This is a genomic window from Kitasatospora sp. NPDC001095 (assembly GCF_053598615.1).
This window is the reverse complement of the sequence record NZ_JBSFKQ010000002.1, coordinates 285,243-340,277: the sequence shown is the minus strand read 5'-3', so window position 1 is coordinate 340,277 and position 55,035 is coordinate 285,243. Positions and strand designations below refer to the sequence as shown.

Annotated in this window: 51 protein-coding genes and 3 pseudogenes (1 of these 54 cut by a window edge); 31 read left to right on the top strand and 23 right to left on the bottom strand. The window is 72.9% G+C overall.

Going from position 1 to position 55,035, the window contains the following annotated elements; genetic code table 11:
* Positions 1-196: 196 nt before the first annotated feature.
* From ACWDBB_RS03425 to ACWDBB_RS03385, 9 genes are all read left to right on the top strand, one after another.
* The gene (locus tag ACWDBB_RS03425; protein ID WP_449788011.1) at positions 197-1,012 is read left to right on the top strand and encodes a hypothetical protein; all 816 of its coding nucleotides are present in this window, start codon (positions 197-199) and stop codon (positions 1,010-1,012) included.
* A gap of 180 nt (positions 1,013-1,192) precedes the next feature.
* Positions 1,193-1,939 (top strand): YcnI family copper-binding membrane protein, encoded by a 747-nt coding sequence (locus ACWDBB_RS03420; protein WP_449788010.1) that lies wholly within the window; start codon positions 1,193-1,195, stop codon positions 1,937-1,939.
* Between the two features lie 78 nt (positions 1,940-2,017).
* On the top strand, positions 2,018-2,698 hold the full coding sequence (locus tag ACWDBB_RS03415) for an SCO family protein (protein ID WP_449788009.1): 681 nt from the start codon (positions 2,018-2,020) through the stop codon (positions 2,696-2,698).
* Positions 2,695-3,198 carry a copper chaperone PCu(A)C gene (locus ACWDBB_RS03410; protein WP_449788008.1) on the top strand — a complete coding sequence of 168 codons (504 nt, stop codon included), beginning with the start codon at positions 2,695-2,697 and terminating at the stop codon, positions 3,196-3,198. Before ACWDBB_RS03415 ends, ACWDBB_RS03410 begins: the two co-directional genes overlap by 4 nt.
* Positions 3,199-3,211: 13 nt before the next feature.
* On the top strand, positions 3,212-5,245 hold the full coding sequence (locus tag ACWDBB_RS03405; protein WP_449788007.1) for a copper resistance CopC/CopD family protein: 2,034 nt from the start codon (positions 3,212-3,214) through the stop codon (positions 5,243-5,245).
* A gap of 5 nt (positions 5,246-5,250) precedes the next feature.
* Complete coding sequence (gene efeB / locus ACWDBB_RS03400) at positions 5,251-6,648, top strand: iron uptake transporter deferrochelatase/peroxidase subunit (protein WP_449788006.1); 1,398 nt, start codon at positions 5,251-5,253, stop codon at positions 6,646-6,648.
* 132 nt (positions 6,649-6,780) lie between these two features.
* Positions 6,781-7,716 carry a prephenate dehydratase gene (gene pheA, locus ACWDBB_RS03395; RefSeq protein WP_449788005.1) on the top strand — a complete coding sequence of 312 codons (936 nt, stop codon included), beginning with the start codon at positions 6,781-6,783 and terminating at the stop codon, positions 7,714-7,716.
* Positions 7,717-8,261: 545 nt separating this feature from the next.
* Complete coding sequence (gene serS / locus ACWDBB_RS03390; protein WP_402221479.1) at positions 8,262-9,536, top strand: serine--tRNA ligase; 1,275 nt, start codon at positions 8,262-8,264, stop codon at positions 9,534-9,536.
* Positions 9,537-9,588: 52 nt separating this feature from the next.
* A complete protein-coding gene (locus ACWDBB_RS03385; protein ID WP_449788004.1) occupies positions 9,589-10,440 on the top strand; it encodes an HAD family hydrolase in 852 nt (283 codons plus the stop codon).
* Here the strand turns inward: ACWDBB_RS03385 and ACWDBB_RS03380 are convergent.
* From ACWDBB_RS03380 to ACWDBB_RS03360, 5 genes are all read right to left on the bottom strand, one after another.
* Positions 10,428-12,194 (bottom strand): hypothetical protein, encoded by a 1,767-nt coding sequence (locus tag ACWDBB_RS03380; RefSeq protein ID WP_449788003.1) that lies wholly within the window; start codon positions 12,192-12,194, stop codon positions 10,428-10,430. The genes ACWDBB_RS03385 and ACWDBB_RS03380 overlap by 13 nt on opposite strands.
* Positions 12,191-13,141 (bottom strand): protein phosphatase 2C domain-containing protein, encoded by a 951-nt coding sequence (locus tag ACWDBB_RS03375; protein ID WP_449788002.1) that lies wholly within the window; start codon positions 13,139-13,141, stop codon positions 12,191-12,193. Before ACWDBB_RS03375 ends, ACWDBB_RS03380 begins: the two co-directional genes overlap by 4 nt.
* Entirely contained in the window at positions 13,138-13,821 is a 684-nt protein-coding gene (locus tag ACWDBB_RS03370; RefSeq protein WP_449788001.1) for a vWA domain-containing protein, read from the bottom strand. The genes ACWDBB_RS03375 and ACWDBB_RS03370 overlap by 4 nt, the downstream gene beginning before the upstream one ends.
* A gap of 79 nt (positions 13,822-13,900) precedes the next feature.
* Positions 13,901-14,272, bottom strand: coding sequence for a hypothetical protein (locus ACWDBB_RS03365; protein WP_449788000.1), 372 nt, complete (start codon positions 14,270-14,272; stop codon positions 13,901-13,903).
* Positions 14,269-16,071 carry a hypothetical protein gene (locus ACWDBB_RS03360; RefSeq protein WP_449787999.1) on the bottom strand — a complete coding sequence of 601 codons (1,803 nt, stop codon included), beginning with the start codon at positions 16,069-16,071 and terminating at the stop codon, positions 14,269-14,271. Before ACWDBB_RS03360 ends, ACWDBB_RS03365 begins: the two co-directional genes overlap by 4 nt.
* 279 nt (positions 16,072-16,350) lie before the next feature.
* On the opposite strand from ACWDBB_RS03360, the gene ACWDBB_RS03355 reads away from it, so the two are divergent.
* Together ACWDBB_RS03355 and ACWDBB_RS03350 are read left to right on the top strand one after the other, a co-directional pair.
* Positions 16,351-17,073, top strand: a complete 723-nt coding sequence (locus ACWDBB_RS03355; RefSeq protein ID WP_449787998.1) for a FadR/GntR family transcriptional regulator — start codon at positions 16,351-16,353, stop codon at positions 17,071-17,073.
* Positions 17,074-17,137: 64 nt separating this feature from the next.
* Positions 17,138-18,391 (top strand): CynX/NimT family MFS transporter, encoded by a 1,254-nt coding sequence (locus ACWDBB_RS03350; protein WP_449787997.1) that lies wholly within the window; start codon positions 17,138-17,140, stop codon positions 18,389-18,391.
* A 130-nt stretch (positions 18,392-18,521) separates the two neighbouring features.
* Here the strand turns inward: ACWDBB_RS03350 and ACWDBB_RS03345 are convergent, their stop codons facing one another.
* Genes ACWDBB_RS03345 through ACWDBB_RS03330 form a run of 4 tightly spaced genes read right to left on the bottom strand, consistent with a single transcriptional unit; the run spans position 18,522 to position 22,126 of the window.
* Complete coding sequence (locus ACWDBB_RS03345) at positions 18,522-19,238, bottom strand: ABC transporter permease (protein WP_449787996.1); 717 nt, start codon at positions 19,236-19,238, stop codon at positions 18,522-18,524.
* Positions 19,239-19,284: 46 nt separating this feature from the next.
* Positions 19,285-20,202, bottom strand: coding sequence for an ABC transporter ATP-binding protein (locus ACWDBB_RS03340; protein WP_449787995.1), 918 nt, complete (start codon positions 20,200-20,202; stop codon positions 19,285-19,287).
* A 9-nt stretch (positions 20,203-20,211) separates the two neighbouring features.
* Entirely contained in the window at positions 20,212-21,111 is a 900-nt protein-coding gene (locus ACWDBB_RS03335; RefSeq protein WP_449787994.1) for an ABC transporter permease, read from the bottom strand.
* Positions 21,095-22,126: an ABC transporter ATP-binding protein gene (locus ACWDBB_RS03330; protein WP_449787993.1), complete on the bottom strand. Its 1,032-nt coding sequence runs from the start codon at positions 22,124-22,126 to the stop codon at positions 21,095-21,097. The genes ACWDBB_RS03335 and ACWDBB_RS03330 overlap by 17 nt, the downstream gene beginning before the upstream one ends.
* Positions 22,127-22,303: 177 nt before the next feature.
* Between ACWDBB_RS03330 and ACWDBB_RS03325 the strand changes: the two genes are divergently transcribed.
* Genes ACWDBB_RS03325 through ACWDBB_RS03310 form a run of 4 tightly spaced genes read left to right on the top strand, consistent with a single transcriptional unit; the run spans position 22,304 to position 26,151 of the window.
* The gene (locus ACWDBB_RS03325; protein ID WP_449787992.1) at positions 22,304-22,744 is read left to right on the top strand and encodes a hypothetical protein; all 441 of its coding nucleotides are present in this window, start codon (positions 22,304-22,306) and stop codon (positions 22,742-22,744) included.
* Between the two features lie 13 nt (positions 22,745-22,757).
* A complete protein-coding gene (locus tag ACWDBB_RS03320) occupies positions 22,758-25,040 on the top strand; it encodes a hypothetical protein (RefSeq protein WP_449787991.1) in 2,283 nt (760 codons plus the stop codon).
* On the top strand, positions 25,037-25,627 hold the full coding sequence (locus ACWDBB_RS03315; RefSeq protein ID WP_449787990.1) for a hypothetical protein: 591 nt from the start codon (positions 25,037-25,039) through the stop codon (positions 25,625-25,627). The genes ACWDBB_RS03320 and ACWDBB_RS03315 overlap by 4 nt, the downstream gene beginning before the upstream one ends.
* The gene (locus ACWDBB_RS03310; protein WP_449787989.1) at positions 25,624-26,151 is read left to right on the top strand and encodes a hypothetical protein; all 528 of its coding nucleotides are present in this window, start codon (positions 25,624-25,626) and stop codon (positions 26,149-26,151) included. Before ACWDBB_RS03315 ends, ACWDBB_RS03310 begins: the two co-directional genes overlap by 4 nt.
* Before the next feature lie 58 nt (positions 26,152-26,209).
* Here ACWDBB_RS03310 and ACWDBB_RS03305 read toward each other — a convergent pair whose 3' ends face one another.
* Both ACWDBB_RS03305 and ACWDBB_RS03300 read right to left on the bottom strand, forming a co-directional pair.
* On the bottom strand, positions 26,210-26,815 hold the full coding sequence (locus ACWDBB_RS03305) for a hypothetical protein (RefSeq protein WP_449787988.1): 606 nt from the start codon (positions 26,813-26,815) through the stop codon (positions 26,210-26,212).
* A gap of 91 nt (positions 26,816-26,906) precedes the next feature.
* Positions 26,907-27,110, bottom strand: a pseudogene (locus ACWDBB_RS03300) (LLM class flavin-dependent oxidoreductase); the annotation flags it as partial.
* 28 nt (positions 27,111-27,138) lie between these two features.
* Here ACWDBB_RS03300 and ACWDBB_RS03295 point away from each other — a divergent pair.
* Positions 27,139-27,660: a hypothetical protein gene (locus tag ACWDBB_RS03295; protein WP_449787987.1), complete on the top strand. Its 522-nt coding sequence runs from the start codon at positions 27,139-27,141 to the stop codon at positions 27,658-27,660.
* A gap of 52 nt (positions 27,661-27,712) precedes the next feature.
* On the opposite strand, the gene ACWDBB_RS03290 is transcribed toward ACWDBB_RS03295, so the two are convergent.
* Positions 27,713-27,934 (bottom strand): DUF397 domain-containing protein, encoded by a 222-nt coding sequence (locus tag ACWDBB_RS03290; RefSeq protein ID WP_402414264.1) that lies wholly within the window; start codon positions 27,932-27,934, stop codon positions 27,713-27,715.
* Positions 27,915-28,802, bottom strand: coding sequence for a helix-turn-helix domain-containing protein (locus ACWDBB_RS03285; protein ID WP_402414266.1), 888 nt, complete (start codon positions 28,800-28,802; stop codon positions 27,915-27,917). Before ACWDBB_RS03285 ends, ACWDBB_RS03290 begins: the two co-directional genes overlap by 20 nt.
* A gap of 200 nt (positions 28,803-29,002) precedes the next feature.
* Here ACWDBB_RS03285 and ACWDBB_RS03280 point away from each other — a divergent pair, with 200 nt between their 5' ends.
* The 9 genes and pseudogenes from ACWDBB_RS03280 (at position 29,003) to ACWDBB_RS03240 (ending at position 39,440) form a co-directional block, all read left to right on the top strand.
* The gene (locus ACWDBB_RS03280) at positions 29,003-29,506 is read left to right on the top strand and encodes an ATP-binding protein (RefSeq protein WP_449787986.1); all 504 of its coding nucleotides are present in this window, start codon (positions 29,003-29,005) and stop codon (positions 29,504-29,506) included.
* Positions 29,507-29,668: 162 nt separating this feature from the next.
* Positions 29,669-30,757: pseudogene (gene fxlM / locus ACWDBB_RS03275) on the top strand (methyltransferase, FxLD system); the annotation flags it as partial.
* Positions 30,758-30,935: 178 nt separating this feature from the next.
* Positions 30,936-31,118, top strand: a complete 183-nt coding sequence (locus ACWDBB_RS03270) for an FxLD family lanthipeptide (protein WP_402414273.1) — start codon at positions 30,936-30,938, stop codon at positions 31,116-31,118.
* 73 nt (positions 31,119-31,191) lie between these two features.
* Positions 31,192-34,086 (top strand): lantibiotic dehydratase, encoded by a 2,895-nt coding sequence (locus ACWDBB_RS03265; RefSeq protein WP_449787985.1) that lies wholly within the window; start codon positions 31,192-31,194, stop codon positions 34,084-34,086.
* The gene (locus tag ACWDBB_RS03260) at positions 34,083-35,330 is read left to right on the top strand and encodes a lanthionine synthetase C family protein (protein ID WP_449787984.1); all 1,248 of its coding nucleotides are present in this window, start codon (positions 34,083-34,085) and stop codon (positions 35,328-35,330) included. The genes ACWDBB_RS03265 and ACWDBB_RS03260 overlap by 4 nt, the downstream gene beginning before the upstream one ends.
* Before the next feature lie 17 nt (positions 35,331-35,347).
* Positions 35,348-36,184 carry a thiopeptide-type bacteriocin biosynthesis protein gene (locus ACWDBB_RS03255; RefSeq protein ID WP_449787983.1) on the top strand — a complete coding sequence of 279 codons (837 nt, stop codon included), beginning with the start codon at positions 35,348-35,350 and terminating at the stop codon, positions 36,182-36,184.
* Entirely contained in the window at positions 36,168-37,325 is a 1,158-nt protein-coding gene (locus tag ACWDBB_RS03250) for a hypothetical protein (RefSeq protein ID WP_449787982.1), read from the top strand. The genes ACWDBB_RS03255 and ACWDBB_RS03250 overlap by 17 nt, the downstream gene beginning before the upstream one ends.
* Positions 37,326-37,552: 227 nt before the next feature.
* Positions 37,553-38,503: a hypothetical protein gene (locus ACWDBB_RS03245; protein ID WP_449787981.1), complete on the top strand. Its 951-nt coding sequence runs from the start codon at positions 37,553-37,555 to the stop codon at positions 38,501-38,503.
* A 49-nt stretch (positions 38,504-38,552) separates the two neighbouring features.
* Positions 38,553-39,440, top strand: a complete 888-nt coding sequence (locus tag ACWDBB_RS03240; protein WP_449787980.1) for an LLM class flavin-dependent oxidoreductase — start codon at positions 38,553-38,555, stop codon at positions 39,438-39,440.
* Positions 39,441-39,626: 186 nt separating this feature from the next.
* On the opposite strand, the pseudogene ACWDBB_RS03235 reads toward ACWDBB_RS03240, so the two are convergent.
* A pseudogene (locus ACWDBB_RS03235) lies at positions 39,627-39,813 on the bottom strand (LLM class flavin-dependent oxidoreductase); the annotation flags it as partial.
* 80 nt (positions 39,814-39,893) lie between these two features.
* Here ACWDBB_RS03235 and ACWDBB_RS03230 point away from each other — a divergent pair.
* Both ACWDBB_RS03230 and ACWDBB_RS03225 read left to right on the top strand, forming a co-directional pair.
* Positions 39,894-40,208: a hypothetical protein gene (locus tag ACWDBB_RS03230; RefSeq protein WP_449787979.1), complete on the top strand. Its 315-nt coding sequence runs from the start codon at positions 39,894-39,896 to the stop codon at positions 40,206-40,208.
* Positions 40,209-40,276: 68 nt separating this feature from the next.
* Complete coding sequence (locus ACWDBB_RS03225) at positions 40,277-41,485, top strand: hypothetical protein (RefSeq protein WP_449787978.1); 1,209 nt, start codon at positions 40,277-40,279, stop codon at positions 41,483-41,485.
* Positions 41,486-41,750: 265 nt separating this feature from the next.
* Here the strand turns inward: ACWDBB_RS03225 and ACWDBB_RS03220 are convergent, their stop codons facing one another.
* Positions 41,751-42,662, bottom strand: a complete 912-nt coding sequence (locus ACWDBB_RS03220) for a serine/threonine-protein kinase (RefSeq protein ID WP_449787977.1) — start codon at positions 42,660-42,662, stop codon at positions 41,751-41,753.
* Positions 42,663-42,749: 87 nt separating this feature from the next.
* Here ACWDBB_RS03220 and ACWDBB_RS03215 point away from each other — a divergent pair, with 87 nt between their 5' ends.
* The 3 genes from ACWDBB_RS03215 to ACWDBB_RS03205 all read left to right on the top strand — a co-directional run bounded on the left by ACWDBB_RS03215 (position 42,750) and on the right by ACWDBB_RS03205 (position 44,886).
* Positions 42,750-43,295 carry an RNA polymerase sigma factor gene (locus tag ACWDBB_RS03215; protein ID WP_449787976.1) on the top strand — a complete coding sequence of 182 codons (546 nt, stop codon included), beginning with the start codon at positions 42,750-42,752 and terminating at the stop codon, positions 43,293-43,295.
* Positions 43,292-44,107 carry a hypothetical protein gene (locus ACWDBB_RS03210; protein WP_449787975.1) on the top strand — a complete coding sequence of 272 codons (816 nt, stop codon included), beginning with the start codon at positions 43,292-43,294 and terminating at the stop codon, positions 44,105-44,107. Before ACWDBB_RS03215 ends, ACWDBB_RS03210 begins: the two co-directional genes overlap by 4 nt.
* Before the next feature lie 95 nt (positions 44,108-44,202).
* A complete protein-coding gene (locus tag ACWDBB_RS03205) occupies positions 44,203-44,886 on the top strand; it encodes a hypothetical protein (protein WP_449787974.1) in 684 nt (227 codons plus the stop codon).
* 153 nt (positions 44,887-45,039) lie between these two features.
* Here the strand turns inward: ACWDBB_RS03205 and ACWDBB_RS03200 are convergent, their stop codons facing one another.
* Both ACWDBB_RS03200 and ACWDBB_RS03195 read right to left on the bottom strand, forming a co-directional pair.
* Entirely contained in the window at positions 45,040-45,756 is a 717-nt protein-coding gene (locus ACWDBB_RS03200) for a DUF4232 domain-containing protein (RefSeq protein ID WP_449787973.1), read from the bottom strand.
* A gap of 194 nt (positions 45,757-45,950) precedes the next feature.
* On the bottom strand, positions 45,951-46,139 hold the full coding sequence (locus ACWDBB_RS03195; protein ID WP_449787972.1) for a hypothetical protein: 189 nt from the start codon (positions 46,137-46,139) through the stop codon (positions 45,951-45,953).
* Positions 46,140-46,300: 161 nt separating this feature from the next.
* Between ACWDBB_RS03195 and ACWDBB_RS03190 the strand changes: the two genes are divergently transcribed.
* Positions 46,301-47,143 (top strand): HAD family hydrolase, encoded by an 843-nt coding sequence (locus ACWDBB_RS03190; RefSeq protein ID WP_449787971.1) that lies wholly within the window; start codon positions 46,301-46,303, stop codon positions 47,141-47,143.
* Positions 47,144-47,207: 64 nt separating this feature from the next.
* On the opposite strand, the gene ACWDBB_RS03185 is transcribed toward ACWDBB_RS03190, so the two are convergent.
* The 6 genes from ACWDBB_RS03185 to ACWDBB_RS03160 all read right to left on the bottom strand — a co-directional run.
* Entirely contained in the window at positions 47,208-48,122 is a 915-nt protein-coding gene (locus tag ACWDBB_RS03185; RefSeq protein ID WP_449787970.1) for a phosphate ABC transporter ATP-binding protein, read from the bottom strand.
* Positions 48,123-48,145: 23 nt separating this feature from the next.
* Positions 48,146-49,078, bottom strand: coding sequence for a sortase (locus tag ACWDBB_RS03180; RefSeq protein WP_449787969.1), 933 nt, complete (start codon positions 49,076-49,078; stop codon positions 48,146-48,148).
* The gene (locus ACWDBB_RS03175; RefSeq protein ID WP_449787968.1) at positions 49,075-50,877 is read right to left on the bottom strand and encodes a substrate-binding domain-containing protein; all 1,803 of its coding nucleotides are present in this window, start codon (positions 50,875-50,877) and stop codon (positions 49,075-49,077) included. The genes ACWDBB_RS03180 and ACWDBB_RS03175 overlap by 4 nt, the downstream gene beginning before the upstream one ends.
* 38 nt (positions 50,878-50,915) lie before the next feature.
* Positions 50,916-52,154 carry a phosphate ABC transporter permease PstA gene (gene pstA, locus ACWDBB_RS03170; RefSeq protein WP_449787967.1) on the bottom strand — a complete coding sequence of 413 codons (1,239 nt, stop codon included), beginning with the start codon at positions 52,152-52,154 and terminating at the stop codon, positions 50,916-50,918.
* A 64-nt stretch (positions 52,155-52,218) separates the two neighbouring features.
* A complete protein-coding gene (gene pstC, locus ACWDBB_RS03165; RefSeq protein ID WP_449787966.1) occupies positions 52,219-53,250 on the bottom strand; it encodes a phosphate ABC transporter permease subunit PstC in 1,032 nt (343 codons plus the stop codon).
* Between the two features lie 135 nt (positions 53,251-53,385).
* Positions 53,386-55,035, bottom strand: partial view of a hypothetical protein gene (locus tag ACWDBB_RS03160; protein ID WP_449787965.1) — the 3' portion only. 975 nt of this gene lie beyond the right edge of the window; only the last 1,650 of its 2,625 coding nucleotides appear in the window; its start codon lies off the right edge, out of view; it ends in the stop codon at positions 53,386-53,388.

The window sequence follows — 55,035 nt, the reverse complement described above, 5'->3', positions numbered from 1 at the left end:
CTAGGTATCTCCGGGCGTTTCGCGGGTGAACCGTGCCCGGGGCCCGCTACCGCCCGTTCGGCGGATGGACCGGGGGACGTGGTCTGTGCCGGGCGACGCGTACGCCCCTCCGCACGCCGCGGCCGAAAGGGGCATTCGTAGGGATTTCCCACCCTGCCCGTGTCAGCGGCGTACGCAATGAGAGGATGGCCCGGCCATGACTGCCCTCGCCGCCGCCCCGCTCCCGGGCGCCCCCGGACCGGCTCAGCCGGTGGGGTCCGCCGCCTGGGACCTGCGGCTTGCCCGGGCGGTCCCGTTCGCGCTGGTGTGCACCCTGATCGCGGCCGCCGGGCACTCGCTGGCGGGCGGCGGGAACGTGGCGCCGACGGCGCTGGCGCTGGGCTTCGCCGCGGTGCTGGCGTTCGCGGCGGTCTGCGGCGGGCGGGAGCGTTCGCTGGCGGCCATCGCCGGGGCGCTCGGCGCCGGGCAGCTCGGGCTGCACTTCCTCTTCCACGGCTTCGACGGCGCCATGTCCGGCATGCACCACGGTGGTGCCGGTCCGCTGACCGTGCCGCAGGTGGCCGGCCGGCTGATCTGCAACGAGGCGAGGCCGGGCACGCTGGTCGGCCTGCCCGGCAGCCCGTCCCCGGAGCAGCTGGTCTCCTCCGCGGGCCTGGACCCGCACGCGTTCGCCACCGCGCCCTGGTGGCAGGCCGGGCTGTTCGGCATGACGCCGTCGATGCTGGTCGGGCACCTGGGCGCCGCGCTGGTCGCGGGCTGGTGGCTGCGGCGCGGCGAGGCGGCGCTGTGGCGGCTGCTGCGGGTGGCCGCCGCGGCTGCCCGGGAGCACTGGGCGGCGCCGCTGCGCACGGCGTTCGCGCTGGTGGCCGCGCTGCTGCGCGGTCTGTTCGGCGGGGCCGGCCCGGCCCGCCGGTTCGGTGCCAGGGGCGGGGAGAGCCCGCTCCCGGCGGGTGCCGTGCTGCGGCACAGCGTGGTGCGGCGCGGCCCGCCGTGCGGGGCCCTCGCGTACTGACCCGACGTTCCTGGCGCCCCGTGCGGGCCTGGTTCGCGGCGTGCGCACCGTCCGGCCGTTCCCCCGACCCCCGGGGCGGCCCGAGGCTCTGCCCCCACCTCCCACGCGCGGCCCCGCGGCACGGCTCACGTCCGTCGCCCGGTTCCGGCCGCCGCCGAGCTCCGATCGGAGACCCGCATCATGCGTTCCCTTCCCACCCGCCGTCTCGCCGCCGTCGCCCTCACCGCCGCCGCCTCCGTGGTGGCGCTGGCCGGCCCCGCCTTCGCGCACGTCACCGTGAACCCGGGCTCGGCCACCCAGGGCGGCTACACGGCCGTCGACTTCCGGGTGCCGAACGAGAGCGACACCGCGAGCACCGTGAAGCTGGAGGTCAACCTCCCGCTGGACCACCCGCTGGCCTCGGTCCGGACCCTGCCGCTGCCGGGCTGGACCGCCACCGTCGAGAAGGCCAAGCTCGACAAGCCGATCAAGGTGCACGGCAACGACGTCACCGAGGCCGTCTCCAAGATCACCTGGACCGCCGACGCCGGCACCAAGATCGCCCCCGGCCAGTTCCAGGAGTTCCGGGTCTCGCTCGGCCCGCTGCCGACCGACACCGAGAGCATGGAGTTCAAGACCCTCCAGACCTACGACAACGGCGACATCGCCCGTTGGATCGACGAGTCCAAGGAGGGCCAGCCCGAGCCGGCCAAGCCCGCGCCCGTCCTGAAGCTCACCAAGGCCGCCGGGGGCGACGGCCACGGTGTCACCGCCACCCCCGCCGCGGGCGCCCACGGGGACAGCTCCGACCAGGCCGCCCCCGCCGACGCCAAGTCCAGCGACTCCACCGCCCGCACCCTGGGCGTGGTCGGCATCGTGGTCGGCGTGATCGGCACCGCCGTCGGCGTGATCGGCCTGCGCCGCAGGAGCGGCGGCTCCGCCTCCTGACCCACCGCGCCGGCGGTGCCGCACCCGCGCACCGGGTGCGGCACCGCCGGCCGTCCACCGCGCACGATCGGAACCCGCATGTCCCGCACCACCCGCACCACCCGCACCACCCGCCTGGCCGGCGCGGCCGCCCTCGCGCTGGCCGCCGCCCTGACCCTCTCCGCCTGCGGCTCCTCCGGCGGCGGGGACTCCACCGCCGCCAAGGTCACCCGGCAGAAGGAGGACACCCCGTACCAGGGCACCAAGCTCGCCAAGAACTTCGAGAAGCCGGACCTCCAGCTGACCGACACCTCCGGCCAGCCCTTCGACCTGCGCCGGCAGACCGACGGCAAGGCCACCCTGCTGTTCTTCGGCTACACCAGCTGCCCTGACGTCTGCCCGACCACCATGGGCGACATCGGCGTCGCGATGAAGGCGCTCCCGGCGGAGGACCGGCAGAAGATCAACGTCGTCTTCGTCTCCACCGACCCGCAGCGCGACACCCCCAAGGTGCTGCGCACCTGGCTGGACTCGATGGGCAGCGACTTCATAGGCCTCACCGGGGACCTGGCCAAGGTGAAGACCGCCGCCAAGTCGCTCGGCATCATGATCGAGGACCCGGTGGTCAACGGGGACGGCACCGTCACCTCCACCCACGGCGCGCAGGTGCTGGCCTTCCTCCCCTCGGACGACAAGGCGCACGTGCTCTACATGAGCGGCACCGAGGAGAAGACCTACGAGCACGACCTGCCGCTGCTCGCCAAGGGGGTCGCGGCGTGAGCCCGGTCCAGGCCGGCACCAGCCGGTTCCGCCGCAGTGCCCTGCTCGGCGCCGTCGTCGCGACCGCCCTGGGCGGCGGCGTGATCCTGGCCGCGTGCGGAACGGGCGACCAGGACGGCGCCTCGTCCGGCCCGGCCAGGATCAGCGTCGCCGACGAGTACATCCCGCTGCCGCCGGCCGGCGGCATGGCGGCCGGCTACCTGACCGTCCGCAACGACGGCGGGAAGGACCAGCTACTCAAGGTGACCAGCCCGGCCGCCGAGTCGGTCACCATGCACCGCTCCACCGCGTCGACCATGGAGCAGGTGGACAGCCTGGACGTCCCCGCGCACGGCGCCCTGCAGCTCGCCCGCGGCGGCAACCACCTCATGATCATGGGATGGCAGAAGGCCCCCGCCCTCGGCGACGAGCTGGAACTCGACCTCACCTTCGCCAAGTCCGGCACCATCTCCGTCAAGGTGCCGGTCAAGGAGCTCACCTACCGACCCGGCCAGAGTTAAGGGGACCGCCAGCATGCAGTCGGCCGGCCTGGAGAGGGCCACCCACCGCCGGATCGCCGGGGTGCTCGGAGTGCTCGGCGCTTTGCTCGCGCTGATGCTCGCGGGCGCCGGGCCGGCCTCCGCGCACGCCACCCTGGATTCCACCGACCCGTCGCAGAACTCGGTGGTCGCGACCGCCCCGCGGACGGTGACGCTGACCTTCAGCGAGTCCGTCTCGCTCTCCGGCGACTCCGTGCGGGTGCTCGACCCGGCGGGCAAGGCCGTGGACACCGGCAACCCGGCGCACGCCGACGGCAAGGGCAACACCGCCCGGGTCGGGCTGCAGGACGGGCTCGCCGACGGCACGTACACGGTGGCCTGGCGGGCCGTCTCGGACGACTCGCACCCGGTCGGCGGGGCGTTCACCTTCTCCGTCGGCGCCCCCTCGGACACCACGGTGTCGGCCACCGCGTTCCAGGGCGCCGAGGCCGACGGCCTGGTCGCCGCCCTGTACGGCACCGGGCGCGCCGTCGCGTACACCGCCTTCGCGCTGCTGGTCGGCGTCGCCGCCTTCGTGCTGATCTGCTGGCCGGCCGGCACCGCCCGGCGCCGGGTGCAGGGGCTGCTGATGACCGGCTGGACGGCGCTGCTGGTCTCCACCGTCGCGGTGCTGATGCTGCGCGGCCCGTACGAGCGCGGCACCGGGGTCGGGCAGGCCTTCGACCTGTCGCTGATGCGCGCCACGCTGGACGAGCGGATCGGCACCGGGCTGGCCGCCCGGCTGCTGCTGCTCGCGGCGGGCGGGGTGTTCCTGTCGCTCCTGGTCGGGCAGTTGGGGCAGCCGCCGCGGCCGGTCGTGCCCAAGCCGCGGGACGAGGACGGGGACGGATCCGCCGCCGAGGGCTCCGCCGCCGCCGAGGACGACGCCGAGGCCGCCGAGCTGCGCGAGCTGGAGCGCCGGGCCGCCGAACGGCCGCAGCGCGAGGTCCGGCTGGGCCTCGGCGTGGCCGGACTGGTGCTGGCGGTCGCCCTCGCGGCGACCTGGGTCGGCGCCGACCACGCCTCGGTGGGCATCCAGGTCTGGCTGGCGCTGCCGCTCGGCGTCCTGCACCTGATCGCCATGGCGCTCTGGCTGGGCGGGCTGGCCGCGCTGCTGGTCGCGCTGCGCGAGGGCGTCGGCGTCGAGGTGGTGGACCGCTTCTCGAAGATCGCCTTCGGCTCGGTGGCCGTGCTGGCCGTGACCGGGATCTACCAGTCCTGGCGGGGCCTGGGCAGCTGGAGCGCGCTGACCGGCACCGAGTACGGGCGGCTGCTGCTGGTGAAGAGCGGCTGCGTGGTCGCGATGCTCGGCGTCGCCTGGATGTCCCGCACCTGGCTGGCCAGGCTGCGCTCGGCCCCGGCCGAGGCGCAGGAGGTCGCGCCGGTCGAACTGCCGGAGCCGGTCGCCGTGGCGGCGCACGGCGAGGACCCGGTCCGGCAGGCGCAGCTGGAGCGCCAGCTGGCCGCCCGGCAGAGCGCCGGACGCGACCGCGGGCTGACCCCGACCCGGGCCGGGCTGCGCCGCTCGGTGCTGGTCGAGGCGCTGGTCGCGGTGGCGGTGCTGGTGGTCACCACGATGCTCACCAACTCCCCGCCCGGACGGGTCGCGGACGAGATCAAGGCCCGGGCGGCCGGCGCTTCGGTGGCCGGCGGGCCCGGGGCGGCGGCGCAGACCGAGCCGGGCCGCACCGTCGAGCTCAAGCTCCCGTACGACACCAAGGGTCGGACGCCGAACGCCAAGGGCACCGCGACCGTCAGCCTCAACCCGGCCCGGACCGGTCCGAACGAGGTACAGCTCGCGCTGGACGGCGCGGACGGCCAACCGGTGGACGTTCCCGAGGTGCAGCTCGCCTTCACCCTGCCGGACCGCGACCTCGGCCCGCTGCCGGTCCAGCTCACCCAGGAGGGCACCGGCCGCTGGACCGGCATCGCGCAGCTGCCGCTGGCGGGCAACTGGGTGGTGTCGGTGCAGGTCCGCTCCTCCGACATCGACCAGACCACCCCGACCCAGCAGTTCAAGATCGGGTGAGCGGGGTGACGGACGTTTCCACGGAGCACGGCCCGACGGCGGACGGCCCGACGGCGGACGGCCCGACGGCGGACGGCCCGACGGCGGACGGCCCGACGGCGCACGAGTCGGCTTCGAACGGGCCGGCTTCGAACGGGCCGGCGGGGTCGGCGGGGCCCGCGGACTTCACCCGGCGGGCGCTGCTCGGCACCGCCGGGGCCGGGCTGCTGGCCGGCGCCGGCGCGGGCGTCGCCGGGGCGGTCGCCCTGGACGGGCGGGGCGGCGGGACGGCCGTCGCGTCGGGCCCGTCCGGCGGGGCGCTGGGCGCGGCCAGGGTGCCGTTCCGCGGCGAGCACCAGGCCGGGATCACCGACCCGGCGCAGGCCAGGGTCCAGCTGGCCGCCTTCGACCTGGCCGAGGGCGTCGGCCGGGACGGGCTGCGCACCCTGCTGCAGCGCTGGACGAGGGCGGCCGAGCGGCTGACCGCCGGAGAGCCTGCCGAGGAGTTCGACGGCCAGGTCGCACTGGACGCCGGGCCCTGCTCGCTCACCGTCACGGTCGGCTTCGGCGCCGCGCTGTTCGACAAGGCCGGGCTGGCCGACCGCCGCCCGCCCGGGCTCGAACCGCTGCCCGCCTTCCCCGGCGACGCGCTCGACGCGGCCCGCGGCGACGGCGACCTGTTCGTCCAGATCGGCGCGGACGACGCCCTGGTCGCGGTGCACACCCTCCGGGTGCTCCAGCGGCTGGCGGCCGGGACGGCGGCGCTGCGCTGGCAGTCGGCCGGCTTCGCCCGCACCCCCGGCGCCGCCGCGCGGCCGGTGACCGGACGCAACCTGATGGGACAGGTCGACGGCACCAACAACCCCCGGCCGGACGAGGAGGGCTTCGCCGCCAAGGTGTTCTGCGCCGCCGGCGGCGACCACCCGGCCTGGCTGGCCGGCGGCTCGTACCTGGTGTTCCGGCGCATCCGGATGCTGCTGGACCACTGGGAGGCGCTGCCGGTGGACCGCCAGGAGCGGGTGATCGGACGGCGCAAGTCGGACGGCGCCCCGCTCGGCGCGCCCGCCGGGGCCGGTGAGCACGCCCCGGTCGACCTCACCGCGCAGGGCCCGGACGGCACCCTGGCGATCCCCGCCGACGCGCACATCCGGGTCGCCGCCCCGGCGGCCAACGGCGGCGCGGCGATGCTGCGGCGCGGCTTCTCGTACCACGACGGGCTGCTGCCGGACGGCTCGCCGGACGCCGGGCTGCTCTTCCTCGCCTTCCAGGCCGACCCGCGCAAGGGGTTCACCCCGGTGCAGCGCAAGCTCTCCCGGGGCGACGGCCTCTCCCGCTTCCTGCGGCACGAGGCGAGCGGCCTGTACGCGCTGCCTCCGGGCCCGCCGCCCGGAGGCTACCTCGGCCAGCAGTTGTTGGAGGGGTAGTTCCCCCTGGTCCACCCGGTCCACCGCCGCGGTCCCGGCCACTGGAACGCTTTCCTGCCGGGGCCGCGGAATCGTTATGGTGACTGCTTCGGCACACCCTGACCGTGCAGCACCGAGATCCCCGGAGGCGTCATGTCGGCCACCCGCTACACCTACCTCGGACCGGCCGGCACGTTCACCGAGGCGGCCCTGCACACCCTGCCGGAGGCGGCGACCCGGGAGCTGGTCCCGCTGTCCTCGGTGGCACTGGCGCTGGACGCGGTGCGCGGCGGGGAGGCGGCCGGGGCGTTCGTCCCGATCGAGAACTCGGTGGAGGGCGCGGTCACCGCGACCAACGACGAACTGGCCTCCGGCGCACCGCTGATGATCTACCGTGAGGTGCTGCTGCCGATCGCCTTCGCGCTGCTGGTGCGGCCGGGCACCGAGCTGTCCGGGGTCAAGACGGTGACCAGCCACCCGGTGGCCCAGCCGCAGGTGCGGCGCTGGCTGGCGGCCAACCTGCCGGAGGCGACGTGGGAGTCGGCCGCCTCCAACGCGGACGGCGCCCGGCTGGTCGCCGAGGGCCGCTACGACGGCGCGTTCGCGGGCGAGTTCGCGGCGCCGATCTACGGGCTGGAGCCGCTGGTCAAGGAGATCGCGGACGCGAAGAGCGCGGCCACCCGGTTCGTGCTGGTCGGCCGCCCCGGGCGGGTCTCCTCGCCGACCGGCGCGGACAAGACCTCGATGGTGGTCTGGCTGCCGGACGACCACCCGGGTGCGCTGCTGGAGCTGCTGCAGGAGTTCGCGGTGCGCGGGGTCAACCTGATGCGGATCGAGTCCCGCCCGACCGGCGAGGGCATGGGCAGCTACTGCTTCCTGATCGACTGCGAGGGCCACCTGTCCGAGCGCCGGGTGAGCGAGGCGATGATGGGGCTCAAGCGGACCTGCCCGAAGGTGCGGTACCTCGGCTCCTATCCGCGCGCCGACCGGCAGGCGTCCACCCAGCGGCGGCCGGGGACCTCGGACGAGGATTTCACCTCGGCGGCGGACTGGCTCTCCCGCGCGCTCGACGGCCGCGGGGACATCTGAGTCCGGGCGCGTGTTCCGTCGCCCTCCGGACATCCTGGTTACATCTTTTGTCTTTCCGACCTTTTCCGACCGTTTCGGAGCGGGTCGATCGGGCGGGGCGGACGACTCCACCCGTCGTCCCCAGGCGACCCCCGGTCGGCGCCCGCTGTCCACAGGGGTCCCCTACTGTCCACAGCCCGGAGTTATCCACAGGGCTGGGGGCGAGTCGACAAACCGGTATAGCCATTGCCCGGATCCGGTCGGACCATCGGTTTGCGTGGCAGAGATGATCAATCGGACCAGAGTCACCCGGTTGCCAGCAAATCACCCGTCCGAGTGGTTCAATTCCCTCACCCGAGAAGGTTGATTGAGGTTTGAAACCTCAATTCCCTGGTTCGTTCACGCGGAAGGCAATCCTCCCCTTTGATCCACAGGTTCGGGGTCCGGCCTGTGGATAACCCGCCGCCGGAGAGTTCCCCACGGAAGTTATCCACAGGTGAGGGCGAGTTATCCCCAGGGGAAAAGCCGTACCGGTGGAGGAACGGTCTCCCGGTACGCTTGGGCCTGTGATTGACCTTCGCCTGCTCCGTGAGGACCCTGACCGAGTGCGCGCCTCGCAGCGCGTCCGTGGCGAGGACGTCGACCTGGTCGACGCCCTCCTCTCCGCCGACGAGCGGCGCCGGTCCTCGGGCAGCCGCTTCGACGAACTGCGCAACGAGCAGCGGGTGCTCGGCAAGCAGGTCGCCCAGGCCAAGGGCGACGAGAAGGCCGCGCTGCTCCAGCGCACCAAGGACCTGGCCGCCGAGGTCAAGGCCGCCGACGCCGAGCAGAGCGCGGCCAAGGAGGAGGCCGACCGCCTGCTCCGCTCCCTGGCGAACCTCATCGACCCGGCCGCCCCGGTCGGCGGCGAGGAGGACTTCGTCACCCTGGAGGAGATCGGCACCCCGCGCGACTTCGCCGCCGAGGGCTTCGAGCCCCGTGACCACGTCGAGCTCGGCCAGATCCTCGGCGCGATCGACACCGAGCGCGGCGCCAAGGTCGCCGGTGCCCGCTCCTACTACCTGACCGGCGTCGGCGCGCTGCTGGAGCTCGCCCTGGTCAACATGGCGATCGCCCAGGCCACCGCGGCCGGCTTCACCCCGATGATCACCCCGACCCTGGTCCGCCCGGCCGCCATGGACGGCACCGGCTTCCTCGGTCAGGCCGCCGAGAACGTGTACCACCTCGCCGAGGACGACCGGTACCTGGTCGGCACCAGCGAGGTCCCGCTCGCGGCGTACCACATGGACGAGATCCTCGACGCCGACAAGCTGCCGCTGCGCTACGCCGGCTACTCGTCCTGCTTCCGCCGCGAGGCCGGCACCTACGGCAAGGACACCCGCGGCATCATCCGCGTCCACCAGTTCGAGAAGGTGGAGATGTTCGTCTACACCACTCCGGAGGACGCGGAGAACGAGCACCGCCGCCTGCTCCAGTGGGAGAAGGACTTCCTCAACGCCCTCGAACTGCCCTACCGGGTGATCGACGTCGCCTCCGGCGACCTCGGCGCCTCGGCCGCGCGCAAGTTCGACATCGAGGCGTGGATCCCCACCCAGGGCAAGTACCGCGAGGTCACCTCGACCTCCAACACCACCGAGTACCAGGCCCGCCGGCTCTCCATCCGGATGCGCGAGGAGGGCAAGACCCGCCCGCTGGCCACCCTGAACGGCACCCTGGTCGCCATCCCGCGCACCATCGTGGCGATCCTGGAGAACCACCAGCAGGCCGACGGCTCCGTCGTCGTGCCGGAGGCGCTGCGGCCGTTCCTCGGCGGGCGGACCGTCCTCGAGCCGGTCAAGTAGCCCGGTCCGCACCACCCAGCACCACCCGCTACTCCCGGGAGACGCACGGCCCATGAGCACCACCAGCCCCAGCCCCGCCTCTCCCGGAGCCGACGGCGGTGGCGACCTGCCCTACCGGCTGGTCGCCACCGACCTCGACGGCACCCTGCTCACCAGCGGGGAGACCGTCTCCGAGCGCACCCGCGCCGCCCTGGCCGCGGCCACCGGCGCGGGCGCGCTGCACATCATCGTCACCGGGCGCTCGGCGGTCTGGGCCCGCCCGGTCTTCGACGAGATCGGCTACACCGGGATAGCGGTCTGCGGCCAGGGCGCCCAGGTGTACGACGCCGGCGCGCACAAGCTGCTCACCTCGCTCACCCTGGACCGGCGGCTCGCCGCGGTGGCGATCGAGAAGATCGAGGCCGAGACCGGCCCGCTGGCCATCGCCGCCAACCAGGACGGCCTCGACGGCCAGGTGCTGGCCGGCCCCGGCTACGAACTGCTGATCGGCTCCGACCTGCCGGTCGTCCGGGTCGAGCGCGGCGGGCTGCTCGACGCCCCGCTCAGCAAGCTGTACATCCAGCACCACGCCCTGACCGACGACGCCCTCGCCGAGGCCGCCCGCCGCGCCGCCGGCGACCTGGTCGGCGTGGTGATGGCCGGCGCCGGCGTGGTCGAACTGCTCCCGCTCGGCCTGTCCAAGGCCACCGGCCTGGCCGTCGCCGCCCGCCGCCTGGGCGTCCGCGCCGCCGACACCATCGCCTTCGGCGACATGCCCAACGACGTCCCGATGTTCGGCTGGGCCGCCCACGGCGTCGCCATGGCCAACGCCCACGAGGAACTCCTCGCCGTCGCCGACGCCGTCACCGCCAGCAACGACGAGGACGGCGTCGCCGAGGTCCTGGAGCGCCTCTACCCCCAGTAGTTGACCGGACCGGCAGCCTTGTACGCCGCGTGAGCCGCCTCGCTCGCCCGCGGGTCCAGGCTGCTGTCGGAGCTCAGGTTGATGAACAGCGCCACGGTGTGGACCAGGTACCGGTGCTTCCGGCCGGTCCAGCCGTTCCGCAGGGCCTTCCTGACGTTCTTGTCGCACAGCTCGGAACCGCTTCCGGTGGACGGGCACCAGAAGCCCCAGTCACCGGCGTACGCGTTGGAGAGGGTGTTGTAGGCCGCCTCGGCGGTCCGGGCGTCCATCATCGGCTCGACCATGATGATCACCATCATGCTGTCCTCGGGGTCGTTGTACGTCCCGACGACCTGGTTCACGCAGCCGCCGTTGCGCAGCACGGTCTGGACGTTGTCGCTCATGCCGGACGTCACGCAACTCTGCGGCGAGCGGCTGGTCTTTCGGTAGCGCACCCCGTCGGAGTCGGTGAACGCCTCGGGGAGCAGACCGGCGGGGGTCAGCGGGGTGCGGTCGGTCCGGGCGTCGTCGAGCGAGGCGGGGTCGAAGACGGGGGTGCTGGGCCGGTAGGTGGGTGTGTAGGTGCGCGTGGGCGTGTACGTCGGCGTGTAGGCGGGTGCGGGCGTGTACGTGGGTCCGGAGTCCGCCGTCGCGGAGCCGGACCTGTTGTGGGCGACCGCCAGCACGGTCGCCAGGATGACCGCCGCGACGACCGCGGCGACGCCGATGCCGGCGGCGTACGGCGTCCTGGTCGGCGGCGGCGCGCCCGGGCTCGCGCCCGGGGCTCTCACCGTACGGACGGCGGCGGACGGAGCCGACGGGGCCGAGGAGATGGACGGGACGGACGGAGCCGACGGGGCCGAGGAGATGGACGGGACGGACGGAGCCGCCGGGGTGGTGGAGGCGGTGGCGGCGGCCGCCGTGAGGTGCTCCGCCCAGAGCGCCGGGGCGGGCCGGCGGGCGGGGTCCGGGTCGAGTCCGGCCCGGGCGAGCTCGCCGAGGGCGGGGCTGAGCGCGGTCAGCGCGGCCGGGTCGACGGCGCTCTGGTCGCGCGCGAAGAGCCGTACGGCGAGCAGCGCCAGCTTGTGGGCGTCGCCCGCCGCCGTCCCGCGCTCCTCGCCGTGCGGGAGCTGCCAGTCCGGGGTCTCGACCTGGGGCAGGACGGTGGCGCCGCGCAGCCGCACGGCGTCGCAGTCGATGAGGAAGCAGGCGGGCCGGCCGCCGTCGGCTCCGGTGGCGAAGAGCAGGTTCTTCGGGGACAGGTCGCCGACCGCGATGCCGAGGCCGTGCAGCCGGGACAGGGTGGTGGCGAGGTCGGCGAGCAGTCTCAGGCGGTCGCGGTCGCTGACGGTGAGGCCGACCCGGGCGACGTAGTCGTCGTCGTTGAGCAGGAACTCCAGGGTGGCCGGCCGTCTGGTGGGCGCGGTGGCACCGCCGAGGGCCTGCAGGTCGAAGTGGAAGCGTTCGGGGGCGGCCCCCATCAGGAAGCCGCAGGTGCGGCCCCGCTGCCGGACCAGGGCGGTGGGCCAGGCGGCCCTGTCGAGGAGCCAGCGGGCCTCGGCCGGGTCGAGTTCGGCGAGCAGGGCCACCATCGCGGCCAGCGCGTCGGCGTCGAGCCCGGGGAGGGTCTCAGGGCGGTACTCCTTGTAGGCGACGGCGTGGCCGTCGGCCCGGTCGGCCACCTCGTGGACGGTGCCCTGGCCGCCCTGCCCGAGGCGGCGGACCAGGACCAGGTCGTCGTGGTCGACGGTCCTGACGGATCGGTCGTCCGTCATCGCCCCTCCCCGGCGGCGTGCGGCCAGACGACCAGGAGGGTCCGGTCGTCGTCGAAGGTCTCGCGGGAGAAGTCGAGCAGGTGGGCGAGCCAGAGCGGGGCGGGCGGCTCGGCGAGGGCGTCCGCGAACAGGGCGCCGACCCGGCCGTCCCCGTCGCCCAGCGGGTCGCCGAAGCCGTCGGTGCCGATCAGCAGGGCGAGTTGCGGGGTGAGCCGGACCCTGGTGCGCTCGATCGGGTCGGGCACGGTGGGCAGCGGGGCCACCTCGGTGCCGATCAGCGGGGTGTCGCCGGCGGACTTCGGGTCGAAGAGCGGGTGGTAGCGGCCGTGCGGGAGGTCGAGCAGCCAGGCGCCGGAGTCGCCGATCCGGCAGAGCTCGACGACGGGGCCGGCCGGGTCGGGGCGGACCACGCCGGTGACCAGGGTGGTCGCGTACAGCCGGGAGACCTCGGCCGGGTCCGGTTCCCCGCCGCCCAGCCGCCAGCGGGCGACCTGCCGGAGCCGTCGGGCGGCGTGCCGGGCGACGTCAGGGAAGTCCACCGGGCCCGGGCTCGCGGAGAGCAGGTGGAGCGTGCGGGCGAGGGCGGCCCTGCAGGCCTCGATGGCGCCGAGTTCGGCGGTGGTCGCGGCCGAGACGCCGTCGGCGACGGCGAAGGCGACCGCGCCGGTGGGCTGGTGCAGGGCGGCGCGCGCGGCGTCCTGGCGCGGACGGCCGTAGTAGCGGTGCTTGGCGCCGCGGACGGAGGCGAAGCGCACGGCCAGCGCTTCGGTGGACCAGCCGTCGCACTCGGTGTCGGGGAAGTCGTAGGCGGGCTGGCGCGGCGGCCTCGGTTCGAACTCGATCCCGGGCGTGCCCACGGCGATCCGCTCCCAGGGGACGGCGGCGGCCGGGCCGGGCCCCTGCTCCGGGCCGGGCGCCCGCTCCGGGCCGGGACCGCGCCGGGTCACTGCCCGACCTCGTCGATGGCGAGGACGAACTGGTCGGGCCGGTTGACCACGAGGTGGGGGTTGGCGGAGCCCAGGGCCTGGCCGGAGGCGACCAGGCTGGTGGTGAGCGCGTGGAAGAACTCGCCGATGGCCCGGCCGAGGTCGATGCCGGACCGGGCCACGAAGGCGAACTCCGGGCGGGTCGCCACCGCGAGCATGGTCCTGGGCTCGGCCTCGCCGATGCCGCAGGCGATGATGTTGGGGGCGGTCGGGGTCCGCTGCCGGTCGGTGAGGAGGGCGTGCGCGTCCCGCCACTCCTCGCCGTCGGTCGGCTGGCCGTCGCTGAGCAGGAACACCACCGGGCGGTGCACCTTGTACCCCTGGCCGCGCAGCCACCGGACGTCCTCGGGGATGCGGTCCAGCAGGTCCTCGAAGACCGCCCGGTAGACGGTCAGTCCGCGGATGACCACCTGGGGCAGCCTGGTCTCGGTCCGCATGTCGGTCACCGCGAGGCGGATCCGCACGTCGTCGGAGAAGCCGAGGACGGCCAGCCGCAGTTTCGCGGCGATCATCGGCTCGGCCCGCAGCCCCTCGCACAACGAGACCAGGCCGCCGGAGAGTTCGGCCAGGTACGGTTCCATCGAGGCCGACTCGTCGGCCAGTACGTAGGCGGGCAGCAGGACACCCTTGGTCTCGGCCACCGCACTCCCCCTTCTTGTCGGGTGGACCTCTTCCTTGCGCGGCCGGCCGACTTCCCGCGTCGACCGGCCGACGGAGCGGCTACGGGAGCAGCGAGCGGACCGCCTCGTCCAGGCTCTGGATCTCGGCGGCCACCGCCGTGGTGGCGACGACGCCGGCCCTGGCCCGGGCGAGGAAGCGCAGCACCTGGTCCCAGCGCCGGGCCGGGGAGGCGACCTCGGCCTCGAGGTCCTCGGCGGCCTGCGCCTGGCTGCTGTCCGGTTCGCCGTCCTGGCGCAGCCGGTCGGCGAGCGCGAGCACCCGCCGGGCGAGCGCCTCCTCGTCGACCTCCCCCGCACCGGAGTTGACCGTGACCGAGGAGTTCCGGCCCGCCGCCACGGGCGAGTCGGTGAAGTGGACGGTGGCGTGGCCGCTGATGTGGAACCCGCCGGAGGTGTTCCGGTCCTCGCTCATGACTTGGCCTTCCCTCCTTCGGGACCGCGGGGCGTGAACATGGCACGCACCCGGCTGCCCGCCCCGGCCGCGACCGGGGAGTTGACGAAGCTGATCCTGGCGTTGCCGGAGGTGAAGATGCCCCCGTTGTAGATGACGCTCTGGCGTTCGCGCAGTTCGGAGATGTCGACCTGGTGGTCCTCCAGGAAGTCGATCAGGGCGTCCAGGATCCGCCGCTCGACGACCTTGGTGTACATCTGGTGGTCGATCTGCTGGTAGTAGCGGTGGAACCTCGAGTCGGCCGCCAGCTGCCGGATGCTGGTCATGGAGCCGTAGTTGAAGGCGCTGTGCCGGATCTGGCGCAGCTGGTCGCCGTCCGTGAGCCGGGCCCGGAAGGCCGCGAAGGGCAGGGCCAGCACGTAGCCGGTGCCGCGCACCAGCCTGCCGGGCATGCTGGTGAGGGACGTCCGGGCCAGGGCGGTCAGTTGGCGCCAGGTCGGCCGGTCGAGCAGGTGGTCGACCAGGTGGTAGGCCGCCTTGACCGGGGGGAGCATCGAGGAGGCGCCCTCGACGAAGAGCAGGTCCTTGGCGGGGCTGAGGCCGAACCGGACGGTGCTGGTGGTCACCACCTCGCTGCCCCAGCCGGACACCGTCGTGACCAGGTAGGGCCGGGCCCGGGCGGCGCCGTCCTCCCGCAGCCGGTCGACGAGGGCGGCGGGCAGCTCCGGGGCCGGCCGCTTGGTCGGCCAGGGGAGCAGGAAGCCGCGGACGGCCGGGTCCAGGCCCAGCGACAGGTCGGCGCCGCTGACGAAGATCCGCTCGCGGACCTCGACCCCGGGCAGTCCGAGCGACTCCACCGCCCTGGTGATCTCGGCGGTCAGCTCGGCGATGGAGAACGGCAGGACGCGGTCGGCGTGCTCACCGGGCCGGTCCACCGGGATGGTGAAGTTCCAGGTGTTGAGCAGCCGGCCGTACCCGAGGAAGGGCTCGAAGCCGGAGAAGATCGTGACGTTGCCCTTGTGGTCCAGTCCGGCCAGTTCGCGCAGCTGCGCCTCCTCCTTGGGCCTGGCGGCGACCGGCGCCTGCGCGGGGTCGAACGCGGCGCGGCTCAGCCTGGGCCTGATCACGCCGAAGTAGGCGGTGAGCTGCTCGATGAGCACGACGGCCCAGGCCACCACCAGGAGCGGGACCAGGACGACCGGCAGGTCGAACGGGAGCAGCGAGGGGTCCGGCTGGGGGACGGCGTAGCCGCCGGGGTAGCCGGGGACGGGGGCGGGCGCGTCCGTCCGCTCGAAGGGGCGGAGGAAGAACGAGGCGACGATGCAGGCCGCGATCAGGGTGAGCAGCACCTTGGTGGTGGTGTGCCGGGTACGGGCGGCGACGGCGTAGCGCAGCACGCAGGCCAGGTCGACGTCGGGCGAGGAGGCGACGGCCCGGCGCGGCTCGTCGAGGACGGTGGCGATCGCACGGTGGGCGAGGACGCTGTCCATCTGCACGGCCGCGCACAGGTAGCGCGTGGCGTCCGAGGCGCGCGGCGGCGGTCCCGGCCGGGGCGCCGGGCCGCCCGGGCCGAGGGTCGGCGTACGGCCGCCGGCGGCACCGGCGGGGGTCGGGTGAGAGGCCGGGCGGGCCTGGGTGGGGGTCGGGTGAGAGGCGGGGCGGGCCTGGGCAGGTGCCGGTGCGGGGCTCTTCCAGGTGCCGGTGGGGGCCCGGTGGAAGGCCGTGGCCGGGTCGGGGTCCGCGCGGCACCCCGCGCAGGGCACTCCCGGAGGGTTCACCAGCCCGCAGGTCGGACAGGTCCACGTGTCGAAGGTGCTCATGATCGACCACCCTTCGGTGAGGGTTCGTGTGACGTAACTACCCGTTCCACGACGAAACCTGACCTGACATCAGGTGGCGAATCCACTGGCGCGCCGGATCCGGTCCGCCAGGGCGCGCGACCGGCGCGCTCCGCGGCGCCCGGCTCGGCCCCGGCTCGACCCGACTCGGCCCGACTCGGCGCCCGGCACGGCTCCGGGGAGTTGTAGGATGACCGGGCAAGCGGTTGTAGGATGACCGACGACCGATGGTGGCGAAACGCGGTGGAAGGGAGGTCCGGCATGAGCGGCGGTCTGCAGGCGGCCGGGCGGCGTTCCCTGGTGGACACCGCGATCGAGCAGCTGCGGGAGCAGCTCGCGGGTGGGACGTGGCCGGTCGGGTCGCGGATCCCCACCGAGCACGAGCTGGCCGAGCAGCTGGGCGTCGGACGGAACACCGTCCGGGAGGCGATCCGGGTGCTGGTGCACGCCGGGATGCTGGTCTCCCGACAGGGCGAGGGCACGTTCGTCCGCTCCACCAGCGATCCGGCGTCCGTGCTGCGCGGCGTCCAGCGCTCCGGCATCCGGGACGTCCTGGAGGTCCGTGCGGCGCTGGAGACCGAGGGCGCCCGGCTGGCCGCCCTGCGGCACACCCCCGAGGACGTCCGGCGGATGCGCGCGGCCCTGGCCCGTGAGGCCGAGGTGTTCGCGAAGCACCCCGAGCGGGCGAGCCGCGAGGCGACCGTCGAGCACGACCTGGAGTTCCACACCGCCGTCGTCGAGGCCGCGCACAACCCCGCGCTGGCCGAGGTGTACCGCTACTTCGGTGCCTCCGTCCGCGAGGCGATGACCTCCGCCTTCGGCGACCACGACATGCCCGAGGCGGTCGTGGCGACCCACGAGGCCCTGGTCGACGCGATCGAGAGCGGTGACCCGGACCGGGCCGAGGCGGCGTGTCGTGCGCTGCTCGCCGGCCCGACCGCGGCCGTCGAGCAGCTGCTCGCGGCCATCGCGGCCCGGAAGTAGGACGGCGCGAGCCTCCCCTTCCACCGTCCGCTTCCACGCACATCCACGAAAGAACAGCACATCCATGGCCGTCACCCGTGCCCAGCAGCCGGTTGTCACCACTCCCGCCCCGGTCCCCGTCCGCGCCCGGCTGGCCCATCCGCTCCTGCTGCTGACCGGCATCGTGCTGGTCGCGCTGAACATGCGCGCCTGCCTGGCGGCGGTCTCCCCGATGGTCGGCGAGATCCGGCAGACCTTCGGCCTGTCCGCCACCGTGGGCGGGCTGATCACCACCGTCCCGGTGCTCTTCCAGGGCGTCGGCGCCCCGCTCACCCCCCGGCTGACCCGCCGCTTCGGCGCCGAGCGGGTGGTGCTCGGCGCGGTGCTGGTGCTCGGCGCGGGCGTGCTGCTGCGGGTGCTGCCCTCGGTGGCGGCCCTGTACGCGGGCTGCGTGGTCATCGGCGTGGCCATCGCGGTGCTGAACGTGTCGATGCCCGGCCTGGTCAAGCGCGAGTTCCCGGACCGCGCGGCCGCCATGACCGGCGTCTACTCGACCACCATGCTGGTCGGCGCCACGATCGCGGCCGGCACCTCCGTCCCGCTGGAGCACGCGCTCGGCGGCGGCTGGCGGGCCTCGCTCGGCGCCTGGTCGCTGCTCGCGCTGATCGCGGCGGTGGCCTGGCTGCCGCAGGTGCTGCGCGCCCGCCAGGAGCGGCAGCGGGAGCAGCAGGGGACGCCGGCCGCGGCCAGCGCGGCGGCCAAGCCGATCGAGGGCATCTGGAAGTCCCCGCTGGCCTGGCAGATCAGCCTCTTCATGGGCATCTCGTCGCTGCTGGTGTACACCCTGGTCGCCTGGATGCCGACCATCCTGGCCGAGCACGGCATGGACCGCGGGCAGGCCGGTCTGGTCTTCGCCTTCTCCAACCTGGTGCAGGTGGCGGGCGCCTTCCTGGTGCCGCTGATGGCCGGCCGGATGACCAGCCAGCGCGCGCTGGCGGCGGCCATGGTCGCCCTGAACGGGACGGGCATCGCCCTGCTGCTGGTCGCGCCGGTGTCCGCGGCGTGGGTGTCGGCGACCATCCTGGGTGTGGCCCAGGGCGGTTCGCTGGGCCTGGGCCTGGCGTTCATCGTGCTGCGCACCCGCACCGCGGCGGGTGCCGCCCAGCTGAGCGGGATGTCGCAGGCGATCGGGTACCTGGTCGCGGCGGCCGGCCCGGTCGGCGCGGGCGCGCTGCGCCAGCTGACCGGCGGCTGGGAGACCCCGCTGGTGCTGATGCTGGTGCTGGTCGTGGTGGTCGGCGCGGCCGGCTGGGGCGCGGGCCGCAACCGGACGCTCTGAACCTCCGAGCGGTACGTCAGTGGGCCCCGGACACCTGAGGGTGTCCGGGGCCCACTGACGTACCGGGCGCCCGGTAGCGGGCGCGCCGCACCGAGTTCAGCGCCCGACCGGGTTCAGCGCCCCACCGGGCTCACTCCTCGCCGGCGAGCGTCATCCCGGCCAGCTTCACCGAGGCGAACACCGTCGCCGCGACGGTGACCACCAGCAGCAGCGGTACGGCCGCGCCGAGCGAGACGTCGGAACTGATCGCGTTCTGTCCGGCGACCGCCTCGGCCACCGAGCGGCCCCACTGCTGGACGCTCAGCGTCCGGGCGCCCTCGACGAAGTTCCCGATCGTCGACTCCCAGATCAGGGCGTACGCCAGCCCGGCCACCACGGCGTGCCGGGTGACCACGCCGAGCAGCAGGAACACCGCGCTGTACACGGCCCCGGCGACCAGCACCGCCACGGTGTAGCCGAGCGCCACGCCGTCCTGGGTGCCGACCAGCAGCAGCCCGGCCAGCAGCGTCGGGACGACCGAGAACAGCCAGGTGACGCCGATCGCGACGACCAGTTTGGTGGTGACGATCCGCCACCGGGGCAGCGGCTTGGCGAGCAGGTAGACGATCGAGCCGTCGTCGATCTCGTTGGCGATCACCCCGGTGCCGACCACCAGCCCGAGGATCGGGACCAGGGTGCCGAGGCCGAGGGCGCCGATGATGTTGTCGGCCGTGTCGTGCGGGTCGGCGCTGGAGACGCTCGCGACGGCCGAGACGACCAGCAGCAGGGCGGGGACCACCAGCAGCAGCAGGCCGCGGCGACGGCCCAGCAGCCCGCGCAGGGTCAGCCTGGCGACGGTGGGGTTCATGGTCGGTCGGCCCCTTCCTGGGCAACAACGGTCCTGGCGGCGGCGCTCACGCGGAGACCAGGTAGGAGAAGACGCTCTCCAGCGATTCGTCCGCCGGGGAGACGGTGTACAGCCGGATGCCGGCCTCCCGGGCGACCCTGGGCAGCAGGGTGGTGAAGCCCTGGAAGTTGACCGCTTCGATCCGCAGCGCCCGCTCCCGCTCGTCCACCTCGATGCCGGTGGTGGAGCCGTCGGCGATCAGCGCGGCGGCGAGCCGGCGGTCGTCGCTGGAGCGGACCAGGTAGCGGTGCGGCCGGTCGGTCATCAGCCGGCGGATCTTGCGGAAGTCGCCCGAGGCGGCGTGCCGTCCGGCGACCACCACCTCGATGTGCCGGGCCAGCTGCTCGACCTCCTCCAGGATGTGGGAGGAGAACAGCACCGTCCGGCCGTCCGCGCCGAAGCGGCGCAGCAGGTCCATCAGCTGGAGCCGCTGGCGCGGGTCCATGCCGTTGAAGGGCTCGTCGAGCAGCAGCACGGAGGGGTCGTGGACCAGGGCGGAGGCCATCTTGACCCGCTGCTTCATGCCCTTGGAGTAGGTGCCGGTGCGGCGGTCCTTGGCGTAGTCCATCTCCACCAGGTCCAGTGCCCGGCGGGCGGCGGCGCCCGGCTGGGGCAGGCCGTGCAGTTCGGCGTTGGCGAGGACGAACTCCCAGCCGGTCAGGTAGTCGTACATCGACTCCCGCTCGGGCACCAGGCCGATCTGCCGGTACACCCGCTGGTTGCGCCAGATCGGCGCGCCGTCCAGGGTGACGGAGCCGCTGGAGGGGGCCAGGAAGCCGCTCATCATGTGGATGAGCGTGGACTTGCCCGCCCCGTTGGGCCCGAGCAGGCCGGTGATGCCGGGGCCGATGGCCATGGTGATGTCGTTGACCGCGACCACGTTCCCGAACCAGCGGGAGACCTTGTCGATGCTGATGGTGGCCATGCCGCCCTCTCAGACGTTCCGATAGCGGCGCAGCAGCAGCCGGTACGAGCCGACCACCATGGCCGCCGCGACGAGCGCGAACACCGCCAGACCGAGGCCGCCCGGCGCGTGTCGGCGGTCGAGTCCGTCGCCGAGCCCGAACAGCTCGTTGACCAGGGACTCCACCAGGTCGGTGGGCGAGATCAGGGACACCCACTGCGCGGCGTCGGAGTCGGTCGTGCCGGTGTGGCTGATCCCGACCACGGCGGCGCCCAGCGCGGCGCTGACCGTCAGGTAGCCCATGATGGCGGCCACCCCGAAGCCCCGGCGCGGGGTCGCGGCCGCGATCACCACGGCCACCGAGGTCGGCACCAGGGCGTACAGCAGGGCCGCGGTCAGGCCGGACAGGAAGTGCCCGGTGTTGTGCGCGAAGTCCATCCCGCCGAGCAGCGCGCCGACGTACAGCACCAGCAGCGGGGCCGCCATGAGCAGCAGTTGGGCGCAGACCATGGCGCCGAACTTGGCCCGGACGTAGTCGGTGCGGGTGATCGGGCGGGAGAAGTAGAGCGGGACGGTCTGGTAGCGCAGGTCCCGGGAGAACAGCACCGGCGCCTGGGAGGCGAGGAAGACCGAGACCACCAGGCTGAGCATGGAGAGGTAGCCCGCGTAGTCGACCGGCAGTTCGTCGCGCTTCATCACGACCGACAGCGCCACCGTGATCAGCGCGGGCACGGTGATCACGCCCAGCACCAGCATCGGCAGCACCTTGGACTTGCCGGAGCGGCCGAGGCCGTACGCGGCGCGCAGGCTCTGGGTGAAGAGCGCGCGGGTGGCGTAGGAGCGGCCGAGCCGGGGGCCGGTGTAGCCGCGGTAGCCGATGTCGTGGATGACGCCGGTGTCGGTGGACCTGGCCTCAGGAGGCAGCGACATCGTCCGTTCCTCCCTTGCTCTGCTCGATGTGCTCGTTCCGCTCGGCGCCCCGGGAGTCGGTGAAGAGCTCGGCGACCCGGTGCCGGCGCTCCTCCAACCTGACCAGGCCGAGGCCCAGTTCGGCGACGGCGTCGCGGATGGTGTCGTACGTCGACTCGTCGGCCAGCCGGACGAGCAGCTGGTGCGAGCCCGCGGACTGGACGGACAGGCCCGCCGCGGCGAGCCGCTCGCGGACCGCCGGGCCCGGCTCCCGCCGGTGGTCCTGCGGGAAGTCGCCGACCTCGACCGCGAGGACGGCCGTCGCCCCGGTGAAGGAGGCGGTGGAGGAGGAGCGCAGCAGCTTGCCGCCGTCGATCACGACCAGGTGGTCGCAGGTCCGCTCCAGCTCGCCGAGCAAGTGGGTGGTGACCAGCACCGAGATGCCGAAGTCGGTGTGCACCCGGCGGATCAGCGCCAGCATCTCGTCCCGGCCGGCCGGGTCGAGGCCGTTGGTCGGCTCGTCCAGCAGCACCAGCTTCGGGTCGTGCACCAGCGCCTGGGCGAGCTTGACCCGCTGCTTCATGCCGGTCGAGTAGCCGCCCATCGGGCGGTACCTCTCCTCGTACAGCCCGACGTGCCGCAGGGTGTCCGCGGTGCGCTCACGGGCTGCGGTGGCGGGCAGGCCGGCCATCCGGGCCATGTGCACCACGAACTCGGTCGCGGAGACGTCCGGTGGCAGGCAGTCGTGCTCGGGCATGTAGCCGACCTGGGCGCGGATCTCGGGTCCCCGGGTGGCGACGTCCAGGCCGAGGACCTCGCCCCGGCCGGAGGTCGCAGGGGCGAGCCCGAGCAGGATCTTGATCAGAGTGGACTTGCCCGCGCCGTTGGCCCCGACCAGCCCGACCACCCCCGGCCGCACCTCGACGGTGAGCTGATCGAGGGCGGTGACGCGGGGGAACCTCTTGGTGAGGCCGTCCGTCGTGATGACAGCTGTGGACACGGACACAACGTAACCGTCTTGTGCGGTACGGGTCATGAGCTGGAATGACGAGGCCGTCTGCTGCTGCGGTATGACGACGGGCCCCCTCTCCCCTAGGGGTTCGGCAAAGGCGGAACCGCCTGTACCCTTTGTCGAACTCTTGACGTACTTGCCGAGTTCATTGCCGACGGGGGTGCCGGAACAGCGTGCCGGCACGGAGGGGAAGCGATCGACATGTCTGATCGGGCGACCGCGTTCGACCGGATGATGAACCCTTGGGCCTACGACGCCGACGGGAACCTGACCGCCCAGGCCCGTGCCCAGGAGACGGCCCGCACCCAGCTCAACTCGGCCGCGGCGGCGGGCGGAGGAGGAGGCGGGGGCGGAGGCTTCAGCGCCGACCCCGACGCGCTCGCCACCGCCGGGAACAACTCCGACCAGATCCACGCCCGCCTCAACACCGACGGCCGGGGCGCCGACGAGGCCACCGCCAAGGTCTCCACCTCACTCGCCAACTGGAGCACCGGACAGGCCGCGGCGGGCGCCGCCGGCACCTGGGACCAGTGCGTCGCCGCGCTCGGCGGCACCATCGGACAGACCACCCAGGCGCTGCGCGCCACCGCCAGCAACTACCGCCAGAACGAGTCGGCCACCCAGGCCGGCTTCACCGGCTGAGAGGAGTACCGCCATGGTCGACTTCCACGAACTCAACACCGCCGACTTCGGCGTGCTGGACTCCGCCGCCTCCGCCTGGACCACCGTGGCCGTGAAGCTCCAGTCACTGGACAGCGACTGGGACAGCACGGTGATAGCCAAGGTCAATTCCGCCTGCTGGAGCGGCCCTTCGGCCGACCAGGCCCGCCCCGGCCTGCAGCGCACCAACGAGCAGCTGACCGCCGCCGTCACCGAGGCGAACGCCTTCGCCTCGATCTTCACGGAGGCGTCGACCGAGTTCAAGGCCGCCAAGGCCAAGCTGGACAAGGCCGTCACGGCCGCCCGGACGGCCGGCCTGACCGTCACCGACAACGGCACCGTGAGCTGGCCCCCGGCCGACAACGCCACCCGCCACGACTACGAGGCCATGCGGGACTACCAGCGGGAATGGGGCGACAAGGCCGAAGCCGCCCGCAAGGAGATCGACGCCGCCGTCGCCGAGGCCACCGCCGCCGACGAGCGGATCGCCTACGCGCTGCGCGCCGACAGCATGACCGACCAGCAGAAGTCCTTCAACGGCAAGGCCATCGGCGGTGGCCCCGAGGCGGACGGCAAGCGCGCCGCCCAGCTCGCTGCCCGGGGCGGGGACATCACCGAGCCCGAACTCACCGAGCTGAACTCGCTGTTGGCCTCGCATGGCAACGACCCGAAGTTCGCCACCAAGTTCTACCAGGACCTCGGCCCGGACGGCCTGATCAAGTCCTGGAACGGCATGGTCGGCGACCCGGCGCACCCCTGGGACGCCAAGGACCCGCGCTGGAAGGCCTACGAGCAGCTCCAGAAGAACCTCGGGCTCAGCCTGGCCACCGCCACCCGCACCACCAACGAGCCGCACCTGTCCGACGAGTGGGCCGCCGCCCTGCGCAAGGCCGGCTCCCAGCCGGTCTGGGACAAGCCGTACCGGGCCTCCGGCCTGGACTACGTGCCGTACGGCTACCAGGTGCTCTCCGGCATCCTGATGAACGGGAACTACGACGCCCACTTCATCAACCCGATCGCCGAGCACGTCACCCAGCTGGACACCCAGGACCGGTACTGGCCGGCCCCGATGCCCGGTTCCAAGATCCACGGCTTCAACCTGACCGGCGGCGACGAGGCCGGCTCCGGCTTCCGCCCCACCACGGCCGTCCTGGAGGCGCTCGCGCACAGCCCGGAGGCGGCCACCAAGTTCTTCACCGAGCAGCCGACCGCGTACAACCAGGACGGCACGGTGAACCAGGGCGGCAAGCCCAAGCCCGCCGACTACTTCACCTACTACTCCCACGACAAGGACTGGATCCCGGACACCACCTCGCGGGACTCCAAGGTGTGGGACGCGAGCAAGCAGGCCGGCCCGGCCGCCTTCGGCCGCGCCCTGGAGGCCGCCACCACCGGCCACCCGTACGACGAGCCGGGCCCGGTCCCGCCGGCCAAGCACACCTCCGAGCAGGCCGACCTGATGAACCGGGTCGTGGACACCTTCGGCCGGCACGGCGGCGACGGCGCGCTGGACGACATCAAGGGCGACGGCAAGCTCGCCGCGATGCGCGGCAGCCTCGGGCACATGACCGCCGAGTACATCGGGGACGTGCAGAACTCGCTCTCCCACGGGCACGACCTGCCGGTCAACGGCTCCCCGGCCACCCTCAACGCCTCGTCCGTGGCCGGCCTGCTCGACGCCCTCGGGCGCGACCCGGACGCCTACGGCGCGGTGGCGAACGCCAACCAGGCGTACACCACCGCGCTCATCCGCGGCCACCTGGACAGCGGGGAGACCGACTTCGCCCGGCTGGAGTCGGACATCAAGCACAACGCGGAGTCCGGCGGCGTCGTCAGCGGCTACCTCAACCAGGCCCGGATCGACGAGGTGCAGAACCAGCACGCCGTCTCCGACAAGGAGTTCAACGACGCGCTGGAGAAGAACGTCGGCTACGGCAAGGACGCCTTCAACGCCGTCATCGGCACCGTGACCGAAAAGATCCCGCTCGGCGGCGAGATCGCCGGCGCACTGGTCGACGAGATCGCCGACAGCGTGATCGAGGCCAACAAGCACGACACCACCGAGGACGGCCGCCAGGAGAGCCGCGACCACACCGCCGACGCCGAGGGCCGGGTGGCCAAGGGGGCCGACCAGGCGGTCCGGGACGCCGGCGACGGCACCGGGATCTCCCGCCAGGACCTCGACCGGCTCGCCAACAGCGCCCGGGACAGCGCGCTCCAGGGCATGGCGCGCGGGACGGCGAACAACAGCAGCACCAACGCGAAGGGCGACGCGTGAGCAGGCTCCCTGGCCGGTGGGCCGGGCGCCTGCACGATCCGCTGCTGCTGCCCGCCGTGCTGGTCGTGGCGGTGGCGGCCGCCGGCTTCGTCGGCTACCGGGACTGGCAGGGCCACCGCCCGGCCGAGTCCGCCGGCCGGTCGGCCCAGCTCTGCCACCTGCCCACCGGCCCCGACACCCCGCTCGGGCGGCTGCTGCCGGACGGCGACCAGGACTCCGAGGAGCGGACGAAGTCCGTCGTCGGCGACGACCCGCGGACCTGCGTCATCCGGATCGACGGGCGCACCGTGCTCACCCTGACGTCGGTCGGCCGCCGGGGCGAGCTCGCCCTGGGCACCGAGGCCGCCAAGCGGCCGGACGCGCGCACCTTCGAGGTCGCCGGCCTCGGCGCCTCGTGGCCGGGCGGCGCCGCCGCGGCCGCGGGCTGCCTGACCGGGAAGCACGACCGGTACGACTACTTCGAGCTGGAGATCGTCGCCGGGGAGGCCGTCCGCAACCCCGGCGGCTCCGCCGACGGCGTCCGGGCCGACCTCGAACAGCTCGCCCGGGCCGCGCTGGTGGAGACGAGGAAGGAACAGTGCTCATGAGGCACCCCCGGGCCCTGACCGCCGGCGGGGCCGCGCTGCTGCTCGGCGGCGGCCTGCTCGGCTGGCACCTGTACCTCGACCACACGTCCTACCGGCCTCCGGCCGTCACCCTGTCGCACGGCGAGTGCCGGGGCCTGCTCGACGACCCGGACGTCGCCAGGGTGCTGGGCGGCGCGCCCCGGGTCTACGTGCGGACGGACTACCGGACGGCGGACGAGACCAACCCGGCCTCCGTACGGTGCTCGGTCAACGGCGAGGACGGACGGCTGCTGACCGCCGAAGCGTCGTTCGGCGTCGTGCTGCCCGGCGGCGACAGCGCCGGGGCGGTCGACTTCGAATGCACGCTGGACGGCAAGCGCACGGGCTACCGGGCCGTCGTCACGCTCACCGGCAAGGACGGCAAGGCCGTCGCGGACGGGCCGGGCCGGGAGCGGATGGGCAGGATCGCCGGTGGCTTCGCCGAGCGCGCCGCCGGGAAGCAGCTCGGCTGCGCGGGTGGCGCCGAGCGGCTCCAGGTGATGTGAGCCACCCGGCAGCGCCCCTGGCGCCGCGTCAGCTGTGGGCGCGCGCCCACAGCTCGTGTCAGCTGTGGGCGCGCTCCCACAGCTCGGTGACCTTGCCGGAGGCGTCGAGCGCCACCTTGTAGTCGCCGACGCCCGAGCAGGGGTAGGAGCCCTTGACGTTGGTCGGATCGGCGAGGCACTCGTTGACGTGCTTCACCAGGTCGGCCACGGCGACGTCCTTCGGCGGGGCCAGCACCGAGCTCAGGTGGCCCTTGGCGGTGGGCGCGATCGGGGCGCTCTTGTCCGCGCCCACCGGCTCGAAGACGACGTCGTTCACGCCGCAGGCGTCCTTGGTCTCCTTGTAGACCAGGGTCGTCGCGTTGGTGCCCTTCACCGGGTACACCCACTTCTGCCCGGCGGGCAGCGGCTCGTGGGTGCAGAAGCCCTCCGGCTCGTCGGAGGGCTTCGCGCCCTGCGCGGGCTTTCCCGTCGGGGCGGGCTTGCCGCTCGCCGCCGGGGCGGAGCCGGCGCCGGTCGGGGCCGTGGTGGCCGGGGCGGTGGTCACCGCGGTCGACCCGCCTGCCGCGCCCTGGTCCGAGTTGTCCGGGCCGCAGGCGGCCAGTCCGAACGCCGCGGCGGCGACCAGGGCGGTGGCGAGCAGTTTCCCGGAGCTGGAAGAAGGCATGACGAAGAACCCCCGTTGTGACGCATGATCAGTTGCACCGTGCGGCGGACAGACTAGCGCCCCGGCCCGACACCGCCCCCGACGGCAGCGCTCAGCCCAGCTGGGCCAGCCCCTCGGTGGCGATCCGCTCGAAGACCGCGAGGTCGTTCTCGAAGATCGAGCCGGGGATCGGCCAGTGGATCACCAGCTCGGTGACGCCCAGCTCCCGGTAGGTGCCCGCCCAGTCGACGAAGGCGTCCACCGACTGCAGCGGCTTCTCCGCCGTCGAGCCCTGGAGCAGCACCTTCTCCCCCTCCGACCTCGCCGAACAGGTCCGACTCGGCGTGCTCGGCCTCGACGCCGCTCACGACACGATGCGTCGGCGCAAGGCCGAGGCCGACGCCATCCAGGCCCAGCACGACCACCTGCTCCGGCACGCCCCCGACCTCGCCGCCCAGGTCACCGAGGGCCGCCTGACCCGCGACGCCGCAAGCGCCGCCCTCGGCAAGCGGCTCGAAGAGCAGCGGCTGCGCGCAAGGGTCGAGGAGATCGACGCGATCCGCCGAGCCGACCGCGACCCGGGACCGGCCCTCGCAGGGCTCGCCGACCACGGCGACCTCGACTGGCACCAGGCCCACCAGCGCGCCGAGGACTATCTCACCCAGCGAAATGCCGCCATCAGCCGCGACCAGCAGTACCTGGCCACCATCGCCGACAACTGGACCTCTCTGCGCAACCTCGCCCGCTGCCCCGACAACGCCTATGCCACCGACGTCCTCGACGGACTCGCCCCTGACGCACGCGCCCTCTCCGGCCACCTCATCGTGCTCGAAGCCCCGCACAAGATGGCACACCAGCACAACTGACCCACCCCGGTCGCCGGGGAGCGCCCCGCGGCCGGCGAAGACTGCGGGTGGATCAGAGTTCGCCGGCGAGGATGCCTGCCCTGGCGGCTTCCCACTCGCGGGCGGTGAAGCACAAAGGCGCGCGGTCGGGGTTCTTGGAGTCGCGGACGGCCCGGCCCCCACCGGGCAGGTCGGTGACCTCAAGGCACTCGCCCTCTCCTCCGCTGGCGGAGGACTTGCGCCAGACGGCGCCGGTGAGGTCGTAGGCGTAGAGATCAGCCTTTGGTGCGTTCACGTGCGGTTCCTTCTTCCATGCGTGCGATCAGTGCCAGCGAGTCATCCGGCGGGAGGGCGGCCGCCAGGATCCGCTCGTAGGCTGCGGCGTGGAGCTTCACGCCGGCGGCGTCCTCAACGTAGGACGAGCCCAGGAGGTTCTCCAACTGCACGACATCGGGCAGCGGACCTGGGAAACTGATCAGGTTGAAGCCGCCGATGGTGCCGGGGTGGAGCGTGGCATTCAACGGCATGATCTGGACCGTCACGTTGGGCAGTTCGGCAGCGTCCAGGAGCCGTCGCAACTGCTCGCGCATGATGGCCGGCCTCACCGCGAACCTCTGGTGGAGAACCGCTTCGGGGATGATCGCCCACAGCTCCAGCGGCGGGCGGCCGGTACGGCTGAGAACCGCCTGACGCGCCTGTCGGACCTCAGCCAGGGCAGTGACTTCGTCAGGGGTGCGGGTCATCGCGTTCACCGCGATCGTTTCGCGCGCGTAGGCCGCGGTCTGCAGAAGCCCGGGGACCAGGCCGGGCGAGTAGATCCGGATGCTCTCCGCGTCCGACTCCAGCGAGATGTAGTCCGCGTATGCGGGTGACAGCACTCCGCTGTACGTCTGCCACCAGCCGCGCTTGCCGGCGTCCTTGGCCAAGCTCTCCAGCGCGGTGAACACCTCGGGGTCGCTCACGCCGTAGACCGTCAGCAGGGCGGACAGCTCCGCGGGACGGATCGATTGGGTGGCGTTCTCGATCTTCGACAGCTTCGGGCCCTTCCACCCCATGGCCTCGGCCGCGCCGTCGAGCGTGAGGCCGGCCGTGTTGCGCAGACGCCGCAGGGCTTTGCCCAGCTGGCGGCGTCGGACGGTGGGAACCAGCGGCGAGTTCGGCATAGCCAGAGTGTCGCACTACCCGCGCGCGCAAGACGACCCCTCGCGCCCCCGCGCGACACCAACTTGGGTAGAAATCTTGCGCCCAATCACGGAAAGGTCCATCCTCTTGAGGGCAGGCGCTAACTGGCTGTCAAGTGATGCCAGCTCAGCGTTACTTGTTCCGATGCTGCGCGGACGCAAGCCCGCAGATAGGAGGAGCCATGCTCTCGGCAGCCGACGAGCTGATGCATAGCGAGCACGGGTTCTACGTCCAGAGCCGTGAGTCTGGTGTCACGGTCCACCTGGTCGCCGGCCAGGCGAGCCTGGCGCGGATACGGCGTCTGACGGTCACGGAACTGGTGGCCGCCGGGGTCGCCCTCGGCTTGGCCGAAGACGCGGAACTGCTGGTCAGCGAACTGACCGGGAACGCGGTGCGGTTGTACGGGGACGGGGTTCCACTGGTTGTCGAGGTCGAAGCGGGCGCCGATGGGGTGCGGCTCCGGGTTCACGACCCGGAGCCGGGCGAACTGCCCGGCCGCCCCGCTGGCGGCCTCGTCGACGTGATGGCCGAGAGTGGACGCGGACTCTTCCTCGTCTCCGCGCTCGCCCCGGGCTGGGACGCCATCCTGACACCGGTCGGCAAGCAAATCCGGTGCCTGCTGCCCTACCCGCCGGACGAGCACACTCGCCAGAGCGCCGTGCGCGCGATCTCCACCGCCGCCTGACGCGCGATCCCCCGGACCAGCTCCCGGAACCGGCCACCGACCGCGCGCTACCACCCTGCCCAACGGCATCCCGAAAACTACGACGAGCAGCCCTGACTAGCGTCCCGGGCGGGCGCCGAGTCGGCGCCGCACGCACCCCTTCCGACAGAAACAGGTAATCGGATGACTTCCATTGACGACTCGCCGGTCCGCGACCCCGACGTGCTGCGAGCGGACATGGTCCGCGCGCTGCGCGACCAGGACGGCATCAGGAGCGAGCCGGTCGCCGCCGCCTTCGCCGCGGTGCCCCGTCACCTGTTCGCGCCGGACGCGCCGGTGGAGATCGCCTACGACCTGCACCGCACCGTACCGGTCAAGAAGGATGAGAACGGCCTGGAGCTCAGCGTCATGTCTGCAGCCCACCTGCAGGCTGTGATGTTGGAGCAGGCCGGCGTCGAGCCCGGCATGAAGGCGCTGGAAGTCGGCTCCGGCGGCGTCAACGCCGCCTACCTGCAGGAACTCGTCGGCAAGCAGGGCGAGGTCACCACCGTCGACATCGACCGCGACGTGATCGACCAGGCCCGGCGGTGCCTGGACGACGCCGGATACCCGCAGGTGCGTACGGTCCTCGCGGACGGCGAGGGCCGAGTCCCCGAGGGCGCCCCCTACGACGTGATCATCGTGACCGCGGCAGCCTGGGACATCCCCCCGCCGTGGATCGACGGCCTGACGCCGGCCGGGCGCCTCGTCGTCCCGCTGACGGTCTGCGGCACGACCCGCTCGATCGCCTTCGACCGCGACGGCACCGGCCTGGTCAGCCGCTCCTACAGCCTGGCCCGGTTCGTGCCCATGCAGGGCGAAGGGGTCGCCGAGGAACGCAAGGTGATGCTGCGCGAGGGCGTCGCCGTGCAGAGCGACGACGCGCGGGTACCGCTCGACGCCCAGGCGCTGAACCGCGCGCTGGACACGCCCCGCCTGGAGCGCTGGTCCGGGGAGGCGTACGACCTGCCCGACGAGCTGGAGCTCTACCTCACCATCAACCTGTCGAGCCCGGCCCGCCTGCACGCCGCCAACGACGTGGTGGAGCGCGGCCTGGTGGAGGCGTCCGCGCTGTTCGGGGTGCCCGCCCTGGTGAGCGAGGACAGCTTCGCCTACCGCACCCGCCGCGAGAACGCGGACACCGGCGGCTTCGAGAGCGGAGTGGTCGCCCACGGGCCCGGCGCCGAAGCGCTCGCCGACGAGTACGTCACGCTGCTTCGCCGCTGGGCTCGTGACCACCGCCGCCGGGGGGCTGCGACGTTCCGCTACCTGCCCGGCCCCGCGCCCGCCCCCTGCCCGGCAACGCCGTCCTGCGACGCCACGGTGTCGTCACGGCGACCTGGCACTGAGACTCCCGGGCCCCGACCCGGGGCCCGGGTGCGCCATCAACCGATCTGCCAAGGAGGCATGCATGACCGTGCAGTTGGAGGGCCCCATCGCGCCCTCGCAGGCGGCCGACGAGCAGCACGACCTGAGCGGCTTCGACCTCGACATCACCATCGTCGAGGGCGGCCCCGCCGCGGACCAGCTCATCCGCCTGACGAACGACGGCTGCAACTCGACGTGCGCGACCGCGTGCGTCAGCTGCCCGTAATCGGGCAGTCCATCGAGGTGCCCGGCCGCGCCCCGAGCGCGGCCGGGCACCGCACGGCGACAGGAGGGGGCTCATGTATCGCCACATCGACGCGGCACTGGTTCGAGCAGCCGCCTGGCACCTCGATCACCAGATGCCCTGGCCGGACCTCGTCAGCGAGCGAGCGGACACGGCATCGTGGCGGGCGTGGCTGCAACAGGTGTGGAAGATCCCGAACTTCGCGGTCGCCGTCACGGCTGCCAGCGCGGACCTCGCGCGCCGGGTGGAGCAGATCTGCACCGATCGACCGGTCCCGACCGCCGACGTTCGGCGGACGGTGCTCGCGATTCTGCGCTACCTGCTGCGCGCCCGCACCCGCGCCACCCCGTTCGGCTTGTTCGCCGGCATCGCCCCCGCGCGCATCGACACCACGACCACACTGCGCGTGGGCACCGAGCACCACGCCACCGCCAGAGCCGATTCGGCGTGCAGCACGGCCCTGATCGACCGGTTCGAACAGCATCCGATGCTGAGGGCCCACCTGATGCTGACCATCTCCACCCTCGCCGTGGAGCGCGACGGTCACGTGGTGATCGAGCACCGCCCGAGCGGAACCGCCGAGGTGGGACCACAGCACGTGCGCGTGCGCCTGACCGCGCCGGTCCGCGAAGCACTCAAGAGCGCACGAACGCCGATCCGGCAGAGCGACCTCGCCACGAAACTGGCCGCCGCCTTCCCGAACGCGCCGTCCGCCGCGATTGACAAGCTCATCTCGGGCCTGGTCGAGCAGCGGATCCTGGTAACCAGCCTGCGCCCCGCGATGACGGTCGCCGACCCCCTCGCTGCCCTCTACAGCCACCTGCCGCACCTCGCTCCCGGCGAGGCGGACGAGATACGTCAGACGCCCAGGCGCGTGGTCGACCTGCGGGTGGACTGGGAGTTGACCATCCCCGAGGTGGTGGCCGCCGAGGCGGCTGCGGCGGCGCGGGCGCTTACCCGCCTCGCTCCCCGAGCGGCCCTGACCGGCTGGGCCGAATGGCACGGCCGCTTCCTGGAGCGGTACGGGCCGCAGGCGACCGTCCCCGTTCTGGACGCCATCGACGCACTCGGGTACCCGCCCGGCTTCCTCGGCGCCACCACCGCGCCGACGCCCTCCCCGCTGCCCGAGCGCGACGGCCGACTCATCAAACTCGCCCACGCCGCAGGCATGCAGCGCCGCCTGGAGGTCGAGCTCGACTACGCCGCGCTGGAGGAGCTCGCCACCGCACACCCCGACCACCCGGTGCAGCCGAGCACCGAACTGACGGTGCGCATCCACGCAACCAGCCTTCCTGCCGTCCAGGGCGGCGAGTTCACTCTGCACGTCGTCGGGGTGGCGCGCTCGGCCGGCGCCACTGCCGGCCGCTTCCTGAGCCTGCTGGACGACGCCGACCGCGACCGCATGACCAAGGCATACGCAGATCTGCCCGCAGTACACCAGGGCGCGCTCCTCGCACAGATCAGCTCCCCGCCGCTGTCCGCCCGCGCCGAGAACGTCGCCCGCGCCCCGCAGGCAGCCGATCTGGTCATCTCGCTTGGCGACTACCACCGCCCGGGGGCCAATCTGGTTCCCGTGACGGACCTTGCGGTCACCGCCGATGCCGAACGACTGCACCTGGTCTCGCTCTCCCGCAACCGGCCGGTGCACACTTTGCTCCTCAACGCCGTGGACCTGGGCCACCACTCCCATCCACTGGCCCATTTCCTGGCGGAGGCGCCCGTCGCGCTGGCCGTCCCCTGTACCGGGTTCCTGTGGGGCACCGCCGCCTCCCATCTGCCGTTCCTGCCCGCCCTCCGCTACCGGCGCACGATCCTGTCCCCGGCCCGCTGGCTCCTCACCCGCGACAACTTCCTTGCCACGCAGGCATCGTGGCCGCAGTGGGACGAGGCTCTGACCCGGTGGCGCCGTGACGTACACCTGCCTGAGCGGGTGTACCTGAGCGAAGCCGACCAGCGCATCGCCCTGGACCTCGCCGAGTCCTCGCACCGGGCCGTGCTGCGCGCGCACGTGGAGCGCAACGGCACGGTAGTGCTGCACCCCGCTCCCGAACCCGAAGACCTGGGCTGGACCGGCGGGCGGGCGCACGAAGTGGTCATCCCCCTGGCTGTCGACCAGAACAAAGCCCCGGTCCGAACGCGAGGCCACGTCGTGAGCCGGGAGCACGGCCACCTGCCCGGGTGCGACAACCGCATCCAGCTTCATTTGCACGGGCACCGCGAGCGTCAGGATCCGATCCTGACGCGGCACCTGCCAGCCCTGCTGGACGAACTGGGCTCCCCCCGTTGGTGGTTCGTCCGCTACCACAACTCCGGCGACCACCTCCGCCTCCGCCTGGTCTGTGAGCCCGGGGCGCTCGGCATCGTCTTCGAGTCCCTCGGCGAGTGGGCCCGGCACCTGCGCCGCCTGAGCCTGATCACCCATGCCAGCGTGGAGACCTACCTCCCGGAGACCGCGCGGTTCGGCGGCTCCGCCGCGATCGAGGCAGCTGAGCGGTTCTTCGCCGCCGACTCCATCGCCGTTGTCGCCCAACTCGCCGCCGTAGGCACGGTCGACGCGGGTGCGGTGACCGCCGCGAGCATGGTCGACATCGCCACGGGCCTGCTCGGTGACAGCGCCGCAGCGATGCACTGGCTCATCGAGTACACCCGCACCAGCCCCATCGCCCCGGACCGCGCCGTCTACCGCCAAGCCGTCGACCTGGTGAACAGCCGGCAGACGGCCCTGGGTGAACAGGTCGCCACGGCCTGGTCCGCGCGACGCGAAGCAGTGACCGCCTACCGGCGCGCGCTCCTGGCTGGGGACACGCGCCCCGAGGACCTGCTGCCTGACCTGCTTCACCTCCACCAGACCCGGATGCGCGGGCCGGACCTGGCCGAGGAACGAAGGCACTTGCACCTGGCCAGGGCTGCCGCCCTGAGCTGGACGGCACAACCACGGAGGACACCGTGACCACGACAGCTTCGGTCGCTTCCACCGCGCTGGCGGCAGCCGACCGGCTCGCCCGGTCGCTGGCCGACCCGAGCACCGTGTGGCCGCTCGGCCGGCCAGACGGCGGCCGGTCCTGGCCGCAATCGCTGGCCGGAGGGGCCGCGGGCATCGCCCTGCTGCACATCGAGCGCGCCCGCACCGGCCACGGAGACTGGGACACTGCGCACACCTGGATCCTCGCCGCCCTTGACGGCGACATCAGCGCGGCGGCCAACGCCAGCCTGTACTTCGGCGCGCCGGCACTTGCCTTCATCACGTCCCTCGCGGCAAGCGCATCGAGCCGGTACCAGCGTGTCCTGGAACGCCTGGACGCAGCGACTGTGGCGGTCACCCGCAATCGCCTGGCCGCAGCCCACCATCGAATCGACCACGCCCAGCGGCCCCCCATGGAAGAGTTCGACCTGATCCAGGGCCTCTCCGGGCTGGGCGCCTACCACCTCAGCCGACACCCCGACCACGAGATCACCCGAGACGTGCTCGCCTACCTCGTCCGCCTGACCCGGCCGATGCCCGACCCGAGCGGGCTGCCACCTTGGTGGATGGACGTAGCCCCGACCGGCATACCCCACTCCGACTACCCCGGCGGCCACGGCAACTTCGGCACCGCCCACGGCATCAGCTCCACCCTGGCCGTGCTGTCCAAGGCACTGCTCCACGGCCTGACCGTGCCCGGCACGGCCGACGCGGTCGAGCGGATCTGCTCCTGGACCGACCACTGGCGCCAAGGCGGCGAGACGGGCCCCTGGTGGCCGGGCCAGCTCGCCATCGAGCAGACAGTGGACAACCACCTTGACCTGGCGCTTCGCCCCCGGCCGTCCTGGTGCTACGGCGTCAGCGGAACCGCCCGCGCACAACAGCTGGCCGGGCTCGCACTCGGCGACCCGAAGCGCGTGAGCGACGCCGAGAACGCGGTCCTCGCGGCTTTGCGTGACCCACTGCAGCTGGCCAAGCTCCCCGAGATCGGCTTGTGCCACGGCACGGCCGGCCTGCTGCACTCCTCCTGGCGGATGGCCACCACCACCGGGAACCGGGCCATCGCCGCGGAACTGCCGCACCTGGCCGACCGCCTGGTCACCGCGCTCCACCGGAACTGCCACGATCCGGAACTCCTCGACGGAGCCGCCGGGGTGGTGCTCGCCCTGCACACCCTCGGCATGGGCAGTACGCCCGCACCCCACTGGGACACCTTCCTCGCCCTCGCATGAACCCCGGAGGCACACGCATGGACCAACTCCCTTGGCGCCAGGCCGACGTCACCTTCCGCGACTGGGAATCCGCCGAAACCACCGCCCCGGACCACCTTGCCCCGCTCCTTCGCATCGCCGAGAACGAAGGTGCCATCACCGCGTGGTTCGTCATCCGCAAGAGGCCCTGCTGGCGCGTGCGCTACCGGCCCGGCGCAGACGGGCGCGACCACGTCGCACACGGGCTCGACCAGATGACGGCCGACAGGCGCATCACGGGCTGGACGCAGAGTGTCTACGAGCCCGAGGTCCACGCCTTCGGCGGCACCGAAGCCATGGACATCGCACACCGGCTCTTCCACCGCGACAGCTGCGGCCTCACCGACTTTCTGGCGAGCCGGGCCGCCACCCACCGCCGCGAGACCTCCCTCCTCCTCTGCAACCTCATGCTGCGCTCCGCCGGGCTGGACTGGTACGAGCAGGGCGACGTGTGGGCCCGAGTCGCCGCCCACCGTGCCCAGCCCGCCGGCACCGCAGCGGGCGGCCACGACCAGCTGCAGACCGCTGTTCACCGCCTGCTCTCGGTGGACCCGCACTACGCTCTGCGACCAAATGGGCCGCTCGCCGGCGCCGCCGGGTGGGCGCGCGCCTACATCGACGCCGGGGAGGAGGTGGCCGAGCTCCAAGCCACCGGGCAGCTCCACCGCGGTCTGCGCGACGTCCTGGCCCACCACGTGATCTTCGCCTGGAACCGGATCGGCCTGCCCTACGCGGCCCAGGCCGCGCTCACCGCCGCAGCCAAGACCGTCATCTTCGGCCCGGACCCCACCACCGAGCCCGAGAGGAGCGCCGCAGACCGTGTGGAGACTCCCTGACACCATCGCCCAGCGCTTTCCCCTCCTCGCCCGTCCGCGACCGGCCTGCCTCCCCCTGCTCCAACGTGTCCAGGCCCTGATCCAACTCGCAAACGCCGCAGCCGAGCAGGGCGATCCGAGCACCGCCTCGACCGTCTTCAATCGAGCTGCCTTGGTCGCCTCCGACATCGGTGACGCCGCTACTGCCCGCGCGATGTGCCGCCGACACGCCGCTGCCTACCTGCATGCCGCCCCGCTGCCCGCCAGCGCTGCGATCCGAGCCCTCGAACCCCTCGTCAACCTCGCGCGCCTCCAACTCCGCGCCGGCCAAGCCGATCAAGGCCGCCAGCACCTCCTGGCGCTGTTCGACGCCGTCTCCAGCGCCGCCCCCACCGAGGTCGAGGGAATCGCCGTCCCCGCAGACCTCGTCGCAGACGCGGCCGACCGCCACACCGTCCGCGCGTGGTTGTGGACCGTCGTACTCGCGGACGGCACCCGCGCCCTGACCGCAGTCGGCCGCTGGGCGGAAGCACTCACCCACGTCCAGACGCACCACGGCATCGGACAACGCATGCTCGACGGCCGACAGGTCGCCGTCCTCGCGGCCCTCACCAGCGGAAACCGCCTCCACGCCAGCACGCTCCTGGCCGAGGCTACCCCCGAAGAGCCATGGGAGGAAGCCGTCGCAGAGTGCCTGGTCCTACTGTGTCGCCGCGTGTCGGGCCAGCCCTGGCGCCGCGCCCTGCAGGGCCTGGCGGCCACCTACCTCGAACGCCCCGACGAAGACGGAATGGCCCTTTTCGACACGAGACTGGGGCTCGTCCTCCTGGACGTGGCCGCTTCGGACAACGACCCGATCGCACGCCAGGTTGTCACGGAGCTGCACCGCCGGACGATGAAGGCCACCGACGGCTATGCGGCTCGGGAAGCCCTTGCCCACCCGCTGTTCACCGCCTTGGCCACCGACCGGCAGACGCAGGACTGCCGGGCTCTCCTCCGCGCCTGCTCCCTCGGAGCCGGGACGCTCCCCACCGACCTGGGCTACCACCTCACGGCCGCGCTCCACACCAGTGATCGCGTCATCCGCCGCAGCGTCGGCCGGCAGGTTTCTACCGGCCAGTGCGCCCCGGGGCCCGGAGGTATCCACGCTCAGCGACCATGAGAGTGGCCAGAGCGGCTCGGCCACCCGACATCCACGCGCAACCCACGACGGCCACCGAGCACGGCTCCATCGAAAAACGACAGACCATGAATGTGATCAAGGCCGCTGGCGTCAACACGGCTTGTGTACCTGGTCGTTGTGGTACGTTCCGTGGTCCAACAGAAAATAGGCGACCCCGGCGATGCGGCAAACATCCCGGGGTCCGGCACCAGGAGAAGCAACTCCCGATGCGCGTCCATCGTACCGAACACGTACGTAACTTCACCGTGCTGCCCAACTGCATGCTGCAGTACCGGCAGCTGTCCTACACGGCCCGCGGCCTGCTCGCGGACCTCCTCTCCCGCCCCGACGGCTGGCGCGAGGACGGTCGGCACATGGCCGACACCAGCCCGCAGGGCCGCAGCGCGATCCGCAAGGCCCTGAAGGAGCTGACCGTCGCCGGGTACTACCGGGTCGAGAAGATCCGCATGCCGGACGGCACGATCATCACCGAGACCCACGTCTACGACACCCCGCAGCTGGCGCTGCCGGGTGTCACCCGTCCGGTCTCCGGTGAAGCGACCACCGGCGGTGCTGACGCCCTTATAAAGGACCGGCACAAAGGAACCTCCCTCCCCGCCGAGCAGGCCGAAGAGCCGGTCGATGCTGCCGAGCCGCAGGCGAGGGTGGAAGGGCGGGAGGAGTACCCCAACAAGGACGTCGATCGGGAGCCCCCGGCGGTCCCGGACGAGCAGGTCAGCGAGGCGGTCGCCACGCTCTTCCGGGTGATCCGCCCCGAGCCGCGCCTGCGGGTCGGCCAAGCCGAAGCCGAGGAACTCGCACCCCTCGTCGCCCAGTGGCTGGAGCGCGGCGCGACCCAAGCCGACCTCGCCCAGGCCCTGCTGCCCGGGTTGCCCGTCCCGATGCACTCGGCGGTCGCGGTGCTCCGCTACCGCCTGGAGCACAAGATGCCACCCGTCCAGCCCGCCGTACGGCCCGCAGCGGCCCGGTACGCCGAATGCGCCAAGTGCCACGACCCGATACCCCAGACCGGCATCTGCCGCCCCTGTGCGGGCCTCACAGCCCGAACCATCACGGTCGGCGGGGGAGCGGACGTAGCGACCGCAGGTGCCGCACGTGTCCGAGCTGCCCTGCGCTCCGCGATGACCGGACGGGGGCGTGCACACGTCGCTACCTGACGCACACGTGCCCGGCGCACCGCCAGCGCGTCCGACTAGGGTCGGTGACATGCGTCTGAGTACCGTGATCCTTCCCATTCACCGATGGGCCGAGGGACAGAAGATCTGGCGACGGGCCGAGGAACTCGGCTTCCACGCCGCCTACACCTACGACCACCTCTCCTGGCGGTCGTTCCGGGACGAGCCGTGGTTCGGATCGATTCCGACGCTGACCGCAGCGGCCACGGCCACCGAGCGGCTCCGCCTGGGCACCCTCGTAACGTCGCCGAACTTTCGCCACCCCGTGACGCTGGCGAAGGAGCTGATCACGCTGGACGACGTGTCCGGCGGGCGGGTCACGCTGGGGATCGGGGCCGGTGGGACGGGCTTCGACGCGACGGCGATGGGGCAGGAGGCGTGGTCGCCGAAGGAGCGGGCCGACCGGTTCGGGGAGTTCCTGCCGCTGCTGGACGAGCTGCTGAGGAACGACGCCACCACGCGTGAGGGAACGCACTACTCGGCCGTCGAGGCGCGGAACATCCCCGGCTGCGTGCAGGCCCCGCGGGTGCCGTTCTACGTCGCGGCCGCCGGGCCGCGCGGGATGCGGCTGGCCGCCGAGTACGGACAGGGCTGGGTGACATACGGGGACCCGAAGGGGCCCGCGGACGTACCGGTGGAGCAGGCGCCCGGGGTGATCGCCGCGCAGATCGAGAAGCTGGCGGCGGCCTGCGAGGCGAAGGGCCGGGACGTCGCGACGCTGGAGAAGATGCTGCTCCAGGGCTCGACGGCGGAGAAGCCGCTGGAGTCGGTGGACGCCTTCGTCGACTGGGCGGGCACGTACCGGCAGCTGGGGATCACCGAGTTGGTGATCCACTGGCCCGTCCCGGACTCGATCTTCGCCAACAACCTCGCCGTCTTCGAGAGGATCGCCACCGAGGGCCTCGCCCAACTCGGCTGAGCCAGACCCCGCTCCCCGTGGTTCGCGCCGCCGACCCACGCGGAGCAATCTGTCCGCCAGTGGCCGATCGGCCACTGGCGGACAGGTGTCGACTCAGCCGTCACGTCCCCGAGTGACCACGAGATCCGTTCCGTCGAGCGTCGCACCGACTGGCGACTCAGCCCACTTGGCGAGGAGGTCCGCGTTCTGCTCGGAGGTCCAGGCCGCCGCCGTCAGCGTCGGCAGCGAGCCGAACCACGGCTCGTCCTGGAAGGAACGCCGGCTCAGGTGGTCGTAGGTGTACGCGTGTGGAAGACGAGCTCCTCGGCCCGTCGCCAGATCTTCTGCCCTCGCCCCACCGGTGGATGGGCAGGATAACGGCACTCAAGCGCACGCGGTGACGATACGCGGGCGGATCGGCGGGACTTCGAACCGCCCACAAGTCGGCACGAGCAGGTCCGCTAGCGTGGCGCCATGGGCACGTTGAGCAGGCGAGAACTGGCCGCGCTGGTCGAGGAAGCGACGGTCGACACCTACGACGAGCACGAGGAACGGTCGGCTCTGTTCACCGCCGTCGAGGAGAACCTGGCGGTGCCGTTCAGCACCTCGGCGCTGGGCGTCGAGGTGACCGTACGCGGCATCGACCTCTCACCGGACGGAAGGATCGTCGCCCTGTGCACCCGCGGCAAGTTCCGGCAGGCGATCGGGCTCCTGGACCTTCCGTTGCCGGACCCGGCGCCGGACGGAGCGGAATGGGTCGAGGCGTACCGCTACTACTGGGCGCAGTGAGCGTCGGAACCTTCAAGATCGAGAGGGCCTGCATGGCTGTCGTGGTACGGAACGAGGATGAGGCGTCGTTGCGAGACCTGATCGAGCGAAGCTCCGAACTGAAGGGTGAACTCGTCGCCTTCGCCCAGAGCGCGCGCTTCGACCGGTGGTTGACGCCCCTCCTCCAGGAGGCCGCCGGGCTCCAGCGGCAGTTGGAGGAAGGCCATGCGATCCGGATCATCGACGACTTCATCCTGCGGTACCGCCTGCCGGACGGTTCGACCGTGGTGGACCGGTTCGTCGCCGGACGACGGGGCTTGACCGAGGCGGATCGGGAGATGTTGCTCGGCTGGCGTGACCCGGTCGAGGGCCTCTTCGAGATCCGGCGCAAGGACGGGGAGGCCGTCGTCCTGCTGAACCTGATCGACGACCTCGAGTACCGCACGTACTCGAACGTCGGGCGGGCGGCCTTCCGCGGAGTGTCCAAGGGGGGATTCCTGCACACCTGCCTGGTGCCCGTCCATTCGGTCGACGGGGCGTGGCTGATCTCCGGAATGATGTCGTCCTACCCGAAGTCCAGCGCCACCGAGATCGCCCGGGCCGCACTCCAACTGGCCACCAGTCACCCATCGTTGGTCTTCCGCAACCCCGAGAAGATCGAGCAGGGATGGGAATCGATGCGGGAGGACCGGGCCGCGTTCATCGAGTTCTGCGGCAGCGACGAACTGGTCCTTCCCCCTGCCGAAGTCGAGGACCGGCTCAACGCCTACTACCGGCACCGGCAGGAAGCCGCCGTCGCCGAGCATCCCGACCGGGCCCGGGGCAGGCGGCTGCCCGGCCTGGACTTCCCAGCCTTCGCACTACCGCGAGGACTCGCGGAATCGGACACAGTCGGCGTCATCTACGACGAAGTCGACGGGCTCAACTTCTACCCGGACTACGGGATGCTGCGGGACCTCTTCGCCGATCGGGCCCTCGCGGGCCGCAGGCATTACCAGGACGTGCTGCGCATGTACTTGCGCGAGGAGTCGATCGCGCCACTGCCGATCCACCGCTTGGCCGACGCCCACCCGGAGACGGTCGACGCGGTGTTCCGGAAGTTGCTGCGGAAGCCCGGATTCACCTGGAGCGAGCACGGTGAGGAGCTACTCCGCCGACGCAAGGCCTGGTATTACGAACAGGAGCCCCGCCCGGGCGTCTCCGTGATCGGCGAGCGCCTCAGCGAGCTCGCCGCTGGCACCGGACGGCAGAAGTTCACCAGGGCGCGGCGTGTACCGCGTCGACCCGACCATCCGTAGTCGCGAACGCGGGCTTTCGAGGATCAGTAGCGCCCCGTGTTCGGCATGGCCTTCTCCGCCGGCTCGGTGATCGCCTGTGCTTTCGGCAGATCTCCCCTGACCGCCTCGGGAATGACCGGCGGAGCTCCTGTCTCTGGCGCGTCCCCGTTCGAGTGAACTCCTGGCGGGCGTGCCGACTGTAGGAGACCCTGAAGTAGTGAGGGTGCGCTGCCGGCGCACGGTCGGTGAGCCCGACGAGTGGACCGTCGTCAGCGTCGACGCGGATTCAACGCCACAGCCAGCTCAGCAGGGTCGTCGCCGTGAACACCGTGCCCGACGCCAGACAGACCGCGCGCGGGGTCAGCCACCCGGGGCCTTCCGGGGGCCGGGGCTGCGGGACCGGAGCCAGGAGCGCGTCTGCGAAGGCCTGGGCGGTCTGCGGTCGGTCCGCCGGCTCGACGGACATCGCGGTCCGTAGCAACAGGGCGACGTTCGGCGGGATCTCCGCTCCGGCCGGGAGCGCCGGCAGCGTCGAGGCGGTCGGCTGGTCGGCCATCAGGGCTGTGGCGCGTCCGCCCGGGCCGAACGGCTTCTGCCCGGTCAGCAGCTCGTAGGCCACGACGGCCAACGCGTACACGTCGGCCCTCCCGTCGAACCCGCCGGTCTGGAAGGCCTGTTCCGGTGCCATGTACGCGGGCGTGCCCGTGGTCACCGTCAGCCCGGACGCGTCGGCCAGGTTCTTCGCGCTGCCCAGATCGGCCACCAGCACCGCGGCGGGCGCGGGGCCGTCGGCGAGCAGCAGGTTGGACGGCTTGACGTCGCGGTGCACCACGCCCGCCTCGTGCAGGACCTGGACCGCGTAGCCCGCCTCCGCGGCCAGCCGCAGCGCCTCCTGCGGGTCGCACCGCCCGACCCGGTCCGCCAGGGTGCCGCCGCGTACGTAGTCCATGACGAAGTAGGGCCGGTCCTCCTGCACCCCGACGTCGTGCACCCGGACCACCCGCGGGCTGGCGATCCGGCGCAGCAGCCTCGCCTCCGCCAGGAACCGCTCGCGCACATCGGCGTTGGCGGCCCAGTTCTCGGCCAGCACCTTCACCGCGACCTCGGTGTCGAGCTCCGGATCGTAGGCCTTCCAGACCGTCGCGAAGGAGCCGGCTCCGAGCCGCTCCAGGAGGAGGTAACGGCCGAGCTTGCGCATGTGGCAGCATTCTGCCGGAGTCGGGGGGAGCGCGGAACTCCCGTTCGACGGGCGGGATGCCGGGCGGGACGGAACGGGGGGATCCGGGTGTTCGAGGAAGGCGAGCTGGAACGGCTCGTGACGGCCGCTCAGGCGGGGAACCCGGGGGCGACGGAGCACCTGCTGGCCAAGCTGCGGCCGGTGGTGCTGCGCCGATGCTCGCGCTTCCTGCCCCACCACGCCGACGCGGAGGAGGCCGCGCAGGACGCGCTGCTGTCCATCAGCACGCACCTGGGCGGGTACGGCGGTCGCGGCTCCTTCCTGGGCTGGGTGACGGTGATCGCCTCCAACGCCGCCCGGTCCACCTACCGCTCGATGCGCCGGCGCGCCGAGGACAGCCACGCCGACCTCCCCGAGTCCGTCGACCCGCGCACCACCAGCGTCATCGCCGGGACCCGGCTCGACCTGATGGAGGCGCTGGCCGCACTGGAGCGGCAGCACCCCACCCTGGTGGAGGCCTTCGTGCTGCGCGACCTGGGCGACCTGACCTACGTCCAGGTGGCCGAGGCGCTGGGCGTTCCGTTGGGCACGGTCAAGGACCGTATCCACCAGGCCCGCCGCTTCATGCGCGAGCGCCTGGTCACCGGTCTGTGAACGGCGGTCCTCCGGCGGGCGGCGGCCGCGTCGTCGTCCGGCCCCGGTCCGCCGTCGCCGCCCTGGTGGCGGCCGCCGCGCTCGGGCTGGCGACCGGCCACTTCGTCCTGCCACCGCCGCCCGGCGGGGCGTCCCAGGGCGCGTCCGCTCTCCCGACGCCCGGCACGTCCGTCCCGACGCCCGAGTCCTCGGCCTCCGGCTCCGGCCCCGCCTCGCCGACCGGTGCGACCGGGCCGGTGACGACCGCGAACCTGCTGGGACCGGCGGCGTTCGGCCCGGACGTCGACCCCGGGCGGATCCACGTCACCGACCGGTACGGCGACGGGTCCTACGCCAACGCGGCCTGCTCCGGCGAGAAGACCCTCACGCAGACCCTGGGCGGGCCCGGTGCCCACTTCCGCGGACTGATGACCAGCACCCGTACCTCGCCGGACGACCCCACGTGGACCGCCGCCGGCATCGCCGACCAGGTCGCCCGCGAGGTCGCCGCCGAGGCCCGGAGCCCTTCCCTGGCGCAGAACGCCGCCGACCGCCTGCTGCTGGAGGAGGTGCCCTGCCAGGAGGCGACGCCAGGGCACTGGGTCTACGGAAGGACCACGACGGTGCGGCTCGCCCCGGACGTCACCGCGAGCTGGATGGGCAGCTACCAGGGAGACCTCAACACCACCGGTACGGCGCCCGAGGGCAAGGAGCCCTGCGGCGGCATCGCCGTGCTGCGCAGCGGCAACCACTACGCGGTGCTGGAGGTCCACGCCTGCCTGGGGACGGCCGCGATGGACCGCGTGGTCAGGACCGCTCTGTCACAGCTGTGAAACAGCGGGTCGGGGCTCCAACTTTCCCTTCCCCGGCGGCATCTCCCCGGTTGTACGAGGACGCAGCAGGCGTCCCGACCAGCAGGGGGGACCAGATGACCGAGAACCAGACCGTCCAGCAGAAGTCCGTTCGCCGCAACCGGGTCACCGCCGCGGCCTGCTTCGCCGCCGCACTGATCACGGTCAGCGTCGTCGGCACCCAGTCGGCCACCGCCGACGGGGCCGCGCACAAGCCCGCCCACCCGGCCGCGGTCGCGGTCGCCGCGCCCGGACTCGGCTCCGCCGCCCTCGTCCAGAGCGAGGACTTCCGGCAGGGCCTGAACCCGGTCGCCGCGACCGTTTCGCTGACCGGACGCGAGGGGCTGTCCGCGTGCTCCGGCGAGGAGACGATGCGCGACCTGACCAAGGGCACGGCCACCGGGTACGCCTCCGTGGCCTGGACCTTCGACACCCCCGGCCGACTGACCGAGTCGGCCGCGAGCGCCCCCACCGGGACCGCGGCCGCCACCTGGGAGAACCAGCTCGTCGCGCTCGTCCAGGACTGCCAGGACGAGCCCGCCGGCCACTGGTACTACGGCGCGGCCCACACCCTGACCGTCACCGGCGGCAACGCCCACTGGTACATGGCCTACAACGGCGACGGCACCGTCAGCGGCGGGGCCGCCGTCCTGCGCAGCGGCACCAGGGTCGCCGTCGTCGATCTCACCGGCCGGCCCACCGACGCCCCGGCCTACGTCGAGGGCATCGTCACCGCGGCACTGAACCGCCTCAACTCCTGAACGGCGGCCCCGCTCCGCCCGCGCCGGCGGGCGGAGCGGGGCCCGAACATCGAAGCCGCTCACCCGCCCGGGTCCCCCGGGCCCCGGTCCGCCGGAACGACGGAGGGCGGGCGGGTCCGTGGTGTCCACGCGCGGACGCGCTTGGCACCCCGGTCAGCCCCGGCCGCTCGCGAAGGGGTCGACGTTGAGGTCGCCGCAGACGTTGAGGGTGCCGTTGTCGACGCCGCCGGTCACGGCCACCTGCACCTGCTGGGTGGTGTTCGGCAGGATGATCGAGACCTTGGAGCCGGTCACCGAGCACACGTGACGGCCGGCGGAGGTGGCCTGGCCGTTCACGTCGCTGTAGAGAAGATCCGCGGTGGCCTGGGCTCCCGGGGCGAGCGTCACCGGGGTGTTCGGGCCGCCGTCGTGACGCACGGCGTCGATCGGGGAGGACTTGCCCTGGTCGTCGGCGAGTTGAACGCCGGGGAAGCCGCTGAGGGTGCAGCTGCGCCCGGAGGTGTTGACCGCCCGGATGATCGCCGTGGCGGGCTGCTGCTCGGAGGCGCGGGCGGTGGGGCCGGTCACGCTGAGCTTCACGTCGGCGGCGGTGCAGCTCTTGGAGCCCGCGGCGGTGCCGGAACCGCCGGAAGCGCCGGAACCGCTTCCCGTCGTCGAACTCCCCGCGCCCGAGGTCGCGCCGGCGCCCGAACTCGCCGCGGCCGTCTTTCCGGACGCGACCGGGGCCGGCGCCGAGGGCGCGGAGCCCGCCACCGAGGGCGCGGAGCCCGCCGCCTCCGAACCGGTGCCGGGCCCGTCGCAGGCGGTCAGCGCGAGGCCGGCGGTCAGGGCAACGGCGGCGGTGGCGATCAGGCGTGCTGCGGTGCGCATGTGTGTTTCCCCCCAGGGCAGGGCTTCCCTGCCGTATCCGTGTCACTCGTATTCGTAAACCTTCCACACCAGTTGTATCGGTCGGAGATCCACAGCTCCATGCCTCGACTGTCACAGCCGCGCCACAGCGGTGAGGCGGCGGAGCGTGCGCGCGGTGGAGGCCCGGTGAACACGGGAATCGGCGCGGTACGGCACTACGGGTGCGGGCGGGTGCGCTGGGCGGGGAGGGACGGGGCCGAGGTGTTCCGGGCGAGTTCGGCGAGGGTGTGGAAGAGGACGTCGCCGAGCAGGACCGGGTCGCGCGAGGCGTCGGGGGCCCGCGGGTCCTGGGCGTCGGGGCGGGCGGTCGGGGGCGGCTGGTCGCGGAGCTGGCGTGCGGGCATGGCTCTTCCTGCCGACGGGGTGGCCGTGGGCAGTCATGCCCGCCGTGGCCGGACGGGCACCCGGGGGGCGGGCGGATCGGCCGGAAACGGCGCATGAAGGGCTTGATCACGGTCGGGGCGGGCGGCGGCCGCGGGCACGGGCCGGTGACCCGTCCGCGCCGATGGGCGAAGATGGACCGGTGACCGCACCCCGTACCGCACCCCGCCTCATCGCCACCGACCTGGACGGCACCCTGCTCTGCGCCGGTGGCACCGTCACCGACCGCACCGCCGCGGCCCTGGCGGCGGCCGAGGCGGCCGGGGTGCAGGTGGTGTTCGTGACCGGGCGGCCGCCGCGCTGGATGCAGCAGGTGAGCCCGCACATCGGCGGCCACGGGGTGGCGATCTGCTCGAACGGCGGCGCGGTGGTGGACGTGCGGCGCGGCGAGCTGCTGGAGACCTTCCCGCTGCCGGTGGAGACCACCCTGGCGGTGGTCGAGGCGCTGCGGGCCAAACTGCCGGGCACCGCGTTCGCCTTCGAGTACCCGGGCGGCTGGGCCCGCGAGGCCGGGTACGCGGTGCCGATGTGGGGAGACCAGCTGGAGCTCGAGGTCGGGACGGCGGAGGAGCTGCTGGGGGCCGGCGGGCCGGTCCGGGGCCTGTTCAAGCTGCTGGCCAAGCACCCGGACCTCGAGCCGGACAAGTTCCTCGCCGAGGCCAGGGACGGGGCCGGGCACCTGGCCGAGATCACCCGCTCGGCGGCGATCCCGCTGCTGGAGATCAGCGCGCCCGGCGTCACCAAGGCCAGCACGCTGGCCCGCTGGTGCGCCGGGCGCGGGATCGACCGGAGCGAGGTGGTGGCCTTCGGCGACATGCCGAACGACCTGGAGATGCTGGCCTGGGCCGGCACCGCGTACGCCGTCGCCAACGCGCACCCGCAGGTGCTGGCGGCGGTGCCGCTGCACACCGTGAGCAACGAGCAAGACGGCGTCGCGGCGGTGCTGGAGCAGCTCCTCGGCCAGTAGGAGCCGCCCCAGCCGAAGCACCCCAGCCGAAGCGGCCCAGCCGAAGCGGCCCGGCCGAACCGGCCTAGCCGAAGCGGCCGTTGACGTAGTCCGAGGTCCGCTGGTCGGCCGGGCTGCCGAAGATCTGCCCGGTCGGCCCGGCCTCGACGATCCGCCCCGGGGTGTCGTGGGTGGCCAGGAAGAACGCGCAGGTCTGCGAAACGCGCTGGGCCTGCTGCATGTTGTGGGTGACGATCACGATGGTGAGCCGCCCGCGCAGCTCCGCGATGGTCTCCTCGACCCGTCGGGTGGAGGTCGGGTCGAGCGCGGAGCACGGCTCGTCCATCAGCAGGATGTCCGGCGAGACGGCCAACGACCGCGCGATGCACAGGCGTTGCTGCTGGCCGCCGGAGAGCGCCCCGCCCGGGGTGTGCAGCCGGGTGGACACCTCGTCCCAGAGCCCGGCCCGGCGCAGGCTGGTCTCCACCAGGTGCCGGCGCTCCTCCTTGGACACCTTGATCCCGGCCAGCTTGAGCCCGCTGGAGACGTTGTCCTGGATGGACATCGCCGGGAACGGGTTGGGCCGCTGGAACACCATGCCGATCCGGCGCCGCACCTCGGCGGGCCGGCGGCCGGGCCGGTAGACGTCGTCGCCCTCCAGCAGCACCTCGCCGGAGAGGGCGGCGCCGCGCACCATCTCGTGCATCCGGTTGAGGATCCGCAGGTAGGTGGACTTGCCGCAGCCGGACGGGCCGATCAGCGCGGTGACCTCGCCGGCCGGCATCGCCAGCGAGACCCGCTCCAGCACCTTGCGGCTGCCGAACCAGGCGGAGACGTCCCTGGTCTCCAGCCCGGCGAGCGGCTCCCCGTCGGCGTGGGCCCCGGCGTGGGCCCCGGCGTGCTCCCGGCCGGCGTGCGGGGCGGGGGCGACCGGGGGGAGGGTGATGGTGTCGGCGACCGGGTCGGTCGCCTGGGTGTCGGTCAGTGGTGCGTCGGTCATCGGAACGGTCCTCCGGGCGCGCGTCAGTAGAGGTTGGGCAGCAGGGCGGCGGCGTTCTCGTAGACCGCCCAGAGCAGCGCGCCGACCACCGGCGCGAAGCTCAGGTACGCGGCCGAGCGCCGCCAGTACCGGGCCAGCACCAGGGCACCGGCCAGCGCGCCGAGCAGGCCGAGCGACCACAGCTGGAGCGTGGCCAGCGCGCCCTTGTCCGCGGCCAGCGCCTTGTCGTACGGGACGGTCGCGGGCCGGCCGCCGGGGTTCTGCTGCGGGTCGCCGTCGAGCCGGGCGCCGATCAGCACGGTGGAGCCGGGGATCCAGTCGGAGTCGCCGGTGACCAGCACCAGCCGGTTGCGGGCCTGGTCGACGACCGGGTGGTCGCCGTCGCCGTACGCGTTGACGGTGTAGGTGAACCTGCCCTGGCCGGTGGTGGCTTCGATCTTGTCGCCGACCCGCAGCCTGGACAGCGCGGCGAACGGTGCGCCGAAGGTGGCGCCGCGGCCGAAGACCACGGCGACCCCGCGCTGGCCGGGCAGCGCGGTGTCCCGGCGGTGGCCGGGGCCGCGCATCAGGTCCCGGCCGGTGGTGCCCTCGACCACCACGGCCTGATGCAGGCCGATCGCCGGGATGTCCAGCAGCGCCACCGGGGCGCCGTCGGCGGCCGCGCCGGTCGGGGCGACCGCCCGGGCCAGCTGATCGCGGAAGGTCTTGTACGCGGCGGCCTGGTAGTGCTTCTCCTGGATGTGCGACAGCGTGAACAGGTACCCGACGAAGCCGAGCACCAGCGCGGCGGCCAGGCTGACCGCCCAGGCGCCCTGGAGGAACCGCCGCCGCCCCGGGGAGACGGCGGTCCGGTCCGGGACGACGGTCCCGGCGGGAGCGGCGGGCGCGGCGGGCACGGCCGGCCGCGCCGGGGTGCCCTGCTCGGCCGCCGCCTTCTCCAGCACCGGGGCCGTCACGAGGCACCGCCCGAGCCGTTGCGGCGGCGCAGCAGCCGGCGGCCGAGCAGCGGCGGGACGAGCACCACGGCGAGCAGTTCCAGCGCGGTGAGGGAGGTCAGCATCCAGTCCTCGGGCTTGCCGCTGACCTCGACCACGGTGGCCGCCACCTCGGTGGCGGAGCCGCCGCGGCCGCGGGCGACCACCTGGCCGGTCTGCGGGTCGACCACGTCCCCGGTGCCGTCGCCGGCGCCGGGCGCGTTCGGGTCGCCGGCACCGCCGGCCGCGTTCGGGTCGCCGGCACCGCCGGCCGCGTTCGGGTCACCGGCGCCGCCGGCCCCGGCTCCGCCCGTACCGCCCCCGGCGCCACCGGACCCGCCGGTGGCGCCGGAACCGCCCGCCGCACCACCGGTGCCGCCGGCCGCGCCGCCGGAGCCGCCCGCGCCCGAACCGGTCTTGACCGGCTGGCCGTTCTGCACGGTGCAGTCGATCGGGGCGCCGGCCTTGTCGCAGGGGCTCGGCATCGGGGCGTTCTTGAGGACGGTCAGCTCGCCGGCCGAGTTGAAGGTCGGGTTGGCGCAGTTGGAGAGGGTGTCCGGGTCGACCGGGCTGGCGTTGCCGGGGATGGACTTGGTCTGCAGCAGACCGCCCTTGACCAGGCCGCGCGGGATCGGCGAGTAGCCCAGGTCGTCCGCCTTGCCCTGGCCGTCGCAGAGCACGTAGGCGAGGAACCGGCTGAGCGCGGAGCCCTTGTCGTTGTTGAAGCGCGGCGGCGGGGGCGCCGAGGCTCCGGCGCGCGGCACGATCAGGTAGCTGTAGCTGGAGATCGGGTAGGCGCGCGGGTCGTTCATGGTGTAGACGCCGTCGAGGTTCTGCTGCAGGTAGTTCGGGTCGTTCGCCGGGGTGCCGTCGTCCACGCCGCGGATCCTGGCGGCGGTGAGCGCGACGGCGACGTTGGAGGCGGTCGGCAGCGAGTAGTAGCCGGCCGCGTTGAGCACCTTCACGACCGGCCAGTTGCTGCGCTTGGCGAAGGCGTACTCGTCGTAGCCGATGGTGCCGACGTTGCCCGGGGACTTGATGTAGCCGGCCACCACGTCGGAGCCGTTCTGCGCGACCATCCGGCCGGACGGCGGGAAGAACTCGGTGTAGTCGCCGCAGCTCACCCCGTTGACGGAGGAGCAGTAGGCGTCCCACTGGTCCTTGTGGGTGTGCTCCATCCAGCGGGTGAACTGCGCGGTGGCGCCGGAGCCGTCGGAGCGGATCACCGGGGTGATCGGCAGGCTGGGCAGCGCCTTGCCGTAGTCGTTGGTGACCTTCGGGTCGTTCCAGTTGGTGATCTTGCCGGTGAAGATGTCCACGATGGTCTGCGGGGAGAGCCGCAGGTCGCGGACCTGCTTGCCGCCGACCACCAGGTTGTACATGAAGGTGGTGCCGCCCGCGGTGATCGGCACGTAGGAGTAGCCGTAGACCGGGTTCTCCCGGTCACCGCCGCCGTTGGCGTGGCCGGCCTGCCCGAGGCCGGTGTCCGGCGAGGAGCGGAACGGCACGTCGGAGGCCGTGAAGTCGTCCTGCCCGATCGCCCACTGGGTGCGGCCGGCGGCCGAGCCGACCGGGTTGAAGTTGATCTGGATGCCCTGTGGGGAGACGTCCTGCCGCCACTGGTCGATGGCAGGGCCGGCCCAGCTGGAGCCGTCCGCGCTCAGCGAGACGGAGGCCGCGGATGCCGGGGTCTGCCCCAGCAGCGGGGAGGCGGCGGCGAGCATCAGGGACATCGTCCCCGCCAGCAGCCGGGCCACGGAGCGACTGAGGCCCCTGGACATGTGAACTCCTCTGGTACGGAGGGTGGTTGGTCTGGTCATCACTGCCGTTCCCGCGGCTGGAGGGCGTACGGGCGGGCGACGGCGCCCAGGGCGGCCGCCTCCGTGCGGCGGGCCTCCCGGCTGATCCGGCGCTTCTGGGCCCGGGTCAGCTGCCCGGGCCGACGGCCGCCGAGCACGCGGGCGGTCACGAAGAGGATCAGCACGACGCCCATCAGGGTCAGGCCGGCCGCGAAGCCGCGCGCGATCATGCCGTCGTACGGCTGCTTGACGTAGTTCCAGATGTAGAGCGGCAGCGAGACCTGGTGGCCCTCGAAGGGGTTGCCGTTGAACTGCGAGGTGAAGCCGGAGGTGAGCAGCACCGGCGAGGTCTCGCCGACGCCGCGCGCCATGCCGAGGACCACCGCGGTCACCAGACCGGGCCGGGCGGTGGGCAGCACCACGTTCCACACCGTGCGCCACTGGCTGCCGCCGAGCGCGTACGAGGCCTCGCGCAGGGTGCCGGGCACCAGGCGGATGACCACCTCGGCGGCCCGGGTGACGATCGGCATCATCATGACCGTGAGCGCGAGCGAGGCGGCGAAGCCGCTCTTCTCGAAGCCGAAGGTGATGATCACGACGCCGAGGATGAACAGGCCGGCCACGATGGACGGCAGCGCCGTCATCGCCTCGACCAGGGTGCGCACCGGGCGGGCCATCCGGCCGCCGACCTCGGACATGAAGACGGCCGCCGCGATGCCCAGCGGAACGGCGAACAGCGTTGCCAGGCCGAGCTGTTCGAGCGAACCGACGATCGCGTTGAGCGCGCCGCCGGAGGTCAGCCCGTCGAGCGGACCGGTGTGCTCCATCGACTCGGTGAAGAAGTTGAGGTGCTGGGCCGCCTCCCAGCCGCGGCCGGCGACGTAGCCGATCTGGTCGGCGATCAGTGCGACCACCAGCAGCCCGGAGCTCCATGCGACCACGGAGACCAGCCGGTCCCGCACCATCATCGGGTGCCACTGGAGCCGGCCGAGCAGGTAGTAGCCGGCCAGGAAGAGCAGGTACCAGCAGATCAGGAAGCCGAAGGCCCCGCTGAACGGCAGCACCCGCTCGTACAGCACCCAGTCCAGCGCGAGCGAGCCGGCCGTCGCGCCCGCCACGGTGAGGACGTCGTCGCGGGTGACGCCGCCGATCCGGAGCTTCTTCTCGGGGCCCGGGGCCCCGGTCGCGGCGGCCTCCGCGGGCGCGGGCTCACCGGCGGGCCCGGGCACCGCGACCGGGGGCAGGTCGAGCGTGGTCATCGGTTGGTCCCTTCACGGTTCGGGTGGCGGCGTGCCCTGCGGGCGGCTCTGGGGTCCGTCATGCTCAGTCCGCCGTCGAGGCGCCGGAGCGCGAGCGGTTGATGACGACCCCGGCCAGCACGTTGACCAGCAGGGTGAGCGCGAACAGCACCAGGCCCGCGGCCATCAGCGCGGAGAGCGACAGCGCGTCCGACTCGCCGAAGCGCAGCGCGATCAGCGCGGAGATCGAGTTGGCGCCGTTCTCCAGGATGTGGGTGATGGCCTTGAAGCTCGGCGAGATGATCAGCGCGACGGCGATGGTCTCGCCCATCGCCCGGCCGAAGCCCAGCATCACCGCGCCGATGACGCCGCCCTTGCCGAAGGGCAGCACCACGGTGCGGACCATTCCCCAGCGGGTGGAGCCGAGCGCGTACGCGCCCTCCCGCTCGCCCTGCGGGGCCTGGGAGAAGACCTCCCGGCTGAGCGAGGTGACGATCGGGATGATCATCAGGGAGACCACCACGCCGGCGATGAAGGTCGAGGAGGTGTAGGAGGTGCCGATGTCACCGATCCGCACCTTGAGGAAGGGGATGTACTCCCCCAGGTGGTTGGCCATCCAGCGGACGAACCCGATGATCCGCGGCTGGAGGAAGAACAGGCCCCACAGGCCGTAGACGATGCTGGGGATCGCCGCCATCAGGTCGACCAGCGAGATCAGCGCGGCCCGCAGGCGCACCGGCGCGTACTCGGAGATGAAGATCGCGGTGCCGAGGGCCACCGGGACGGCGATGACCAGCGCGATGACCGCGATCAGCAGGCCGTTGGGCAGGACGGCGGCGATGCCGAAGTTGTGGGCGGCGGTCTGCCACTTCTGCTCGGTCAGGAAGGACCAGCCGACCGCGCGCAGCGCGTCGGTGCCGCGGAGGATCAGGAAGAAGGCGATCAGCCCCATGATCGCGAAGACCGAGAGGCCGGCCAGCCGCAGCACGCCGCGGAACACCCGGTCGCCGGGGGTCGCGGGGGCGGTGATGGCGCGGGGGCTGTCCTGGTCGGGCCCGTGCTCGGGTCGGCCTGGCGACCCGGCGTACGGTGCCGCAGGCTCGGCGGCGGATGTCATGTGTGCTCTCCGTACTCGGGAACGGGCGTGCTCGGTGAGGGTCCGGGCGTGCTCGGTGAGGGTCCGGGGCGCTGCCTCGGTGGTCGGGGAAGCGCTCGGCGGGGCCGGAACGGCGGCCCCGCCGAACGCGGTTTCCTACTTGCGGCGCAGCCGCGACCACTGGGTGCGGACGCCCGCCAGGGCCTTCGCCCCGGCCGGGGTGCCGCCGAGGAACAGCGCGGCCGGTCCGCCGACCAGCAGCACCAGGCCGGCGATCAGCGCGACGGGCAGCAGCAGCCGGGCGGTGCCGGGGCGGTCGGGCACCGGGGTGCCGACGGGGGCCGCGGCGATCGCGTTGCCGGAGGGGGCGGCGGTCGCGCCGGGCTTGCCGCCGGCCGCACCGGTACCGGTGGTGCCGGCCGCACCGGTGCCGGTGGTGCCGGCCGCACCGGTGCCGGTGCCACCGGTGCCGGTCGAGCCGCCGGTGGAACCGAAGCCGGTGCCACCGGAGTTGCCGTCCGCGGAGGTGCCGCCGGTGCCGGAGGCGCTCACCGGGCTACTGCCCTCGCCAGTTCCGGAGCCCGAGCCGCCGTTGCCGCTCTCCGGGGTGCCCGGCTCGGGCTTCCCGGCCGGTGGGGCGGTCTGGTTGCCGGGCAGCTTGCCGTCCTGGGCCTCGACGTGCTGCACGGCCTGCTCGGCCTGCTGCCGCTGGGCGTTGTTCAGCGCGAGGAAGCCCTGGGCGAGCCGGCCGGGCGCGATGCCGTAGGTCTGTCCGGTGGTGGTGACGGTCTTGAGGAACCGGGCGATCACGGCCGCCTTCGCGGCGGGGACGCCGCCGGTCGGGACCATCGCGTACTGGACGTAGCTCAGCGGGTACGCCCGCTGGTCACGGGTGAACGCGGTGTCGGGCGTGCCGTACGGCAGCTGCTGGACCCCGGTCGTGGGGTCCGTCGGCATGTCGGCGACGGCCGCCTGGAAGCCGGCCGTGGAGGGCGTCACGTAGGAGCCGGCCGGGTTGAGCAGCGCGGCCTCGGGCAGCGAGAACGCCTTGGCCTGGGCCGTGTCCATGATGGCGAGCATCATGCGCTGGCCGGGCTGCTGCACGGCGCAGGCGTCGTGGCCGCCATTGGCGTTGAAGGTCGGCAGCTGGCAGTTCGGCCGGTTCTGCACCTGGTTGCGGGCGACCCGGGAGAGGCCCTCGGTGGAGGGCACCCACTCGTACTGCTTCCAGTGCGCCGTGTCCGCGCCCTCCTGCGGCGTGCTCGACCCGGACTGGTCCTGCGGCTGGAAGGCCTCGGACGGGTAGCCGCTGAACCTGGGCTTCAGATAGAAGCTGTCGACGTGCATGCCCCACTGGTCCGGCTCGCCGTCGAGGAACCGGGCGGCGTCCGGGTCGGCCGCGACCCACGAGGTCAGCAGGTAGGTGAAGTCTGTCGTGCCGCCGGGGACGCCGGGGAAGATCGTCAGGGCGCCGCCGCAGTTGGTGGGCCAGTGGACCCCGTTCTCGGCCGTCTCCGGGTTCAGCTGCTTGAACTCGGGGTCGGTGAAGAGGCAGACCGGGTTGCCGTCCACGGAGGCGATGTCGGCACCGGGCGACGCGTAGGACTGGGTCAGCAGCTTGGCGACCAGCCGCGCGTTCAGCCGCATGTCCCTGATCTGCCGGCCGTTCGTCGGGTCGTCGACCAGGAACGTGACGGAGATGCCGGTCGTCGCCAGCGGGGCGTAGACGTAGGGGCGCGGCGGCGGTGACGTGTCCGACCGTGCCGTCAGCGCCACGTCGGTGCTGGCGGCGCCGCCCAGGAAGGC

Excerpts from the sequence above, each read along its gene's own strand:
- ACWDBB_RS03360 (WP_449787999.1), bottom strand. The coding sequence starts at position 16,071 with ATGAGCACCTTCGACACGTGGACCTGTCCGACCTGCGGGCTGGTGAAC.
- ACWDBB_RS03195 (WP_449787972.1), bottom strand. The coding sequence starts at position 46,139 with ATGCCCGCACGCCAGCTCCGCGACCAGCCGCCCCCGACCGCCCGCCCC.
- ACWDBB_RS03245 (WP_449787981.1), top strand. The coding sequence starts at position 37,553 with ATGCGCGTCCATCGTACCGAACACGTACGTAACTTCACCGTGCTGCCC.
- ACWDBB_RS03380 (WP_449788003.1), bottom strand. The coding sequence starts at position 12,194 with ATGACGGACGACCGATCCGTCAGGACCGTCGACCACGACGACCTGGTC.
- ACWDBB_RS03285 (WP_402414266.1), bottom strand. The coding sequence starts at position 28,802 with ATGCCGAACTCGCCGCTGGTTCCCACCGTCCGACGCCGCCAGCTGGGC.
- ACWDBB_RS03355 (WP_449787998.1), top strand. The coding sequence starts at position 16,351 with ATGAGCGGCGGTCTGCAGGCGGCCGGGCGGCGTTCCCTGGTGGACACC.
- ACWDBB_RS03230 (WP_449787979.1), top strand. The coding sequence starts at position 39,894 with ATGGGCACGTTGAGCAGGCGAGAACTGGCCGCGCTGGTCGAGGAAGCG.
- ACWDBB_RS03175 (WP_449787968.1), bottom strand. The coding sequence starts at position 50,877 with ATGTCCAGGGGCCTCAGTCGCTCCGTGGCCCGGCTGCTGGCGGGGACG.
- ACWDBB_RS03190 (WP_449787971.1), top strand. The coding sequence starts at position 46,301 with ATGGGCGAAGATGGACCGGTGACCGCACCCCGTACCGCACCCCGCCTC.
- ACWDBB_RS03220 (WP_449787977.1), bottom strand. The coding sequence starts at position 42,662 with ATGCGCAAGCTCGGCCGTTACCTCCTCCTGGAGCGGCTCGGAGCCGGC.
- ACWDBB_RS03265 (WP_449787985.1), top strand. The coding sequence starts at position 31,192 with ATGTATCGCCACATCGACGCGGCACTGGTTCGAGCAGCCGCCTGGCAC.
- ACWDBB_RS03340 (WP_449787995.1), bottom strand. The coding sequence starts at position 20,202 with ATGGCCACCATCAGCATCGACAAGGTCTCCCGCTGGTTCGGGAACGTG.
- ACWDBB_RS03350 (WP_449787997.1), top strand. The coding sequence starts at position 17,138 with ATGGCCGTCACCCGTGCCCAGCAGCCGGTTGTCACCACTCCCGCCCCG.
- ACWDBB_RS03270 (WP_402414273.1), top strand. The coding sequence starts at position 30,936 with ATGACCGTGCAGTTGGAGGGCCCCATCGCGCCCTCGCAGGCGGCCGAC.
- ACWDBB_RS03320 (WP_449787991.1), top strand. The coding sequence starts at position 22,758 with ATGGTCGACTTCCACGAACTCAACACCGCCGACTTCGGCGTGCTGGAC.
- ACWDBB_RS03420 (WP_449788010.1), top strand. The coding sequence starts at position 1,193 with ATGCGTTCCCTTCCCACCCGCCGTCTCGCCGCCGTCGCCCTCACCGCC.
- ACWDBB_RS03280 (WP_449787986.1), top strand. The coding sequence starts at position 29,003 with ATGCTCTCGGCAGCCGACGAGCTGATGCATAGCGAGCACGGGTTCTAC.
- pheA (WP_449788005.1), top strand. The coding sequence starts at position 6,781 with ATGTCGGCCACCCGCTACACCTACCTCGGACCGGCCGGCACGTTCACC.
- ACWDBB_RS03330 (WP_449787993.1), bottom strand. The coding sequence starts at position 22,126 with ATGACCCGTACCGCACAAGACGGTTACGTTGTGTCCGTGTCCACAGCT.
- ACWDBB_RS03365 (WP_449788000.1), bottom strand. The coding sequence starts at position 14,272 with ATGAGCGAGGACCGGAACACCTCCGGCGGGTTCCACATCAGCGGCCAC.
- ACWDBB_RS03305 (WP_449787988.1), bottom strand. The coding sequence starts at position 26,815 with ATGCCTTCTTCCAGCTCCGGGAAACTGCTCGCCACCGCCCTGGTCGCC.
- ACWDBB_RS03240 (WP_449787980.1), top strand. The coding sequence starts at position 38,553 with ATGCGTCTGAGTACCGTGATCCTTCCCATTCACCGATGGGCCGAGGGA.
- ACWDBB_RS03385 (WP_449788004.1), top strand. The coding sequence starts at position 9,589 with ATGAGCACCACCAGCCCCAGCCCCGCCTCTCCCGGAGCCGACGGCGGT.
- pstA (WP_449787967.1), bottom strand. The coding sequence starts at position 52,154 with ATGACCACGCTCGACCTGCCCCCGGTCGCGGTGCCCGGGCCCGCCGGT.
- ACWDBB_RS03200 (WP_449787973.1), bottom strand. The coding sequence starts at position 45,756 with ATGCGCACCGCAGCACGCCTGATCGCCACCGCCGCCGTTGCCCTGACC.
- ACWDBB_RS03325 (WP_449787992.1), top strand. The coding sequence starts at position 22,304 with ATGTCTGATCGGGCGACCGCGTTCGACCGGATGATGAACCCTTGGGCC.
- ACWDBB_RS03205 (WP_449787974.1), top strand. The coding sequence starts at position 44,203 with ATGACCGAGAACCAGACCGTCCAGCAGAAGTCCGTTCGCCGCAACCGG.
- ACWDBB_RS03405 (WP_449788007.1), top strand. The coding sequence starts at position 3,212 with ATGCAGTCGGCCGGCCTGGAGAGGGCCACCCACCGCCGGATCGCCGGG.
- ACWDBB_RS03185 (WP_449787970.1), bottom strand. The coding sequence starts at position 48,122 with ATGACCGACGCACCACTGACCGACACCCAGGCGACCGACCCGGTCGCC.
- ACWDBB_RS03425 (WP_449788011.1), top strand. The coding sequence starts at position 197 with ATGACTGCCCTCGCCGCCGCCCCGCTCCCGGGCGCCCCCGGACCGGCT.
- ACWDBB_RS03255 (WP_449787983.1), top strand. The coding sequence starts at position 35,348 with ATGGACCAACTCCCTTGGCGCCAGGCCGACGTCACCTTCCGCGACTGG.
- ACWDBB_RS03415 (WP_449788009.1), top strand. The coding sequence starts at position 2,018 with ATGTCCCGCACCACCCGCACCACCCGCACCACCCGCCTGGCCGGCGCG.
- ACWDBB_RS03335 (WP_449787994.1), bottom strand. The coding sequence starts at position 21,111 with ATGTCGCTGCCTCCTGAGGCCAGGTCCACCGACACCGGCGTCATCCAC.
- ACWDBB_RS03310 (WP_449787989.1), top strand. The coding sequence starts at position 25,624 with ATGAGGCACCCCCGGGCCCTGACCGCCGGCGGGGCCGCGCTGCTGCTC.
- pstC (WP_449787966.1), bottom strand. The coding sequence starts at position 53,250 with ATGACATCCGCCGCCGAGCCTGCGGCACCGTACGCCGGGTCGCCAGGC.
- ACWDBB_RS03345 (WP_449787996.1), bottom strand. The coding sequence starts at position 19,238 with ATGAACCCCACCGTCGCCAGGCTGACCCTGCGCGGGCTGCTGGGCCGT.